At 68.1% G+C, this 56,194-nt stretch carries 52 protein-coding genes (2 of these 52 running past the window's edge); 33 read left to right on the forward strand and 19 right to left on the reverse strand.

Annotated elements, in window-relative coordinates; genetic code table 11:
- The 3 genes in view from AC1RAD_RS30055 to AC1RAD_RS30065 are tightly spaced (at most 26 nt apart) and all read left to right on the forward strand, a layout consistent with a single transcriptional unit that may run on beyond the window.
- Positions 1–1,259, forward strand: the 3' portion of a protein-coding gene (locus AC1RAD_RS30055) for a peptidylprolyl isomerase (RefSeq protein WP_159274210.1). It extends 145 nt beyond the left edge of the window; 1,259 of the gene's 1,404 nt are visible here — the last part of the coding sequence; its start codon lies beyond the left edge, outside the window; the stop codon is at positions 1,257–1,259.
- A gap of 26 nt (positions 1,260–1,285) precedes the next feature.
- Positions 1,286–2,053 (forward strand): 16S rRNA (adenine(1518)-N(6)/adenine(1519)-N(6))-dimethyltransferase RsmA, encoded by a 768-nt coding sequence (rsmA, locus tag AC1RAD_RS30060; protein WP_139702942.1) that lies wholly within the window; start codon positions 1,286–1,288, stop codon positions 2,051–2,053.
- A gap of 13 nt (positions 2,054–2,066) precedes the next feature.
- The gene (locus tag AC1RAD_RS30065; protein ID WP_492738769.1) at positions 2,067–2,294 is read left to right on the forward strand and encodes a hypothetical protein; all 228 of its coding nucleotides are present in this window, start codon (positions 2,067–2,069) and stop codon (positions 2,292–2,294) included.
- Positions 2,295–2,337: 43 nt separating this feature from the next.
- On the opposite strand, the gene AC1RAD_RS30070 is transcribed toward AC1RAD_RS30065, so the two are convergent.
- The 3 genes from AC1RAD_RS30070 to AC1RAD_RS30080 all read right to left on the reverse strand — a co-directional run bounded on the left by AC1RAD_RS30070 (position 2,338) and on the right by AC1RAD_RS30080 (position 5,756).
- On the reverse strand, positions 2,338–2,763 hold the full coding sequence (locus tag AC1RAD_RS30070; protein ID WP_095747788.1) for a barstar family protein: 426 nt from the start codon (positions 2,761–2,763) through the stop codon (positions 2,338–2,340).
- Between the two features lie 50 nt (positions 2,764–2,813).
- On the reverse strand, positions 2,814–3,227 hold the full coding sequence (locus AC1RAD_RS30075) for a guanyl-specific ribonuclease (protein WP_056574987.1): 414 nt from the start codon (positions 3,225–3,227) through the stop codon (positions 2,814–2,816).
- A gap of 180 nt (positions 3,228–3,407) precedes the next feature.
- On the reverse strand, positions 3,408–5,756 hold the full coding sequence (locus AC1RAD_RS30080; RefSeq protein ID WP_062473579.1) for an NADP-dependent malic enzyme: 2,349 nt from the start codon (positions 5,754–5,756) through the stop codon (positions 3,408–3,410).
- A 176-nt stretch (positions 5,757–5,932) separates the two neighbouring features.
- Here AC1RAD_RS30080 and AC1RAD_RS30085 point away from each other — a divergent pair, with 176 nt between their 5' ends.
- The 14 genes from AC1RAD_RS30085 (at position 5,933) to AC1RAD_RS30150 (ending at position 26,451) form a co-directional block, all read left to right on the forward strand.
- A complete protein-coding gene (locus AC1RAD_RS30085; protein WP_101490731.1) occupies positions 5,933–6,982 on the forward strand; it encodes an SPFH domain-containing protein in 1,050 nt (349 codons plus the stop codon).
- A gap of 106 nt (positions 6,983–7,088) precedes the next feature.
- A complete protein-coding gene (locus AC1RAD_RS30090) occupies positions 7,089–8,570 on the forward strand; it encodes a DUF4178 domain-containing protein (protein ID WP_492738770.1) in 1,482 nt (493 codons plus the stop codon).
- Between the two features lie 60 nt (positions 8,571–8,630).
- Complete coding sequence (locus tag AC1RAD_RS30095; protein WP_062473571.1) at positions 8,631–8,849, forward strand: DUF350 domain-containing protein; 219 nt, start codon at positions 8,631–8,633, stop codon at positions 8,847–8,849.
- The gene (locus tag AC1RAD_RS30100) at positions 8,846–10,402 is read left to right on the forward strand and encodes a polyamine aminopropyltransferase (RefSeq protein ID WP_370870008.1); all 1,557 of its coding nucleotides are present in this window, start codon (positions 8,846–8,848) and stop codon (positions 10,400–10,402) included. The genes AC1RAD_RS30095 and AC1RAD_RS30100 overlap by 4 nt, the downstream gene beginning before the upstream one ends.
- Before the next feature lie 117 nt (positions 10,403–10,519).
- Positions 10,520–12,130, forward strand: coding sequence for an FAD-dependent oxidoreductase (locus tag AC1RAD_RS30105; protein WP_492738772.1), 1,611 nt, complete (start codon positions 10,520–10,522; stop codon positions 12,128–12,130).
- A complete protein-coding gene (locus AC1RAD_RS30110; protein WP_492738773.1) occupies positions 12,127–13,245 on the forward strand; it encodes a saccharopine dehydrogenase family protein in 1,119 nt (372 codons plus the stop codon). Before AC1RAD_RS30105 ends, AC1RAD_RS30110 begins: the two co-directional genes overlap by 4 nt.
- Positions 13,242–13,628, forward strand: a complete 387-nt coding sequence (locus AC1RAD_RS30115) for a DoxX-like family protein (protein WP_492738774.1) — start codon at positions 13,242–13,244, stop codon at positions 13,626–13,628. The genes AC1RAD_RS30110 and AC1RAD_RS30115 overlap by 4 nt, the downstream gene beginning before the upstream one ends.
- Complete coding sequence (locus AC1RAD_RS30120; protein WP_492738776.1) at positions 13,625–14,101, forward strand: DUF2269 family protein; 477 nt, start codon at positions 13,625–13,627, stop codon at positions 14,099–14,101. The genes AC1RAD_RS30115 and AC1RAD_RS30120 overlap by 4 nt, the downstream gene beginning before the upstream one ends.
- A gap of 124 nt (positions 14,102–14,225) precedes the next feature.
- Positions 14,226–20,228, forward strand: a complete 6,003-nt coding sequence (locus tag AC1RAD_RS30125) for an alpha-2-macroglobulin (RefSeq protein ID WP_492738778.1) — start codon at positions 14,226–14,228, stop codon at positions 20,226–20,228.
- A gap of 20 nt (positions 20,229–20,248) precedes the next feature.
- Positions 20,249–22,570: a penicillin-binding protein 1C gene (gene pbpC, locus AC1RAD_RS30130; protein ID WP_492738780.1), complete on the forward strand. Its 2,322-nt coding sequence runs from the start codon at positions 20,249–20,251 to the stop codon at positions 22,568–22,570.
- Between the two features lie 74 nt (positions 22,571–22,644).
- A complete protein-coding gene (locus AC1RAD_RS30135) occupies positions 22,645–23,997 on the forward strand; it encodes an esterase-like activity of phytase family protein (protein ID WP_492738782.1) in 1,353 nt (450 codons plus the stop codon).
- Between the two features lie 149 nt (positions 23,998–24,146).
- Positions 24,147–24,455 carry a DUF3649 domain-containing protein gene (locus AC1RAD_RS30140; protein ID WP_370680729.1) on the forward strand — a complete coding sequence of 103 codons (309 nt, stop codon included), beginning with the start codon at positions 24,147–24,149 and terminating at the stop codon, positions 24,453–24,455.
- Positions 24,452–26,104, forward strand: a complete 1,653-nt coding sequence (locus tag AC1RAD_RS30145; RefSeq protein WP_492738784.1) for a PepSY-associated TM helix domain-containing protein — start codon at positions 24,452–24,454, stop codon at positions 26,102–26,104. Before AC1RAD_RS30140 ends, AC1RAD_RS30145 begins: the two co-directional genes overlap by 4 nt.
- The gene (locus AC1RAD_RS30150; RefSeq protein WP_095948377.1) at positions 26,104–26,451 is read left to right on the forward strand and encodes a DUF3325 domain-containing protein; all 348 of its coding nucleotides are present in this window, start codon (positions 26,104–26,106) and stop codon (positions 26,449–26,451) included. The genes AC1RAD_RS30145 and AC1RAD_RS30150 overlap by 1 nt, the downstream gene beginning before the upstream one ends.
- Before the next feature lie 7 nt (positions 26,452–26,458).
- Here the strand turns inward: AC1RAD_RS30150 and AC1RAD_RS30155 are convergent, their stop codons facing one another.
- Genes AC1RAD_RS30155 through speD form a run of 4 tightly spaced genes read right to left on the reverse strand, consistent with a single transcriptional unit; the run spans position 26,459 to position 29,930 of the window.
- The gene (locus AC1RAD_RS30155; RefSeq protein ID WP_062473541.1) at positions 26,459–27,850 is read right to left on the reverse strand and encodes an aminopeptidase P N-terminal domain-containing protein; all 1,392 of its coding nucleotides are present in this window, start codon (positions 27,848–27,850) and stop codon (positions 26,459–26,461) included.
- Positions 27,851–27,856: 6 nt separating this feature from the next.
- Positions 27,857–28,801, reverse strand: coding sequence for a hypothetical protein (locus AC1RAD_RS30160; RefSeq protein ID WP_492738785.1), 945 nt, complete (start codon positions 28,799–28,801; stop codon positions 27,857–27,859).
- Positions 28,798–29,526: a nucleotidyltransferase family protein gene (locus AC1RAD_RS30165; protein ID WP_492738830.1), complete on the reverse strand. Its 729-nt coding sequence runs from the start codon at positions 29,524–29,526 to the stop codon at positions 28,798–28,800. Before AC1RAD_RS30165 ends, AC1RAD_RS30160 begins: the two co-directional genes overlap by 4 nt.
- 14 nt (positions 29,527–29,540) lie before the next feature.
- Entirely contained in the window at positions 29,541–29,930 is a 390-nt protein-coding gene (gene speD / locus AC1RAD_RS30170) for an adenosylmethionine decarboxylase (protein WP_492738787.1), read from the reverse strand.
- A 149-nt stretch (positions 29,931–30,079) separates the two neighbouring features.
- On the opposite strand from speD, the gene AC1RAD_RS30175 reads away from it, so the two are divergent.
- Together AC1RAD_RS30175 and gap are read left to right on the forward strand one after the other, a co-directional pair.
- Positions 30,080–32,185 (forward strand): transketolase family protein, encoded by a 2,106-nt coding sequence (locus tag AC1RAD_RS30175; protein ID WP_062473533.1) that lies wholly within the window; start codon positions 30,080–30,082, stop codon positions 32,183–32,185.
- A gap of 63 nt (positions 32,186–32,248) precedes the next feature.
- Positions 32,249–33,250 (forward strand): type I glyceraldehyde-3-phosphate dehydrogenase, encoded by a 1,002-nt coding sequence (gap, locus tag AC1RAD_RS30180; RefSeq protein WP_056575024.1) that lies wholly within the window; start codon positions 32,249–32,251, stop codon positions 33,248–33,250.
- Positions 33,251–33,321: 71 nt separating this feature from the next.
- Here the strand turns inward: gap and AC1RAD_RS30185 are convergent, their stop codons facing one another.
- The 3 genes from AC1RAD_RS30185 to AC1RAD_RS30195 form a co-directional block, all read right to left on the reverse strand.
- Complete coding sequence (locus tag AC1RAD_RS30185; RefSeq protein ID WP_082818070.1) at positions 33,322–33,918, reverse strand: hypothetical protein; 597 nt, start codon at positions 33,916–33,918, stop codon at positions 33,322–33,324.
- A gap of 15 nt (positions 33,919–33,933) precedes the next feature.
- Positions 33,934–34,524, reverse strand: coding sequence for a hypothetical protein (locus AC1RAD_RS30190; RefSeq protein WP_492730142.1), 591 nt, complete (start codon positions 34,522–34,524; stop codon positions 33,934–33,936).
- An 88-nt stretch (positions 34,525–34,612) separates the two neighbouring features.
- A complete protein-coding gene (locus AC1RAD_RS30195; RefSeq protein WP_062473527.1) occupies positions 34,613–34,921 on the reverse strand; it encodes a putative quinol monooxygenase in 309 nt (102 codons plus the stop codon).
- A gap of 220 nt (positions 34,922–35,141) precedes the next feature.
- Here AC1RAD_RS30195 and AC1RAD_RS30200 point away from each other — a divergent pair, with 220 nt between their 5' ends.
- Entirely contained in the window at positions 35,142–35,432 is a 291-nt protein-coding gene (locus AC1RAD_RS30200; RefSeq protein WP_062473524.1) for a YciI family protein, read from the forward strand.
- 24 nt (positions 35,433–35,456) lie between these two features.
- Here AC1RAD_RS30200 and AC1RAD_RS30205 read toward each other — a convergent pair whose 3' ends face one another.
- Together AC1RAD_RS30205 and AC1RAD_RS30210 are read right to left on the reverse strand one after the other, a co-directional pair.
- The gene (locus AC1RAD_RS30205; protein ID WP_492738789.1) at positions 35,457–36,530 is read right to left on the reverse strand and encodes a pirin family protein; all 1,074 of its coding nucleotides are present in this window, start codon (positions 36,528–36,530) and stop codon (positions 35,457–35,459) included.
- A 148-nt stretch (positions 36,531–36,678) separates the two neighbouring features.
- Positions 36,679–37,095 (reverse strand): VOC family protein, encoded by a 417-nt coding sequence (locus AC1RAD_RS30210; RefSeq protein ID WP_492738791.1) that lies wholly within the window; start codon positions 37,093–37,095, stop codon positions 36,679–36,681.
- A 164-nt stretch (positions 37,096–37,259) separates the two neighbouring features.
- Between AC1RAD_RS30210 and AC1RAD_RS30215 the strand changes: the two genes are divergently transcribed.
- Positions 37,260–38,834 carry a CYTH and CHAD domain-containing protein gene (locus tag AC1RAD_RS30215; protein WP_492738792.1) on the forward strand — a complete coding sequence of 525 codons (1,575 nt, stop codon included), beginning with the start codon at positions 37,260–37,262 and terminating at the stop codon, positions 38,832–38,834.
- 31 nt (positions 38,835–38,865) lie between these two features.
- On the opposite strand, the gene AC1RAD_RS30220 is transcribed toward AC1RAD_RS30215, so the two are convergent.
- The 4 genes from AC1RAD_RS30220 to AC1RAD_RS30235 form a co-directional block, all read right to left on the reverse strand.
- Positions 38,866–39,702, reverse strand: a complete 837-nt coding sequence (locus tag AC1RAD_RS30220) for a DUF6216 family protein (RefSeq protein WP_492738794.1) — start codon at positions 39,700–39,702, stop codon at positions 38,866–38,868.
- Positions 39,703–39,720: 18 nt separating this feature from the next.
- The gene (locus AC1RAD_RS30225; RefSeq protein ID WP_492738796.1) at positions 39,721–40,197 is read right to left on the reverse strand and encodes an FKBP-type peptidyl-prolyl cis-trans isomerase; all 477 of its coding nucleotides are present in this window, start codon (positions 40,195–40,197) and stop codon (positions 39,721–39,723) included.
- Between the two features lie 34 nt (positions 40,198–40,231).
- Positions 40,232–41,725, reverse strand: a complete 1,494-nt coding sequence (locus AC1RAD_RS30230; protein WP_492738798.1) for a reverse transcriptase domain-containing protein — start codon at positions 41,723–41,725, stop codon at positions 40,232–40,234.
- 309 nt (positions 41,726–42,034) lie between these two features.
- A complete protein-coding gene (locus AC1RAD_RS30235) occupies positions 42,035–42,964 on the reverse strand; it encodes a LysR family transcriptional regulator (RefSeq protein WP_492738800.1) in 930 nt (309 codons plus the stop codon).
- Positions 42,965–43,104: 140 nt separating this feature from the next.
- Here AC1RAD_RS30235 and AC1RAD_RS30240 point away from each other — a divergent pair, with 140 nt between their 5' ends.
- The 11 genes from AC1RAD_RS30240 (at position 43,105) to AC1RAD_RS30290 (ending at position 53,754) form a co-directional block, all read left to right on the forward strand.
- Positions 43,105–43,695, forward strand: a complete 591-nt coding sequence (locus AC1RAD_RS30240; RefSeq protein ID WP_492738802.1) for an NADPH-dependent FMN reductase — start codon at positions 43,105–43,107, stop codon at positions 43,693–43,695.
- A complete protein-coding gene (locus AC1RAD_RS30245) occupies positions 43,692–44,546 on the forward strand; it encodes a pirin family protein (RefSeq protein WP_492738804.1) in 855 nt (284 codons plus the stop codon). The genes AC1RAD_RS30240 and AC1RAD_RS30245 overlap by 4 nt, the downstream gene beginning before the upstream one ends.
- A gap of 96 nt (positions 44,547–44,642) precedes the next feature.
- Positions 44,643–45,848: a M20 aminoacylase family protein gene (locus AC1RAD_RS30250; RefSeq protein ID WP_492738806.1), complete on the forward strand. Its 1,206-nt coding sequence runs from the start codon at positions 44,643–44,645 to the stop codon at positions 45,846–45,848.
- Between the two features lie 39 nt (positions 45,849–45,887).
- A complete protein-coding gene (locus tag AC1RAD_RS30255) occupies positions 45,888–46,862 on the forward strand; it encodes a tripartite tricarboxylate transporter substrate-binding protein (protein ID WP_492738808.1) in 975 nt (324 codons plus the stop codon).
- Positions 46,863–47,310: 448 nt separating this feature from the next.
- Positions 47,311–48,453 (forward strand): branched-chain amino acid ABC transporter substrate-binding protein, encoded by a 1,143-nt coding sequence (locus AC1RAD_RS30260; RefSeq protein WP_095948363.1) that lies wholly within the window; start codon positions 47,311–47,313, stop codon positions 48,451–48,453.
- Positions 48,454–48,468: 15 nt separating this feature from the next.
- On the forward strand, positions 48,469–49,404 hold the full coding sequence (locus tag AC1RAD_RS30265) for a 4-hydroxyproline epimerase (protein WP_492698492.1): 936 nt from the start codon (positions 48,469–48,471) through the stop codon (positions 49,402–49,404).
- 11 nt (positions 49,405–49,415) lie between these two features.
- The gene (locus tag AC1RAD_RS30270; protein WP_492698490.1) at positions 49,416–50,519 is read left to right on the forward strand and encodes an NAD(P)/FAD-dependent oxidoreductase; all 1,104 of its coding nucleotides are present in this window, start codon (positions 49,416–49,418) and stop codon (positions 50,517–50,519) included.
- Positions 50,516–50,764 carry a (2Fe-2S)-binding protein gene (locus AC1RAD_RS30275; protein WP_492698488.1) on the forward strand — a complete coding sequence of 83 codons (249 nt, stop codon included), beginning with the start codon at positions 50,516–50,518 and terminating at the stop codon, positions 50,762–50,764. The genes AC1RAD_RS30270 and AC1RAD_RS30275 overlap by 4 nt, the downstream gene beginning before the upstream one ends.
- A complete protein-coding gene (locus AC1RAD_RS30280; protein ID WP_492738810.1) occupies positions 50,761–52,035 on the forward strand; it encodes an FAD-dependent oxidoreductase in 1,275 nt (424 codons plus the stop codon). The genes AC1RAD_RS30275 and AC1RAD_RS30280 overlap by 4 nt, the downstream gene beginning before the upstream one ends.
- Entirely contained in the window at positions 52,032–52,748 is a 717-nt protein-coding gene (locus AC1RAD_RS30285; protein WP_370682128.1) for a GntR family transcriptional regulator, read from the forward strand. Before AC1RAD_RS30280 ends, AC1RAD_RS30285 begins: the two co-directional genes overlap by 4 nt.
- A 79-nt stretch (positions 52,749–52,827) precedes the next feature.
- Positions 52,828–53,754, forward strand: a complete 927-nt coding sequence (locus tag AC1RAD_RS30290; protein ID WP_492738812.1) for a fatty acid desaturase family protein — start codon at positions 52,828–52,830, stop codon at positions 53,752–53,754.
- A gap of 4 nt (positions 53,755–53,758) precedes the next feature.
- On the opposite strand, the gene AC1RAD_RS30295 is transcribed toward AC1RAD_RS30290, so the two are convergent.
- Entirely contained in the window at positions 53,759–54,649 is an 891-nt protein-coding gene (locus tag AC1RAD_RS30295; RefSeq protein WP_492738814.1) for an EamA family transporter, read from the reverse strand.
- Between the two features lie 89 nt (positions 54,650–54,738).
- On the opposite strand from AC1RAD_RS30295, the gene AC1RAD_RS30300 reads away from it, so the two are divergent.
- Positions 54,739–55,626, forward strand: coding sequence for a LysR family transcriptional regulator (locus AC1RAD_RS30300; RefSeq protein WP_492738816.1), 888 nt, complete (start codon positions 54,739–54,741; stop codon positions 55,624–55,626).
- A 12-nt stretch (positions 55,627–55,638) separates the two neighbouring features.
- Here the strand turns inward: AC1RAD_RS30300 and AC1RAD_RS30305 are convergent, their stop codons facing one another.
- A complete protein-coding gene (locus AC1RAD_RS30305) occupies positions 55,639–55,962 on the reverse strand; it encodes a hypothetical protein (protein WP_095747332.1) in 324 nt (107 codons plus the stop codon).
- Between the two features lie 91 nt (positions 55,963–56,053).
- On the reverse strand, positions 56,054–56,194 hold the 3' portion of the coding sequence (locus AC1RAD_RS30310) for a hypothetical protein (RefSeq protein WP_167395080.1). Its footprint extends 30 nt past the window's final position; 141 of the gene's 171 nt are visible here — the last part of the coding sequence; the start codon falls outside the window, past its right edge — the gene reads right to left on this strand; the stop codon is at positions 56,054–56,056.

The raw sequence follows: 56,194 nt of genomic DNA on the forward strand, positions 1-56,194 counted from the left end.
CCGGTCCCGCGGCGGCGCCGGTGCAGCGCGCGGCCGAGTACATCGTGGCGCTGGTCAACTCCGAGCCCATCACCAACACCGAGGTGCAGTCGCGTGTCACGCGCCTGATCCGCGAGAACCCGGACGCCGAGCGCGTGCCGCGCGCCGAACTCACGCGCCTCGTGCTGGAGCGCCTGATCACCGAGCGTGCGCAGCTGCAGCTGGCGAAGGAAAACGGCATCAAGGTCGATGACGTGGCGATCGACCAGGCCGAGCAGACCGTGGCCCGCCAGAACGAGATCAGCCTCACCGAGCTGCGCAGCCGCGTAGCGGCCGAAGGCATCTCGCCGCGCGAATTCCGCAACGACCTGCGCGACCAGCTGCTGCTCACGCGCCTGCGCGACCGCGAGGTCGAGTCCAAGGTCAAGATCAGCGACACCGAGGCCGACGAATACCTGCGCGACCAGCGCGAGAGCGCCGTCAAGAACAACGCCCTGCTCAACCTCAACATCGCCCAGCTGCTGGTGGCCGTGCCCGAGAACGCCACCGAGGCGCAGGTCGCGACCGCACAGAAGAAGGCCACCGACCTCGCACAGCGCGCGCGCAGCGGCGAAGACTTCGCCAAGCTGGTGCGCGAAAACTCCGATTCGCCCGACCGCGCCAACGGCGGCGCGCTCGGCCTGCGCAGCGCCGACCGCTACCCGCCCGTGTTCGTCGAGGCCACGCAATCGACCGCGGTGAACGGCATCGCCGGACCCGTGCGCTCGGGCGCCGGCTTCCACGTGCTCAAGGTGCTGACCAAGGCGCAGGTGGGCTCGTCGGATGCGTCCATCACCCAGACCCAGGTGCGCCACATCCTGCTGCTGAACGACCCCAAGCGCACGACCGCGCAGGCGGTGGCCCAGCTGCAGGAATTCAAGCGCCGCGTGCAGGCCGGTACCGCCGACTTCGCCGGCCTGGCGCGCGACAACTCGCAGGACGCGAGCGCCAAGGAAGGCGGCGACCTCGGGTGGTCGCGCCCCGGCCAGTTCGTGCCCGAGTTCGAGGAAGCCATGGACCGGCTCACGCCGGGCCAGATCAGCGACCCCGTGGTGTCGCGCTTCGGTGTCCACCTGATCCAGGTGGTCGGCCGCCGCGAAGCCAAGCTGAGCCAGTCGGAGCAGCGCGAAGCCGCACGTGCCGCACTGCGCGAACAGCGCGTCGAAGAAGCCTTCACCACCTGGGTGCAGGAAGTGCGCGCGCGCGCTTACGTCGAATACCGCGAGCCGCCGCAGTCCTGATGGCAGCGGCAGCGCTCTAGGCCGCGATGGCACAGCACATTGCGAGAAAACGGTTCGGACAGCACTTTTTGTCCGACGGCGGGATCATCGACGGGATCGTGCAGGCGATCGCGCCGCAGCCCGGCGATGCGATGGTCGAGATCGGGCCGGGGCTGGCGGCGCTCACGCAGCCGCTGGTCGAGCGGCTTGGCCGCCTGACGGTCATCGAGCTCGACCGCGATCTGGCCAAGCGGCTGCGCGAGCATCCGCAGCTCGACGTCATCGAGTCGGACGTGCTCAAGGTCGACTTCGCCGAACTCGCGGCCAAGGCCGAACCGAAGCCGCTGCGCGTGGTGGGCAACCTGCCCTACAACATCTCCACGCCGATCCTGTTCCACCTGCTGGGCTATGCCCACCTGATCGCCGACCAGCACTTCATGCTGCAAAAGGAAGTGATCGACCGCATGGTGGCCCGGCCCGCCACCTCGGACTACAGCCGCCTGAGCGTGATGCTGCAGTGGCGCTACGACATGGAGAACGTGCTGTTCGTGCCGCCCGAGAGCTTCGACCCGCCCCCGCGCGTGGACAGCGCCGTGGTGCGCATGGTGCCGCTCGCGCAGCCGCCGGCGGTCGATGCGGCGCGGCTCGGCGAGATCGTGCAGGTCGCCTTCAGCCAGCGCCGCAAGATCCTGCGGCACACGCTGGGCAAATGGCTCGGAGAGCACGGCTTCACCGGCGAGTTCGACATCCAGCGCCGGGCCGAGGAGGTGCCGGTGGCCGAATACGTTGCACTGGCCCAGGCCGTTCCCCCATGAAAAAAGCCCGTCGATGACGGGCTTTTTTGTGGCGGCGAGCGGTTGCAGTTACGCAGCTGCCAGCCAGTACCCCGCGTTGAAGGGGCTGCTCATGCGCAGCGCCAGGGGCGACACGTCGACGAGCTTGTCGGTCGGCATTTTCTCGCCGGCCGGCTCGGTGCTGACGGCCGGCGTGGCCGCAGCGGCTGCCGTGGCGGTGGTGTTGACTTCGATGCCATCGAGGGTTTCAGCGGTCGGCTGAGCCTCGTTCGCCCGTTCTGCTTGGCTGGTGGATGCAGAACGGGCTACAGAAAAGAATAGAAGCAGCGGAACGGGACCTTGCGATCGCCCCAGTAGTCCGAAGCGTCGCGGAAGATGTCGAGCAGTTGCTCGCGCGCTTCCTTGTCGAACTTGGCGTTGGCCGGGATCTGTTCGAGCACGATGACGAAACCAGGCTGTGGGCCCGATTTATGCAACGGGTCGGTCATGCAGTCGTACAGCGCGTCGAAGTTCTTGCCGAAGTGCGCCGGGAAGGTGAACTGCTGGGCAATCAGGTCGAGCACGTCCTGCTTGGTCTGGGCGTTGCCCAGGTTGGCGTACAGGAAGTGCTGGCCGGCCGCGTTGGCGGCATCCTGCAGGTCGTTCACGCGGAACGCGCGGATCGATTGCACGATGTTCGGGCGTACGGCTCGAAGGGATAAGGTCATATCCGCTGGTCTTTCCATAGTCATCATCATCTCGTCGGGGCGCTTCGGGGCGCCGCTCAGGTCGTTGTCATCGCTCATGGCGCAATCCGTCTGAAACTCGCATAGTGGTCCGCCGTGTACCAGCAGGCTTCGGGCGCCGTGCGCTGCTCGCCACCGCAAACGATCCGCCGGGCACCGCGGTTGCGCGCGCCGGGCGTTGGCACCGTGTACTCGCGGTAATGCCCGCGGCGTGCCGCTGGCAGGATGCGTTCGCGATTGCCGAATACCGTGCCGTCTTTGTCGTACCGGAAGGGGCCACCGTCAAGGATGGCCTGGTAGGTTCGCTGGCCCTGGACCGGCAGATCGGTCAGGGCAATCGATGCCTCGGAGGACGTTTTGTCGGCGCCGAACCATCCGCGGGCCTCGGCCCCCGTCGTCAGAGCCACCAGCATCAAGCTGGTGAGCGCAAACTTAGTGACAGAGGACGTGATCGAGGCGTAAGCCGCCATGGGGCACCACAAGAAAAGAGCGGGGGGTTTGAATTGCGCTCAACCTCGGGGTTAACCCGCAAATTCAAGCCCGCGAGTGTGCACCACGCTGGCGAAAATAGCAAGCGACTGCCCAAAGTTTGAGCAGTCGCGGGGGCAGAAAGCGACGCCTTAAGTTGGCGTCCACTCTCGCCAAATGGCCTATCTCTCGGCGTTTGCGTCGGCCACTGTCAAGGCTGTCATGTTCACGATGCGGCGAACAGTCGCACTCGCCGTGAGAATGTGCACAGGTTTGGCCGCGCCGAGCAGAACCGGGCCGATGGCGATGTTGCCGCCGGCCGCGGTCTTGAGCAGGTTGTAAGAAATGTTGGCAGCGTCGATGTTGGGGAACACCAGCAGGTTGGCGTCGCCCGCGAGCGCGCTGTGCGGCATGACGACCGCGCGCTGCTTGCTGTCCAGCGCCACGTCGCCGTGCATTTCGCCGTCCACTTCGAGCCAGGGCGCCTGCACGCGCAGCAGGTCGAGCGTCTTGCGCATCTTGACGGCGCTGGGCTCGTTGCTGGTGCCGAAGTTGGAGTGCGACAGCAGCGCGGCCTTCGGCTTGAGGCCGAAACGCATCATTTCCTCGGCCGCCATGGTCGTGATCTCGGCCAGTTCCTCGGGCGTCGGGTCGTAGTTGACGTGCGTGTCGACCAGGAACACCTGGCGGTCGGGCAGCAGCAGGCCGTTCATGCAGGCGTACACCGGCACGTCCTGCGGGGTGCTGGCGCAGCCGCCGGGGCGCTTGCCGATCACCTGGTCGATGTAGTGCAGGTGGATCAGCGTGGTGCCCCAGGTGCCACAGATCATGCCGTCGACCTCGCCCTTGTGCAGCAGCATGGCGCCGATCAGCGTGAGGCGGCGGCGCATCTCGATCTTGGCGGTCTGCACCGTCTGGCCCTTGCGCTCGGTCATGCGGTGGTAGGTCTGCCAGAAGTCGCGGTAGCGGTGGTCCTGCTCGACGTTGACGACGTCGTAGTCGAGCTCTTCCTTCAGGCGCAGGCCGAATTTCTCGATGCGCTGGGCGATGATGGCCGGACGGCCGATCAGCGTCGGGCGCGCCAGGCCTTCGTCCACCACGATCTGCGCGGCGCGCAGCACGCGCTCTTCCTCGCCTTCGCAATACGCCACGCGCTTCTTCGGTGCGCGCTTGGCGGCGTCGAAGATCGGTTTCATGGTGGTGCCCGAGGCGTAGACGAAGCTCTGCAGCTTGTCGCGGTAGGCGTCCAGGTCCTTGATCGGGCGCAGCGCCACGCCGCTTTCCTCGGCCGCCTTGGCCACGGCCGGCGCGATCTTCATCATCAGGCGCGGGTCGAAGGGCTTCGGAATCAGGTATTCGGGGCCGAAGCTCAGCTTTTCACCGGCGTAGGCGGCGGCCACGCGCTCGCTCTGCTCGGCCTGGGCCAGCTCGGCGATGGCGTGCACCGCGGCAATCTCCATCTCGTCGGTGATGGTGGTGGCGCCCGAGTCGAGCGCGCCGCGGAAGATGTACGGGAAGCACAGGACGTTGTTGACCTGGTTCGGGTAATCGGTGCGGCCCGTGGCCATGATCACGTCGTTGCGCACCGCATGGGCGTCTTCGGGCGCGATCTCGGGGTTCGGGTTGGCCAGCGCGAAGATCACCGGCTTGGGCGCCATCTTGGCGACCATTTCGGGCTTGAGCACGCCGCCGGCCGACAGGCCGAGGAACACGTCCGCACCGGCGATCACTTCCGACAGCTTGCGCATGTCGGTCTTCTGCATGTACTGGCGCTTGTCGTCGTCCATCAGCTCTTCGCGGCCTTCGTAGACCACGCCGGCCAGATCGGTGACGAACACGTTTTCGCGCTTCAGGCCCACCTTGAGCAGCAGGTTCAGGCAGGCCAGCGCCGCGGCGCCCGCGCCCGAGGTGACCAGCTTCACTTCGGCGATGTTCTTGCCGGCCACCTTCAGGCCGTTGAGCATGGCGGCCGCCACCGTGATGGCCGTGCCGTGCTGGTCGTCGTGGAACACCGGGATCTTCATGCGCTTGCGCAGCTCGCGCTCGACGTAGAAGCAGTCCGGGGCCTTGATGTCTTCCAGGTTGATGGCGCCGAAGGTGGGCTCCAGCGAGGCGATGATCTCGACCAGCTTGACCGGGTCCTTCTCGTCGATCTCGATGTCGAACACGTCGACGCCGGCGAATTTCTTGAAGAGAACGCCCTTGCCTTCCATCACCGGCTTGGAGGCCAGCGGGCCGATGTCGCCCAGGCCCAGCACGGCGGTGCCGTTGGAAATGACACCCACGAGGTTGCCGCGCGAGGTGTACTTGAAGGCGTTGGCCGGGTCCTTGACGATTTCCTCGCAGGGCGCGGCCACGCCGGGCGAGTAGGCCAGCGACAGGTCGCGCTGGTTGACCATCTGCTTGGTCGCCGCGATGGCGATCTTGCCGGGGACGGGAAACTCGTGGTACTCGAGGGCGGCACGGCGCAACAGGGCGCGCTTGTCTTCCGGGGTGGGGGTCGAAGGGGACGATGCGGTCGAATCGGACATGTGCCGTTGCTCCTGGTGGCGCTTCTTCTGGGGGCGCCGATTGTAGACCTCGGTCCATACCGCCCTACGCCGCATGGCCGGTGGCAGGCATGACCAAAAGCACGGGGCACCGTCAAGGCCCTGTGGCAATATGTGTGGCTGGGACACAAACCGACAACATCTCGAGAGGAACGACCATGGCCCTGATGGATTTCATCAAGAAACAGTTCATCGACATCATCCAGTGGACCGAGTCCGGCGATGGCACGCTGGCCTGGCGTTTCCCGATGGCCGAGATGGAAATCCAGAACGGCGCCTCGCTCACCGTGCGCGAGTCGCAGATGGCCGTGTTCGTCAACGAAGGCCAGGTGGCCGACGTGTTCGGCCCCGGCATGTACAAGCTCACGACGCAGACGCTGCCCGTGCTCACGTACCTGAAGAACTGGGACAAGCTCTTCGAATCTCCCTTCAAGAGCGACGTCTATTTCTTCAGCACCCGCCAGCAGGTCGACCAGAAGTGGGGCACGCCCCAGCCGATCACGATCCGCGACAAGGACTTCGGCGCCGTGCGCCTGCGCGCCTTCGGCAACTACAGCTTCCGCATCGGCGACCCGAAGCTGTTCCACACCGAAATCTCCGGCACGCGCGACATCTACTCCGTGGCCGACCTCGACGGCCAGCTGCGCGGCCTGGTGCTGCAGAACATCAGCAACGCCATCGCCTCCAGCGGCCTGCCCTTCCTCGACCTGGCGGCCAACCAGATCCAGTTCGCGACCGCGCTGGCCACCCAGCTGGTGCCCGAGTTCGAGAAGATCGGCATCAAGCTCGAGAACATCACGGTCCAGAACGTCTCGCTGCCTGAAGAGCTGCAGAAGATCCTCGACCAGAAGATCGGCATGGGCATGGTCGGCAACGACATGGGCAAGTTCATGCAGTACCAGACGGCGCAGGCCATTCCCAAGTTCGCCGAGGGTGCGGCCGGTGGCGGCGGCATCGCGGGCGACGCGATGGGCCTGGGTGCCGGCGTGGCGCTCGGCCAGGTGCTGGCGCAGAACCTCGCACAGGGCCTGAGCCCGAACGCGGCGGCCCAGGCTGCGGCCACGACGCAGCAGCCGGCCGTGGCCGTGGTGAGCGCCGCCGACGTGATGACCACGCTCGAGAAGCTCGGCGAACTCAAGACCAAGGGCATCCTCACGCAGGAAGAGTTCGACGCCAAGAAGGCCGAACTGCTGAAAAAGCTCGTCTGATTCGTCGCAATGTTTTCGATAGCGACTGACGCCCGCCCAGCGGGTGTCAGAGGCCTTTTGGGCTTGAATCATTCGTGGCCGGCCGCGCCATCGCACCCGGTGCGCCATGGCTGAGGAAACCGGCTCCCAACGCTACTACCGCGCGCCCTGCCCCGGCTGCGGCGCGCCGGTCGAATTCCGCTCGGCGCAATCGACGCACGCGGTCTGCCCGTATTGCCAGAGCACCGTCGTGCGCCAGGGCGACACGCTCGCGCGCACCGGCAAGATGGCCGAGCTGTTCGACGACTTCAGCCCGCTGCAGCTGTTCGCCGCCGGCCGCATCCAGGACAAGCCCTTCACGCTGATCGGCCGGCTGCAGTACACCTACCCCGGCGGGCGCTGGACCGAGTGGATCGCCGCGCTCGACGGTGACCGCACCGGCGTGCTCAGCGAGGACAACGGCGCCTACGTCTTCGCGCTGCCCTTCGACCTGCAGCGCGCCGCGCCACCGCCCGCCGACCTGCGCGTGGGCGCCACCACCGCCTTCGCCGGCCAGAGCTACACCGTCGCCTCCAACGAACAGGTGGCGCTGACCTCCGCGCAGGGCGAACTGCCGCACCTGCCCGAGCTCGGCCAAGCGTTCGCGATGGTCGAGCTGCGCAACGACAAGGGGCTGGTGCTCAGCATCGACTACGGCACCGCCCCGCCCACCGCGTACCTCGGGCGCTCGGTGCAGCTGGACGATCTGCAGCTCACTGGCCTGCGCGACGAATCCGCGAAGGACGAGAAGGGCCGCAGCTTCAACTGCCCGAATTGCGGCTCGCCCGTCACGGTCAACCTGGCCGACAGCAAGAGCATCACCTGCGGCTCGTGCAACAGCATCATCGACCTGTCGCAAGGCATCGGCGGCGAGCTCAAGCACGCCGAGCAGAACGAGCCGGTGCGCCCGCTCATCGCGCTGGGCAGCATGGGCCAGCTGCAGGGCGCGCAGTGGCAGGTGGTGGGCTTCCAGCACCGCATGGGCCAGGAGCCCGGCGACGACGAGCAGTTCGGCTGGGACGAGTACCTGCTGTACAACAAGAAGCGCGGCTTCAGTTTCCTGGTCGATGCCGAAGACGGCTGGAGCATGGTCAAGCCGACCACCGGCGCGCCCGTGATGGCCGAGAACGGCACCACCGCCACCTACCTCAACAAGCGCTACCAGCAGCAGTACGCCTACAACGCCGAGACCACCTACGTGGCCGGCGAGTTCTACTGGCAGGTCGAGCGCGGGCAGAAAACCTTCACCCGCGACTTCGCCAGCGGCGGCGCGCTGCTCTCGATGGAGCGCGCGGCCAACGAGCTGACCTGGTCCTCGGGCAGCAAGATCGACAGCGGCGCGGTGGCCACGGCCTTCAAGCTCGACGCCAAGAAGGACCTGTTCTCGCGCGGCGACGCGCTGCCCGTGAGCGCCGCGTCGGGCATGGGCTGCGGCACGATCATCCTCGTCATCGTGGTCATCCTCTTCGTGCTGATCATGATGAGCAACTGCGGCGGCGGCTCCTCGAGCGGGTACCGCAGCTCGGGCGGTTCGTACGGCGGCTATTCGAGCGGCGGCGGCCACAAATGACGAAGATCGCGCGCAGGCGCTCTCTTGTTTCTCTCTTTATTGCTACGACTGGAGGTCCCCATGGGAATTGAATGGCTGAAACCGGGCGTGGTCCTCGGATCGCTCGTGTATGCGCTGATCGGCGTGGTGGTCTTCTGGATCTGCTTTCTGATCATCGACAAGATCACCCCCTATGACCTGTGGGGCGAGATCGTCGAGAAGCAGAACAGGGCGCTGGCGCTCGTCGTGGCCGCCATGTGCCTCGGCATCAGCGTCATCGTGGCCGCAGCAATCCATTGAGCGACGCGGCCCTGCCCGCGCGCACCCCGGATGCGCGGGGGCCGCAACCCGTGGAGATCGCGCTGCTCGCCAGCGTGTTCGTCGTCGCGGCCTGCGGCCTCGTCTATGAACTGAGCGCGGCCGCGCTGAGCTCCTACCTGCTCGGCGACTCGGTGCTGCAGTTCAGCACCATCATCGGCACCTACCTGTTCGCCATGGGCGTCGGCTCGTGGCTCTCGCGCTACTTCGACCGGCAGCTGCCGGCGCACTTCCTTCGCATCGAACTGCTCGTGGCGCTGATCGGCGGCGCGCTGCCGGCGATCCTGTTCCTGGCCAACGCCTACGTGCCGGGCGCGTTCCGGCTGCTGCTGTACGGCCTCGTGGTGGTGGTGGGCACGCTGGTGGGGCTCGAGATTCCGCTGGTGATGCGCATCCTCAAGCGCAACATCGTGCTCAAGGACCTCGTGTCGCAGGTGCTGACCTTCGACTACCTGGGCGCGCTCGCCGTGTCGGTCGCGTTCCCGCTGATCCTCGTGCCGCAGCTGGGCATGATCCGCACCGGCCTGCTGTTCGGCGTGATGAACGCCGCGGTGGCCGTGTGGGCGCTGTGGCTGTTCCGCCATGAACTGCGCCGCGCCGGCGCGCATGCGGTGGCCTGCTTCCTGACGCTGGCCGCGCTCATCGGCGCCTTCTGGGGCGCCGACCACATCACGACGCTGGCGGAAGACAAGTTCTACCAGGACCGCATCGTCTTCAGCGCCAGCTCGCCCTACCAGCGCATCGTGGTCACGCGCGGCGCGCTGGGCCACCGGTTGTTTCTCAACGGCAACCTGCAGTTCGCCGAGCGCGACGAGTACCGCTACCACGAGGCGCTGGTGCACCCCGCGATGGCGGCGCACGGCGCGCCCAAGAAAGTCGCCGTGCTCGGCGGCGGCGACGGCATGGCGGTGCGCGAGATCCTCAAGTACCCCTCGGTCGAGTCGGTCACGTTGGTGGAGCTCGATCCGAACATGACGCAGCTCTTCACCACGCACGAGACGCTGGCCGCGCTCAACGGGCACGCGCTGTCGTCGCCGAAGGTGAAGGTCGTCAACACCGACGCGTTCCAGTGGCTGCAGCAGGAGGGCGACACCTTCGACGTCATCGTGGTCGACTTTCCCGATCCCACCAACTTCGCCATCGGCAAGCTCTACACCAACAGCTTCTACGCGCTGCTCGACCGGCGCCTGTCGGCCAGCGGCTACGCGGTGATCCAGACCACCTCGCCGCTGGTGGCGCGCAAGAGCTACTGGACCGTGGCGACCACCATCGAGTCGGTCGGCCTGAAGGCCACGCCGTACCACGCGCACGTGCCCAGCTTCGGCGAATGGGGCTACATCATCGCCAGCCACCGGCCCTACCGGCAGCCCGATGCACTGCCGGGCGGCATGCGCTTTCTCACGCCGGCGACGCTGCCCCTGATGTTCGACTTTCCGCTCGACATGGCGCGCGTGCCGACCGAAGTGAACCGCCTGTCGAACCAGACCCTCGTCACCACCTACGAACAGGAGTGGGGCAAGGTCATGGCTCACTGATATGGCTCGCCCCCAGGCTGCGCGCACTTCGTGTCGCTTCGCCAACCCCCTGCCGGGGGCAACACCTGCGGCCCGGCGAAGCCGGTTCCGCGGTGTTCCACGAAGGAACCGTGTGCCATGAGGCGCCGTGGCTTTCTTGGCGTCGCTGCCGGTGCAGGCGCCCTGGCGCTGGCCGGCTGCGAGGCGCCACCGCCGGTCATCGAAGGCGGCTTCACCGGCATCGATGTCGCGCGCGGCCACGCCATGCGCGACGGCGCGCTCAGGTCGCAGGCCCCGGCCACCGTCAGGCGCACCCGCGTCGTCATCGCCGGCGGCGGCGTCGCTGGCCTGGCGGCGGCGCGCGCGCTGCGCCTCGCGGGCATCGACGACTTCGCGCTGCTCGAACTCGAAGACACCGCTGGCGGCAACGCGCGCGGCGGCTCGGTCGGCGGCATCGCCTGTCCGCTCGGCGCGCACTACCTGCCCACGCCCGGCGACGACGCGCACGAGGTGCAGGACCTGCTCGAGGAACTCGGCCTGCGCCGCCGCGTGGCCGGCCGCTGGACGTATGACGAGCGCCACCTCTGCCACAGCCCGCAGGAACGCCTGTTCTTTCGCGGCGAATGGCAGGACGGGCTGCTGCCCGTGCACGACGTGGGCGATGGAACGCACGCCCAATACCGCCGCTTCGCGCAGCGCATCGACGCGCTGCAGCACGCCGCCCACTTCGCCATTCCCACGCTGCGCTTTGCCGTCACGCCCGAACTGCTCGCGCTCGACGCCCTGCCCTTCGCAGGCTGGCTCGACCGCGAAGGCTTCGACGACGCCCACCTGCGCTGGTACCTCGATTACTGCTGCCGCGACGACTACGGCGCTGGCATCGCGCAGGTGTCGGCCTGGGCCGGCATCCACTACTTCGCAAGCCGCCACGGCTTCCATGCGCCCGGCGACGCCAGCGGCAGCGTCAATGACACCAACCCCGATCGCGACGGCGTGCTCACCTGGCCCGAAGGCAACGGCTGGCTCACGAAGCAGCTGGCCGCGCCGCTGGGCCAGCGCCTGCACACCGGCCAGGTCGTCACGCGCATCGCCGAAGGGCGCGCGGGCGTCGAGGTCGATGCATGGGATGCCGCATCGAAATCGATGGTGCGCTGGCAGGCCGAGCGCTGCATCGTCGCGCTGCCCGTCTTCATCGCCGCGCGCGTGGTCGAGAGCCCGCCGGCGCTGCTGACGAGCGCCGCCGTGCACGTGCGCTACGCCCCGTGGCTGGTCGCCAACGTGCACCTGCGCGGCCCGCTGGCCGACCGCGTCGGCGCTGCGCCGAGCTGGGACAACGTGATCTACGGCACGCGTGGCCTCGGCTACGTCGATGCGCGCCACCAGACGCTCGACCCCACGCCGCGCGGCACCGTGCTCAGCTGGTACCGCCCGCTGGGCCCGAGCGGCTACGACACCGGCGACGGCCGCCAGCTGCTGCTCGAGCGCCCGTGGACCGCATGGCGCGACGAGCTGCTGGCCGAGCTGTCGGTGCCGCACCCCGACCTGCCCGCGCTCGCCACGCGCGTCGAGATCACGCGCTACGGGCACGCCATGTCGATCCCGCGCCCCGGCCTGCTCGCGCAGATCGGCGCGCACGGCGACCGCGTGGCCGCGGGCCGGCTGTCGTTCGCGCACGCGGACTGGTCGGGCTATTCGATCTTCGAGGAAGCGTTCACGCGCGGCCACATCGCCGGAGCCCGCGTCGCATGAAGACGCTGGTGCTCGGCGGCTACGGCAACTTCGGCGCGCGCATCAGCCGCGCACTCGCGCAGGACGCGGGCATCGAACTGTGGGTCGGCGGGCGCGACCTCGAACGGGCCACGGCCTTCGCGCAATCGCTGGGCGGCAGTGCACGCGGTGTGCGCGTCGATGCGCAGTCGCCCGACCTCGCGCAGGGCCTGGGCTTTCTGGGCGTCGACCTCGTCATCCACACCGCCGGCCCGTTCCAGGGCCAGGACTACCGCGTGCCGCAGGCCGTGGCAGCCGCCGGCGCGCACTACATCGACCTGGCCGACGGCCGGCGCTTCGTCTGCGATTTTCCCGCCGCGATGGACGCCGCCTTCCGCAGCGCAGGCCGCACCGCCGTGGCCGGCGCCAGCACCGTGCCCGCGCTGTCGTCGGCGGTGGTCGATCACCTCGCCGCCGACTGGCAAAGCCTGCGCAGCATCGACATCTGCATCGCCCCGGCACAGGGCGCACCGCGCGGCGAAGCCACGCTCGCCGGCGTGCTCGCCTACTGCGGCGCGCCGATCCGCGTCTGGCAGGGCGGCCGCTGGACCGAGCAGCCCGGCTGGGCCCATCCCGCGAAGGTGCAGTTCGCACGCATGAAGCCGCGCCGTGGCGCCTTGTGCGACATCCCCGATCTCGAACTCTTTCCCGCGCGCTACGCCGGCGTGCAGTCGGTCATGTTCCGCGCCGCACTCGAAGTCGGCCTGACCCAGCACGCCTTCGCTTTCCTGGCGTTCCTGCGCCGCGCGGGCCTGCTGCGCGCACCGCAGAAGCTGGCGCCGTTGCTCCACGCGACGGGTGGCGTGTTCGATGCGTTCGGCACCGCGCTGGGCGGCATGGTGGTGCGCGTCGAAGGCACCGATGCACACGGCGCCATCGCGCGCCGCGCTTGGCACATCGCGGCGGACGACAACCACGGCCCCGAGATCCCCTGCATGGCCGCCATCCTGCTGGCCCGGCGGCTCGCGCGCGGCGAGGCCTTGCTGGTGGGCGCGCACGCCTGCGCCGGCCTGCTCACGCTGCCCGAGTTCGACCCCGAGTTCGCGCGCTGGGGCATGGTGACGGACGTGATCGACGAAGGGGCGCTCACGCCATGACGCGCCCTGCTGCTGCCGACGATGACGACCGCCTGCTGCGCCTGAGCCTCGTCGCCGTCTGGCTCTTCACCGCCGTCGCCAGCATCGTCGAACTCGACGGCCAGAGCCGGCGTGTGCTCGCCGACGCAGGCATCGCCTCGCCGCCGTGGCTGGTGCAGGCGCTGATCGTCGGCGGCGCGGCGGCCGATCTTGCGGTCGGCCTGGCGCTGTGGCTGCGACCCGGCCGCACCGTCTACCTGGCCGCCTTCGCCCTGATGCTCGCCATGACGCTCGTGGCGACCGCGCTGCAGCCGGACCTGTGGCTGCATCCGCTCGGCCCCCTGCTCAAGAACCTGCCCATCGCCGCGCTGCTCTGGCACCTGCATCGACGCGCCACGCCATGAACACCTACCTCGTCCTCAAGTGGCTGCACATCGTCTCCAGCGTGCTGATGGTCGGCACGGGGCTGGGGTCGGCCTTCTACATGTTCTTTGCCAACCGCAGCGGCAGCGTGCCGGCGCAGGCGGTGGTGAGCCGGCTGGTGGTGCGGGCCGACTGGTGGTTCACCACGCCCACCGTCATCCTGCAACCGGTCACCGGCTTCGCGCTGGCGCACCTGGCGGGCTGGCCGCTGTCGACGCCGTGGCTGGCGCTGTCGCTGGGGCTGTTCGCGTTCGCGGGCGCGTGCTGGCTGCCGGTGGTGTGGCTGCAGATCCGCATGGCGGCCCTGGCGGCGCAGGCGCACCACGAGGCCACGCCGCTGCCGTCGCTGTATCTGCGCTACCAGCGCTACTGGGAACTGCTGGGCTACCCGGCCTTCGTGGCCATGGCCATCGTGTTCTGGTTGATGGTGAACAAGCCCGCACTTTCGTTCTGACGTTCGAGACGGGCCGGTGCGCGGGCCCTGTGCGGTTTTCACGCAGACTTCACACACAGCGCCATGGCTTCACAGACCGGGCAGAGACTGTCAGGCGCCAACAAAAAACATCGGGGGAGCGTCCATGCTTCAAGTTGCCAATCGAAAACTCGCGTCGCTCAGCGACGTGCTCTTCACCGGGCTGGGCCGTGTGCTCGGGTTCCTGCGTCCGCTGGCACGCGGACTCATCGGTTCCTGGCGACCCCCGGGGTGGCTGCGCATCGTGGGCGCCTTTCTTCTCTTCGGGCTGCAGTGGCTGCAGCAACGGCTGGCCTGGGTGGTGCTGCTGGCGCTGCTGGTGCTGGCCGGCTGGTTCGCCAGCCCGCAGGTGCTGAAGTGGTGGCACGGCCTCACGCCCGACCGCGTCGAGCCCGTCGTTTCCACCGCGCAGATCGTGGCGCCGCCGCGCACGCAGATCGAGAACGACAAGGGGCCCAACCCGGTCGTCATCAACTTCTCCGCCTCGGTCGCGCCGATCGCGCGCATCGGCCAGGAGGCGACCGGCGTCAGCATCGAACCCGCCATTGCGGGGCGCTGGTCGTGGAGCAGCCAGAAGAAGCTCGAATTCCTTCCCACACAGGATTGGCCGGTCGGCCAGCCCTACAAGGTGCAGCTCTCGAAGGACGCGCTCGCGTCGCACATCGAGATCGAGCAGCGCAAGTACGAGTTCACCTCGCCCGAGTTCAGCGCGCGCATCGCGGGCGCGGAGTTCTACCAAGACCCGGTGCAGGCCAACGTGCGGCGCGCGCTCTTCCAGGTGCGCTTTTCGCACCCCGTCAACACGGCAGAGTTCGAAAAGCGCCTGGTGCTGACCTATGACCAGGCCTGCGGCACCTCGATCTTCAGCGTGGGCAAGTGCGCGAGCGAGAAGTTCACCGTCAGCTACGACAAGCTGCGCCTCACCGCCACCCTGCAGTCCGAGCCGCTGCCCATTCCCGAGAAGACGCGCCCCGTGGTGCTCAGCCTCACCTCCGGCGCGGTCGCGCAGAAGGGCGGTCCCGGCCAGCGCAACGACCTCTCGCGCGCGGTCGACATCCCCGGCCTCTTCAGCCTCGACATCTCGAGCATCGACCCCACCATCGTCACGGGCGAGAACGGCGAACCCGAGCATGTGATGCACGTCACCGCCTCGATGCCGGTGCACGAACGCGAAATGGCGCGCGTGGTGCAGGCCTGGCTGCTGCCCGCCACGGAAGAAGCCAAGGGTGATCCGGAAGAGAAGTTCGACTGGTCCGCCGACCCCGCGAAGGTCACCGACGCGGTGCTGCGCCGCGCGAAGAAGATCACCCTGCAGCCCATCGCCAGCGAACGCGAAGTGACCGAGATGGTCAGCTTCCGTCTCCCGCAGGCCGAAGGCGGCCGCTACCTGCTGGTGCGCGTGGCCAAGGGCCTGAAGACGCCGGGCGGCTACCAGCTCGGCGCGGCGCGGCAAGACGTTCGATTGCTCAAGACCTTCGCGCCCGAGCTCACCATCATGAGCCAGGGTTCGCTGCTCGCACTTTCCGGCGAACGCAAGCTGCCGATCCTGGTGCGCGACCTGCCGGGCATCCGCCTGGAAATCGGACGCCTGCTGCCGCAGCAGCTGCAGCACCTGGTCACGCAGACCAACGGCGACTTCGCGCATCCGCAGTTCAACAGCGGCCTGCAGTCGGACAACCTCGTCGACCGCTTCCAGAAGGAGATCCCGCTCAGCATCCCCGCCGGCAAGGCGCACTACGAGACCGTCGACTTCGCGCAGTACCTGCGCAGCGACGTGGCCGACCGCCGCGGCGTGTTCCTGCTCAAGGTGCAGGGCTACGACCCCAAGGCCAAGAAGAAGGCCGAAGGCGATGCGACGCAGTCCGAAGAGGAACAACAGGAAGAACAGCCCTCGGAAGGCGAAGGCGACCCCGAAAGCGGCAACCCCGAAGACCAGAAGGACCAGCGCCTGGTGCTCGTCACCGACCTGGGCATCGTCGCCAAGAAGTCGCTCGACGGCACGCGCGACGTGTTCGTGCAGAGCATCGCCAACGGCCAGCCCGTGGCCGGTGCGCTGGTCGAGGTGTGGGGCCGCAACGGCATGATCGTCGCGTCGCAATCCACCGACGCCACGGGCGCCGCCAAGTTGCCCAACCTCGCGGGCTACCAGCGCGAGAAAGCGCCCGTGGTGCTGGTGGTGCGCAAGGACGGCGACCTGAGCTTCCTGCCCTTCAACCGCAGCGACCGCACGCTCGACATCTCGCGCTTCGACGTCGGCGGCCTGCGCGCGGCCGGCGTGCCGAACCAGATGACCGCCTACGTGTTCAGCGACCGCGGCATCTACCGCCCGGGCGACACCATGCACATCGCGATGATGGTCAAGGCCGGCAACTGGGCCACGTCGCTGCGCGACCTGCCGCTCGAGGCCGAGATCATCGACGCGCGCGGGCTCAGCGTGCGCCGCGAGAAGCTCAAGCTCGGCCCCGGCGGCGCGGCGGAAATCGCCCACGCCACGCAGGACACCTCGCCCACCGGCAACTACACCGTCAACCTCTACCTGCCGCGCGAATCCTCGCCCGGCAACCCCGAGGTGCAGGGCCTGCTGATCGGCAGCACGACGGTGAAGGTGCAGGAGTTCCTGCCCGACCGCACCAAGGTGGTCGCCAAGCTCAGCAGCGAAGTGGCCGAAGGCTGGGTCAGGCCCAAGGACCTGAAGGCGCTCATCGACGTGCAGAACCTCTTCGGCACGCCCGCGCCCGACCGCAAGGTTGAAGGCACGCTCACGCTGAGCCCGGCCTTCCCGGTGTTCCGCGCGTTCGCCGACTACGCCTTCTTCGATCCGCAGCGCGCCACCGAGAAGCAGGTCGACGACCTGGGCAGCGTGCAGACCAGCGCCGAAGGCAAGGCCGAGTTCGACCTGCGCCTCTCGCGCTTCGATGCCGCCACCTACCAGGTGCACGTGCTCGCCAAGGCCTTCGAGCCCGAAGGCGGGCGCAGCGTCTCGGCCGAGGCGCAGACGCTGGTGAGCGACATGCCCTACCTCGTGGGCGTGAAGGTCGACGGCGATACCAGCTACGTGAGCAAGGGCGCCGCGCGCAATGCCACCGTGATCGCGATCGACCCGCAGGCGAAGAAGACCGCCGTGGACGCCCTGAAGATCGAGCGCGTGGAGCGCAAGGTGCTGTCGGTGCTCGTGAAGCAGGACAACGGCCTGTACCGCTACGAGTCGCGCAAGAAGGAAATCGTGATCGACGAGAAGCCACTGGCCATCGTCGCGGCCGGCAACACCATCGCGCTGAACACCTCCACGCCCGGCAACTTCGCCTACGTGGTGCGCAATGCGGGCGGGCTGGAGCTGAACCGCGTGGAGTACAGCGTCGCGGGCAACGCGAACGTCTCGCGCTCGCTGGACCGCAACGCCGAGCTGCAGCTCACGCTCGACCGCAAGGACTACGAGCCGGGTCAGGAGATCGAGGTGAGCATCCGCGCGCCGTACGTCGGTGCCGGGCTCATCACCATCGAGCGCGACAAGGTCTATGCCCACGCGTGGTTCAAGACCGACAAGACCGCCTCGGTGCAGAAGATCACGCTGCCCAAGGACTTCGAGGGCACCGGCTACATCAACGTGCACTTCGTGCGCGACCCCGCTTCGGACGAGGTCTACATGAGCCCGCTGTCGTACGGCGTCATCCCCTTCGCCACCAGCCTGGCCAAGCGCACCGCGAACCTGCAGCTCACCAGCAGCGAACTGGTGAAGCCCGGCCAGACGGTGAAGATGAAGCTCACCAGCGACAAGCCCACGCGCGCCGTGCTGTTCGCGGTGGACGAAGGCATCCTGCAGGTGGCGCGCTACAAGACGCCCGATCCGCTCAAGCACTTCTTCCAGAAGCGCGCGCTCGAAGTCGGTACCCTGCAGACGCTCGACCTGATCCTGCCGGAGTTCAAGAAGCTCATGCAGGGCGCAGCCCCCGGCGGCGACGGCGAAGGCGAGCTCGGCAAGCACCTGAACCCGTTCAAGCGCAAGCGCGACAAGCCGGTGGCCTACTGGTCGGGCCTCGTCGACGTGAACGGCAGCCGCGAGTTCAGCTACACCGTGCCCGAGAGCTTCAACGGCAGCCTGCGCGTGATGGCCGTCGCGGTGAACGACGAGACAACCACCGCCAAGAGCACCCGCACCGTGGTGCGCGGCGACATGGTGATATTGCCGAACGCACCACTCGCGATGGCGCCCGGCGACACCGTCGAAGTGGGCGTGGGCCTGGCGAACAACATCGTGGGATCGGGCAAGGACGTGCCCATCGCGCTCACGCTCACCGCCTCGGGCGGGCTCGAAGTGGTGGGCGATGCGACGCAGACGCTCAAGGTCAACGAGCGCGGCGAAGCGAGCACCAGGTTCAATGTGCGCGCCAAGCCGGGCGAGCAGGCGGTGCTGGGTTCGTCGGCGCTGGTGTTCACCTCGACGCACAAGACCTTCAGCGCGCGCCTCTCGACCGAGGTGAGCGTGCGGCCTGCGTCGCCGTTCGTCACGCTGGTGCAGGCCGGCAGCTTCCAGCGCGCGGGCGAGCTGAACAGCAAGGCCGACCTGTATCCGAACTTCCGCAAGAGCGATGTCGCGGTGTCCGCCGCGCCGTGGGCCTTCGCGACCGGCCTCATGCAGTACCTGGAGGTGTACCCGCACGGCTGCACCGAGCAGATCACGAGCCAGACCTTCCCGGCCGTGTTGCTGTCGGGCCGACCCGAGCTGGTGAAGGAAATGGCGCGCGGCCGCACGCCCGAGCAGGGCCCGATGCCCGAGGCGCGCAAGACCTTCGAGCGCTACCTCGTGCAGCTGCGCGCACGGCAGACGGCCGACGGCGGCTTCTCGCTGTGGCCCGGCGCGGGCACCGATGCCTTCGCCACGCTCTACGCGGTGCACCTGCTCATCGAAGCCAAGGACCACAAGCTGCCCGTGCCGCAAGACCTGCTGCAAAAGGCGAACACCTACCTGCAGGGCTGGCTCGGCAGCGGCGACACCTCGCTCGACGGCTGGCGCCAGCGCACGCAGGCGGCCTACCTGCTCACGCGCCAGGGCATCATCGCGCCGGCCGCACTGGCCAACCTGCGCGAAGCGTGGCGCAACAAGCAGACCCAAGGCTGGAGCGACGACCTGGGCGCCGTGTACCTCGCCGCGAGCTATCAGCTCGTGAAGCAGGAGCAAGTGGCCAACGAGCTGCTCAACCCGGTGTGGTCCGACCTGCTCGCGCGCACCGAAAAGAAGCAGCGCCGCAACGTGTGGGGCGCGTACTACGACCCGCTGGTGCACGACAGCATGACGCTGCACCTGGTGGGCCGCCACTTCCCTTCGCGCCTGAAGACGCTGAAGCCCGAAGTGTGGGAAGGCATGGGTGCGATGGTGCGCGACGGTTGGTACAACAGCCTGTCGTCGGCCTCGATGCTGCTTGCGGTCGATGCCTACTTCGAAGCGGTGGCGCAGAACGCCGAGGGCAAGCTGACGGCGCAGAGCGTCAACGCGCAAGGCCAGGCCGCGGCGCTCGCGCTGGGCGCGGTGAACCCGATCACGCGTGCTGCGGTGCCTGTCGGCACGGCGAAGCTCAAGCTCTCGAACGACAGCGACTTCAACCTGTACTACAGCTGGGCCGAACAGGGCTTCGAGCGCAACGTGCCCGCCACGCCGGTGAACCAGGGCCTGGAGATCTTCCATGAAGTGCTCGATGCCAAGGGCAACCCGATCACCAAGGCCAAGCTTGGCGAAGAGGTCACGGTGCGGGTGCGCGTGCGCAGCCTGGAGCGCGCGCAGCTCAACGACGTGGCGCTGGTCGACCTGCTGCCAGGCGGCCTGGAGCCGGTGCTGCAGGCCGTGGGCGACGACGAGGAAGCCAATGCCGACGCGCCGATCTGGAAGAAGCGCCTCGGCGGCGGCGGCTCGTGGAAGGTGCAGTACGCCGACATCCGCGAAGACCGTGTGGTGTTCTACGGCGCCGTCGACAAGAACCTGCTCGAAGTGACCTACAAGGCGCGGGCGACCAATGTCGGCGACTTCGTGGTGCCTGCGGCGTATGGCGAGGCGATGTACGACCGGCGCGTGTATTCGCGCTCGGCGGGTGCGCGCTTCCAGGTGGTCGCGAACTGACGCAAGGCAGCGAGGCCGTCATGCGCTTCAGCGTGAAGTTGGGAAGGCTCCGCAAGCCAGCGCTGTGGGCGCTGGCGGTTGCCGTCCTGCTTGCGCTGCTGCGTCTCTGGCCGCACGCGCCCCTCAGCGAAACCGTCGGCAGCTCGCGCGCCGTGTACGCGCAGGGTGGCGAACTCTTGCGCCTCACCCTCGCAAGCGACGAGCAATACCGCCTCTGGGTGCCGCTCGACCGCATCTCGCCGACGCTGGTCGATGCGGTGCTGCTGTACGAAGACCGCCGCTTCTACGCCCACCCCGGCGTCAACCCCGCCGCGCTCGTGCGCAGCGCGTGGCGCATCGCCAGCGGCGAGCGCAGGCAGGGCGGCTCGACGCTCACGATGCAGCTTGCGCGGCGTGTCTACGGCATCGACAGCCGCACGGCCATGGGCAAGATCGCGCAGATCGGCGCGGCGCTCTGGCTCGAGGCGCGCTTCGGCAAGCGCGAGATCCTCGAGGCGTACCTCAACACCGCGCCCTACGGCGGCAACATCGAAGGCGTGCAGGCCGCGAGCCTCATCTACTTCCGCAAGGACGCCGCCAAGCTCAGCCTGCCCGAGGCGCTGACGCTCGCGGTGATTCCGCAGAACCCCGTCAAGCGCATCGCCGAGCGCGGTCGCAATGCCGAGCTGCAGTCGGCACGCGAACGCTTGTGGGCGCTGTGGGCTGAACGCGATCCCACCGCGAAGCAGCACGCGCCCGATGCGCAACTCGCGCTCTCGGCGCAGTCGCGCGGCAGCCTCCCCTTTCTCGCGCCGCACGCCACCGACATGCTGCTCGCGCAGGAGCGCGGTGTGCAGGAAGTTCGCACCACCATCGACCTGCGCATGCAGGCCACGCTCGAACGCGTGATGGGCCAGTACCTGCGCACGCACGCCGACGTCGGCATGACCAATGCGAGTGCTCTGCTGCTCGACGCTTCGACCATGCAGGTGCGCGCGCTGATCGGTTCGGCTGACTGGCACAACGACGCGATCGCGGGGCAGGTCAACGGCACGCAGGCCAAGCGCTCGCCGGGGTCCACGCTCAAGCCCTTCATCTACGCACTCGCGCTCGACCAGGGCTTGCTGCATCCGAAGACGATGCTGAAGGACGCGCCGACCTCCTTCGGCCCCTACACGCCAGAGAACTTCGACCACCGCTTCGCCGGCCCGCTGCCCGCGCAGGAAGCGTTGATCCGCAGCCGCAACATCCCCGCGGTGGCCGTGGCTGCGAAGCTGTCGAAGCCGGGGCTCTACGACTTCATGCGGCTCGCGGGCGTGCAGAAGCTGCAGAGCGAATCGCACTACGGCCTCGCGCTGGTGCTGGGCGGCGGCGAGGTCACGCCCGAGGAGCTTGCGGGCCTCTACGCGACGCTGGCGAACGGCGGCATCTCGCAGCCGCTGCGCTACACGCAGCCCGCGCCCGATGAGCGCCCTGCGCAGCCGCTGCGCCTCTTGAGCGAAGAGGCCTCGTTCATCACGCTCGACATGCTGCGCCACACGCCGCGCCCCGACACCACGCTGCCCGCGCGCCCCGCCATCGCATGGAAGACGGGCACGTCGTGGGGCTTTCGCGATGCGTGGACCGCGGGCGTGTTCGGCCGCCATGTGCTCGTGGTGTGGGTCGGCAACTTCGATGGCACGAGCAACCCTGCGCTGGTGGGCGTCGATGCGGCCGCGCCGCTGTTCCTGCGCATGGTCGATGCGCTGCGTGCGGAGCGGCTCGATCCCGGCGAGATCGCGACGCGACAGCCGCCTGACCTGCGCCAGGTCGAGGTGTGCACCGCGACGGGCGGACTGCCCGATGCGCTGTGCCCGGTGCGCACCACGACCTGGTTCATCGCCGGCAAGTCGCCGATCCAGGTGAGCAACCTGCACCGCGCCGTGTGGGTCGATGAAACGACCGGCAAGGTGGTGTGCGGGCCGCAGCCCAACGCGCGTCAGCAGGTGGTCGAGCAATGGGGCAGCGACATGCGGCGGCTGTTCCGCCAGGCGGGCCTGCCGCGCGCGAGCCTGCCGACCGATGGCTGCGAGAAGGGCGAGGCTTCGGAGACGGCGCCGCTCATCACCTCGCCCTTGCGCGGCGTGCGGCACACGCTGCGCGTGAAGAGGCCCGAGCCGCTCGTGCTGCGCGCCGAAGCGGCGGCAGGCACGCAGACGATCTACTGGTTTGCCGATGACGCGCTGGTCGGCAAGGCCGCGCCCGGCGAAGGCATCACCTGGATGCCGGACATGGCCGATTCGGGCCGGCGCTACGTGCTGCGTGCGGTCGATGACCAGGGCCGCGCCGAGTCGCGCGAAGTGACGGTGGACATTGCACCTTGAGCTGAGCGGATGTCACGGCGGCGTCACGCCTGCCCGGCAAGGTCACGCGTTTTCGACTGAAAGCTTTTTCGTTCATGACGCGCTTCGCTTCCCTCTCTCTGGTCGCCCTGGCCACCGCCTTCGCCTGCGGTGGCGCTGTGGCCCAGACCGCCTTTCCCGCCACGCTCGCCGGCCACGCCGTGCTGCCCGCGCAGAGCTTCGTTGCCGCCCCAAAAGACGCACCGGCCGACCTGCAGGCCAGCGGCAAGTTCACCACCGGCAAGCGCGTTGAGGCGCCGGGCACGATCGAGGGCCTTTCGGCCGGCCGCGGCACTGGCGTCTCGGTGCCCTTCAAGGGCCAGCCGCTGCAAGGGCACTCGGGCATCAAGAAGATGGACGACGGCTCATTCTGGATCCTCACCGACAACGGCGCCGGCGCGAAGGCCAACTCGCCCGACTTCATGCTCTACCTGAACCACTACAAGGTGGACTTCAAGAGCGGCAAGTTCAATCGCCTGAACACGATCTTCCTGCACGACCCCGACAAGAAGGTGCCGTTCCGCATCGTCCATGAAGGCACGAAGCAGCGCTACCTGACGGGCTCGGACTTCGACCCCGAGAGCTTCCAGTTCGCCGGTGGCGCGCTGTGGATCGGCGAGGAGTTCGGCCCCTTCCTCATCAAGGCCGACCTGAAGGGCAAGGTGCTCGCGGTGTTCGATACGCAGGTCGACGGCAAGGCCGTGCGCTCGCCCGACCATCCCGCGGTGACCACGCCGGGGGCACCGGGCGGCGCGGTCGATTTCCAGATCAAGCGCTCCAAGGGCTTCGAAGGCATGGCGTCGTCGAAGGACGGCAGCAAGCTCTATGCGCTGCTCGAAGGCCCGGTGTGGAACGCCGAGGCCAAGGACTACGAGAAGCTCGACGGCAAGGAAGCGCTGCGCGTGCTGGAGTTCGACGTGGCGTCCGAAAAATGGACGGGCCGCCACTGGAAGTACGTGCTCGAAGCCAACGGCCACGCCATCGGCGACTTCAACATGATCGACGGCACCACCGGCCTCATCATCGAGCGCGACAACGGCGAAGGCACGAGCGACAAGGCCTGCCCCGAAGGCCAGAAGCGCACCGACTGCTTCCACGACATCGCGAAGTTCAAGCGCGTCTACAAGGTCGAGCTGAGCGACGCGAACGTGGGCGGCGCGGTGCGCAAGATCGGCTACATCGACCTGCTGAACATCGCCGACCCGAACAAGCTCGCGCGCAAGCCGCTGAACGACGGCGTGCTCAAGTTCCCGTTCTTCACCATCGAGAACGTCGACGTGGTCGATGCCACGCACATCGTGGTCGGCAACGACAACAACCTGCCGTTCTCCAGCAGCCGCGAGCCGAACAAGGCAGACGACAACGAGCTGGTACTGCTCGAAGCCGGCGCGTTGCTGCAGGCAAAGTAAGGCGCCGCCGGCCTTTCAAGGCCCCGCTCGCGGGATGGGCGGGGGCGAGAAAAACCGAGAAGATGAGTATGATTCTCATTCTCCAGGTTTCTCCTCTCCCTCTGTCCCATGAATTTCCGAACGACCTTGCACGTCGTCCGGCGCCCGTCGTGAGCGCCGGCCTCCGCTACCGGATGGGCGTCGCGTCGCGGGCCGTTGCTGCCATCGCGGGCGGCTACGGCGTCGCCGCGCTGTCGGCCGCCGTGCTCGCGCTGGGCCTGCCTGCCCTCTTCGGCATGGCGCGCAGCGAAGCCGCGCTGACCGGCACGCTGGCCTCCTTCCTCGTCTACGCCGTGGCCGTGATGTGGGTCTTCGCCGCGCGCTCGGCGTGGCGCGCCTGGACCGGCCTCGCCATCGCGGCGGCCCTGCAGGGCCTGCTGTTGCTGCTGTGGACCCAGGGCGGCGGAGGTGCCGCATGAAGGAAGGATTCCGTCAGTCGATGGCCTGGCTGCACACCTGGTCGGGCCTGCTGGTCGGCTGGGTGCTCTTCATGGTGTTCGCGGCCGGCACGGCCTCGTACTTCAAGGACGAGATCACCTTCTGGATGAAGCCGGAGTTGCACGCCGTGACGCCTGGCGCGGTGCCGCAGCCGGTGGCCGCGGACAACGCGCTGGGTTTCATGCAGCGCCACGCGCCCGATGCCACGCGCTGGTTCATCACCCTGCCCACCGAGCGCGAGCCCGGCGTGAGCCTGCTGTGGGCCAAGCCGCCGCCGCCACCCGGTTCGCCGCCCGTGGACCGGCGCCGCAGCTTCGATCGCGCCATGCTCGATCCGGCCACCGGCCAGGCGATCACCGCGCCGCGCGAGACGCGCGGCGGCGAGTTCTTCTACCGCCTGCATTTCGACCTGCACTACATGCCCGCGCTCTGGGCGCGCTGGATCGTCGGCTTCTGCGCGATGTTCATGCTGGTGGCCATCGTCAGCGGCATCGTCACGCACAAGCGCATCTTCAAGGACTTCTTCACCTTCCGCCCGAAGAAGGGCCAGCGCAGCTGGCTCGACGCGCACAACGTCACCGCCGTGCTCGCGCTGCCGTACCACGCCATGATCACCTACACCGGGCTGGTCACGCTGATGTTCATGTACATGCCGTGGGGCCCGCAGGTGGCCTACAAGGCGCACGGCGGCAACGACACCTTCTTCGCCGAGGCCTTCCCGGGCGGCGTGCGCACGCAGATCAAGGCCTCGGGCACGAAGGCCGCGCTGGCCCCCCTCGCGCCCATGGTGGCGCAGGCCACGGCCCACTGGGACGGCGCGCCCGTCGGCCGCATCGTGGTGCATCAGCCCAACGACGCCAACGCCGTGGTCTCGCTCACGCGGGCTGAAGGCCGTCACCTGTCGTACGACCAGCCCAGCATGCAGTTCAACGGCACGACCGGCGCGCTCATCGGCAGCTTCGGCGACGTGCCCAAGGCCGCGGCCGAAACGCGCGGCGTGCTCTACGGCCTGCACATCGGCCGTTTTGCCGACCCGCTGCTGCGCGCGCTGTTCTTCGTCTCGGGCCTGGCGGGCTGCCTGATGGTGGCCACGGGCCTCTTGCTGTGGGCCGTGAAGGAGCGCCAGAAATACGCCAAGACCCTCAAGCAGGGCGGACGCATCGGCGTCGGCCTGCGGCTCGTCGATGGGCTGAACCTCGGCGCGATCGCCGGCCTGCCCGTGGCCATGGCCGCCTTCTTCTGGGCCAACCGCCTGCTGCCGGTCGACGTGGCCGGCCGCAACGAGGCCGAGATCCGCTGGTTCTTCATCGTCTGGGGCGCCACCGTTGTGCTGGGCCTGCTGCGCCCGACCCTGCGCATGTGGCAGGCGCAGCTTGCGCTCGGCGCGCTGCTGTTCGCACTGCTGCCGGTGCTCAATGCCTTCACCGGCCCTGCGCCGCTCACCGTGAGCCTGCGCAGCGGGCCGAGTTCGGTGGCGGGCTTCGACCTCGTGGCGATCGCGCTCGGCCTGGGGTTGGCGGGTGCGACCTGGCTGGTGGAGCGCAAGCGCCGCAAGGCTTTGGCGGCACCCAAGAAAGCCGTCAAGCCGCCGCCGCCGACGGAACTTGCTGCCTCGGGTCAGGGATCGTGATGCCGCTGCTCGGGTTGGTGTTCGCCGCCTCGCTGGCCGGCTTCTGCGCGCTGAGCCTCGCGATGGACCGCCACAGCGAAGACGTCTTCGGCCGCGGCCACACGCCGGGCGCCTGGCGCCGATGGCTGCAGCTCGGGGGCACGGCGCTGCTGTGCCTGTCGCTGTGGGCCAGCCTGGAGGCGGCGGGCGGGTCGGTGGGGTGGGTGCTGTGGCTGGGGGCGCTGACTGCGGCGGCGCTGGCGACGGTCGGGCTGTTGAGTGGCTTGCCGCACCGTTTTCCGCGCATTGCCATGGGCGCGGCGGTGCTCGCGATCGGGCAGGCGCTGTTTTGCGCGCTGCCCGCCTGATTCGCGCTCAGGCGCGCATCAACGCCTCGATCTCATCCGCCTTCACCGGCACCCCCCGCGAAATCAGTTCGCAGCCCGTGGCCGTGACGATCGCGTCGTCCTCGATGCGGATGCCGATGTTGTGGAATTTTTCGGGCACGCCCTCGCCGGGGCGCACGTAGATGCCGGGCTCCAGCGTCAGCACCATGCCCGGGTGCAGGATGCGGCTCGGGCGGTTCTTGATGAGTTCGTTGGACAGCGGGTCCTTGCGCTCGCTCACCTCGCCCACCTGCGTGGGTTCGACATAACTGCCGCAGTCGTGCACGTCCATGCCCAGCCAGTGGCCGGTGCGGTGCATGTAGAACTGGAAGTAGGCGCGCGAGTCGATCACGTCGTCGACGCTGCCGACCTTGTTGCCGTCGAGCAGGCCCAGGTCGAGCATGCCCTGCGCCAGCACCTTCACGGCCGCGTCGTGCGGGTCGTTGAAGCGGTTGCCGGCCTTGGTGGCGGCGGCCGAGGCGTCCTGGCTGGCCAGCACCAGGTCGTACAGCGCGCGCTGCGGGCCGCTGAACTTGCCGTCCGCGGGGAAGGTGCGGGTGATGTCGCTGGCGTAGCCGTCGAGTTCGCAGCCGGCGTCGATCAGCACCAGCTCGCCCTTGCGCACGGGCGCGGCGTCGGCGCGGTAGTGCAGCACGCAGGCGTTGGCGCCGGCCGCGACGATGGAACCGTAGGCCGGGTACTGCGAGCCGCCCAGGCGGAACTCGTGCAGCAGCTCGGCGTCGAGGTGGTACTCGCGCACGTCCTTGCCCTCGCGCAGCATGCGCGCCGACAGCTGCATCGCGCGGATATGGGCGCGGGCGCTGATCTGCGCGGCGCGGCGCATGATGTCCTGCTCGTGCGCGTCCTTCACGAGGCGCATCTCGTCGAGCGGGCCGCACAGGTCGCGCTGCTCCTCGGGGCACAGCGCGCCGTAGCGCACGCGCGCGCGCACCGACTGCAGCCAGCCGTCGATGCGGGTTTCCAGGCCCTTGTGGGTGGCGAAGGGGAACCACACGGTGGAGCGGTTCTCGAGCAGCTTCGGCAGCTTGGCGTCGAGGTCGTTCACCGAAAAGGCCTCGTCCACGCCCAGCGCGGCGGGGGCGGCGTCGGGGCCGAGGCGGTAGCCGTCCCAGATCTCGCGCTCCAGGTCCTTGGGCGCGCAGAACAGCGTGGCGCGGCCGTCGCCCGCCAGCACCAGCCACGCGTTCGGCTCGGTGAAGCCGGTCAGGTAGTAGAAGTAGCTGTCGTGGCGGAACAGGAAGTCGCTGTCGCGGTTGCGCTGGCGCTCGGGTGCGGTGGGAACGATGGCGATGCCGTCCTTGCCCAGTTGCGAAGCGAGGCGCGCGCGGCGCTCGGCGTAGATCGTGGTGTCATTGAGCATGGGATTTCACTTTCGATACGGTGCAAGTCCGGGGTCCGCGGGTACCAGATGCCGCCATGGGAACACATCCTGCGCAAAGTGGCTGACGTAGCCGCCGATCGTTGACTGGATGACCATGAATTGCAGCCGCTGCCGCACGCTCTGCAGCTGTTGCAGCTGCGCCAGGTCGAGGCAGGTGTTGCGCAGCCTCAGCACGCGCAGCTGCGCGCCCACGGGGCTGTGCAGCAAGGCCTCGTAGTCTTCGAAGGCCGTGATGCCGCCGGGCGTCCGGTCGGCCGGCCACGCCATCTGCTGCTCGGTGGATTCGGAAAAATCCAGCAGCCTGAGGCCCGGCAGCTGCGTTGCGGCGGCCAGGTGGCGGATGAAGTGCTGCGTGGCGAAATGGGCGCCGACGCACAGGCTGGTCAGTTGCGGCAGCGGCACGGCGAAGAAGTCGGCGTTCGGCGCGTTCGGCACCGTCAGTTCGCTCAGGTGCGGCGTCTTGCGCACCCAGCGCGCGATGTCGCCGCCTTCCTCGAGGATGCCGTAGTTGGTGCAGACGAGCGACTGGTTGTGGTCTTCCGGCTGCGTCGGCTTGATGAACAGCGAGCGCAGGCGGGGAAACATCACCGGGCTCTCGAGCAGCGGCGTGAACATCCATTCGCGCGAGCCGTTGGCCCCGCTGTCGGGGCCGCTGAACGACAGCGAGGTGATGCAGTCGGCCACGTCCTGCCGGCTCAGGCAGGCCAGGGTTTCGTCGAAGGCATCGCCCCATGTGTCGCCGAAGTATTCGACGTGCCAGCCCTGGCGTATGGGCGCGAGGCTCAGGCGCGTGAAGTCGCTCACGTAGAGCGGGACGGTCAGCGGGTCTTCGGGCGCGCCGTCGTTGCGTTCGGCGGCGGTGGCCAGGGCCAGGTCCTGCAGGCGCTGCGGCAGCAGGCGCAGGGCGTCGGGCAGCGGCGCGAGCGTCATGCGCCCGCTGCCGGCGCGACCCCGGCGTTGAGTTGCTGCAGGCGCTGCGGCGTGCCCACGTCGGTCCAGTCGCCGGTGTAGAGCTCGGCGCTCACCTGCTGGTTGTCCATCGCGGCGCGCAGGATCGGTGCCAGCGGGGCCTTGATGCCGTCCGGATTGCCGGCCGGGATGTCGCAGTACGGCGGCGCGAACAGCGCGGCGCGGTACAGGCCGATGGTCGAGAAGGTGTATTTTTCGGCCGCCTGGTTCAGCGCGAGCCCGTCGGCCGAGAGGCCGAAGTCGCCCTTGGGGTTGTGCGCCGGGTTCGGCACCAGCCACAGGTGGGCGAGCTTGCCGCTGGCCAGGAAGCGGTCGACCGCGGCCTGGGTGAAGCGGAAACCGGGCGCGAACACGTCGCCCGCCGCCACCCAGAACACCTCGCCCAGCAGGGGTAGCGCGCGCACGATGCCACCGGCCGTCTCGAGCGCGCCGCCGAAGTCGCGGCCCTCGTCGGAATACGAAATGGACAGCGCACCATGCCCGTCCAGCACAGGGCTCGCGCCGAACCGGGCGGCAACCTGCGCGCCCAGCCAGTCGGTGTTGACCACCAGCTCGGTGAAGCCGCCCTCGGCCAGCGCTTCCATCGGCCACTGCATCAGCGGCTTGCCGCGCACTTCGAGCAGGGGCTTGGGCGTGGCGTCGGTCAGCGGCCGCATGCGTTCGCCGCGGCCGGCGGCCAGGATCATCGCGTGCACCGCCATCACTGCACCGACCCGGCCACACGGCCGCGTTGCAGTTCGTTGCGTTCGCTGTGGCGGGGCTGGAACAGCGCCACCAGGCAGGCCATCAGCGCATGCGCCTTGGCCGAGTGGTCGGCGCCGAAGTTGCAGACGTACACGTCGAGCGTCACGCCGCGTTGCTCCGGCCAGGTGTGGATGCACAGGTGCGATTCGGCCAGCAGCAGCGTGGCCGTCACGCCGCCCGGCCCCTGCGGCGTGGCCGGAAAACTGTGGACCAATTTGCCCACGGCCTGCAGCCCGGCGGCCGTCACGGCCTTGGTGCAGACCTCGCCGAGCGCGCGCCCGTCGGTGAGCCATTGGAGGCCGCATTGGCAGTCGTGGAGATCGGCGGTGAGGTGCAGCCCTTGCATGGGGGGCAACTCTAGCAGCCGGGCCTGCGACACAAGAGAGCATCAGTGGGGTGTTGGCCCTGTATCGAGGCCGGGCGCGGCTCGCCCGGTAAAATCTCGGGTTCTCCCGTATCCCCCACCCACCCTTTTCCCCCGAAAGCCCACTGCCCATGGCAAACCAAGCCCTGATGGCCAACGCGATCCGCGCGCTGGCAATGGATGCCGTTCAACAAGCCAATTCCGGACATCCGGGCGCACCGATGGGCATGGCCGACATGGCCGTCGCCCTGTGGGGCGAGCACCTGCGCTACAACCCCGCCAACCCGCATTGGTTCGACCGCGACCGCTTCGTGCTGTCCAACGGCCATGCCTCGATGCTGATCTACGCGGTGCTGCACCTCACGGGCTACGACCTGCCCCTGGCCGAGATCAAGAACTTCCGCCAGCTGCACAGCAAGACCGCCGGCCACCCCGAAGTCGACGTCACCCCCGGCGTCGAGACCACCACCGGCCCGCTGGGCCAGGGCATCACCAATGCCGTGGGCTTCGCGCTGGCCGAGAAGCTGCTGGCCGCCGAGTTCAACCGCAAGGACCTGGCCATCGTCGACCACCACACCTACGCCTTCCTGGGCGACGGTTGCATGATGGAAGGCATCAGCCACGAAGCCTGCGCCCTGGCTGGCGCCTGGCACCTGAACAAGCTGATCGCCCTGTACGACGACAACGGCATCAGCATCGACGGCCAGGTCAAGCCCTGGTTCATCGACAACACCGAAGAACGCTTCAAGGGCTACGGCTGGAACGTCGTCGGCCCCATCGACGGCAACGACGCCAAGGAAGTGGCCAAGGCCATCGCCAAGGCCAAGAAGGAAGCCACCAAGCCCACGCTGATCGTCTGCAAGACCACCATCGGCAAGGGCAGCCCGAACCGCGCCGGCACCGCCAAGGCGCACGGCGAGGCGCTGGGCGCCGAAGAAATCAAGCTCACGCGCGAAGCCATCGGCTGGCCCTACCCCGCCTTCGAAATCCCGGCCGAGGTGTACGCCGACTGGGACCACAAGGCCGAAGGCGCCAAGACCGAAGCCGCCTGGAACGACACCTTCGCCGCCTACACGGCCGCATACCCCGAACTCGCCGCCGAGTTCACGCGCCGCATGAAGGGCGAGCTGCCCAAGAACTTCCACCAGGTCGCGTTCGACACCGTGGTCGCTGCCCACACCAAGGGCGAAACCGTGGCCAGCCGCAAGGCCAGCCAGCTCGCGCTCGAGGCCTTCACGGCCGCGCTGCCCGAAATGCTCGGCGGCAGCGCCGACCTCACGGGCTCCAACCTCACCAACACCAAGAGCACCGCCGCGCTGCGCTTCGACGCCAAGACCGGCGCCGTCGTGCTGAACGCGCCCCCCGCACCGGTGGTGCCCCAGGGCGGCGAAGACGAAGCCGCACAAGGTGATGCCGTCGAGCCGCCGCACGGCGAGATCGGCCGCCACATCAACTACGGCGTGCGCGAATTCGGCATGGCCGCCATCATGAACGGCGTGGCGCTGCACGGCGGCTACATCCCCTACGGCGGCACCTTCCTCACCTTCAGCGACTACAGCCGCAACGCCATCCGCATGGCCGCGCTCATGAAGCGCCGCGTGGTGCACGTGTTCACGCACGACTCCATCGGCCTGGGTGAAGACGGCCCGACGCACCAGTCGATCGAGCACGCTGCTTCGCTGCGCCTCATCCCGAACCTGGACGTCTGGCGTCCGGGCGACACGGCCGAAACCGCCGTGGCCTGGGCTGTCGCGCTGCAGAACGCGACGCGCCCGACCGCCCTGCTGCTGAGCCGCCAGAACATCGCCTACGCCGCCAAGAGCGACCTGGGCGACATCAGCCGCGGCGCCTACGTGCTGTCCGAGCCCGAGAACGTCGGCCTCAAGAACAAGAAGACGGCAGCGGTCATCATCGCCACCGGCTCCGAAGTGCAGCTCGCGCTGGCCGCCCAGAAGCTGCTGGCCGACAAAAAGATCGCCGTGCGCGTGGTGTCGATGCCCTCGACCACCACCTTCGACCGCCAGGACCTGGCCTACAAGAAGGCCGTGCTGCCCAAGAAGATCCCGCGCGTCGCGGTCGAAATGGGCTGCACCGACGGCTGGTGGAAGTACGGCTGCGCGGCCGTGGTCGGCATCGACAGCTACGGCGAGTCGGCCCCCGCGCCCGTGCTGTTCAAGCACTTCGGTTTCACGGCGGAGAACGTGGCCGCCACCGTGGAAGCGGCCCTGCGCGACTGAGCGTCGCGCGGTTCGTCCTCTTCCCGTCCGATCAAAAGTTTTTCAACCTTAGGAGCAAGTCAGATGGCTATCAAACTCGGTATCAACGGCTTCGGCCGCATCGGTCGCAACGTGCTGCGCGCAGCCGTGCAGAACTTCAAGAACGACATCGAAATCGTTGCCATCAACGACTTGCTCGAGCCGGAATACCTGGCCTACATGCTCCAGTACGACTCGGTGCATGGCCGCTTCAAGGGTGAAGTCACGGTCGAAGGCAACACGCTGATCGTCAACGGCAAGAAGATCCGCCTCACGCAAGAGCGCGACCCGTCGCAGCTCAAGTGGAACGAAGTCGGCGCCGACATCGTGCTCGAATCGACCGGCCTCTTCCTCACCAAGGAAACCGCGCAGAAGCACATCGACGCAGGCGCCAAGAAGGTGATCCTGTCGGCCCCCTCGAAGGACGACACCCCCATGTTCGTCTATGGCGTGAACGACAAGAAGTACGCCGGCGAAGCCATCATCAGCAACGCCAGCTGCACCACCAACTGCCTGGCCCCGCTGGCCAAGGTGCTGAACGACAAGTGGGGCATCAAGCGCGGCCTGATGACCACCGTGCACGCCGCCACCGCCACGCAGAAGACCGTGGACGGCCCGAGCAACAAGGACTGGCGCGGCGGCCGCGGCATCCTGGAAAACATCATTCCGTCGTCGACGGGCGCTGCCAAGGCCGTGGGCGTGGTGATCCCCGAGCTGAACAAGAAGCTCACCGGCATGAGCTTCCGCGTGCCGACCTCCGACGTGTCGGTGGTCGACCTGACCGTCGAACTCGTCAAGGACGCCACCTACGCCGAGATCTGCGCCGAAATGAAGGCACAGAGCGAAGGCGCGCTGAAGGGCGTGCTGGGCTACACCGAAGACAAGGTCGTCGCCACCGACTTCCGCGGCGACCCGCGCACCTCGATCTTCGACGCCGAGGCCGGCATCGCGCTGGACGGCACCTTCGTGAAGCTCGTGAGCTGGTACGACAACGAATGGGGCTACTCGAACAAGTGCCTCGAGATGGTGAAGGTCGTGTCGAAGTAAGACTTCGCGGCTCCCACGAAAAACGCGCCCTCGGGCGCGTTTTTTTATTGGGCGAGTGGCCGTCGAACGGCTCAGCGCAGCTTCTCGTTGCGCCGTATCTCGCTGCTGAGCTGCGCTGTCATCCGCGTGGCCGCGCGCCGGGCGGCCAGGCCGTAGTCGCCGTTGAACTCGCCGAACTCCGCCGTGCCGTTGCCGACCGCGCGCACGCGTGTGACTTCGGCGCCCGCGGTGTCGGTCACCACGCAGGCCACCTCGGCCGTGAAGGCGGTGGGCGGCCAGGTGATCCATGAAGACGAGCTCGAATCGGTCTTGATCTGCGGCGTGAACACCAGCGACACGCCCGCCGCCTCGTTGGCCTTGGCATCGCCGGCGGTGCGCAGCACGACCACGTTGCGGTAGACCGCGCGCAGCGCGTCGCGGATCGATTTCTCGAGGTCGCGGTACGGGTAGTAGCTCACGCGGTCGCCGCTGCCGCCGGCGGTGGTCACCTGCAGGTCGCGTTGCGCGTCGGTCATCACGTAGGCCACCTTCTTGGGAATGAGGTGGGCGGCCGACCGGGGCGGTGCGGTCTCGGTGATCATCGTGATCGGGTGGGCGCAGCCCGCCAGCAGCACGGCGGTTGCCAGCACGGCAGCCAGCCGGGGCGTCAGGAAAGAAAGAAGCGTCATGGTGCGTTCCCGTCCTTACTGCGCAGGCGGCGCGATGGCCGCGACGAATTGCGGATCGGCATACACCTGCCGCAGCAGCGCCCGCACCAAGCGCGGGTACGCGGCCTGCCCGGCGGGCACGGCCACGATGTTGGCGTAGCTCGAATCGAAGGCGATCTCGCCGCGGTAGGTCTTGCGCAGCGTCTGCGCGGCGTTGCGCGTGACGGTGACTTCGACGTCCATGCGGCCCGAGCCGTTGATCACGCCCAGGTCGAGTTCATTGACGAGGATGCGCGCCGCGATGCGGGTCGGCGCCTTGGGGTCATAGACCGAGATCTCGCTCAGGTCGCGCATCAGCGCGTCTTCGAGGTACTGGGCGAAGGTGCCGCTGGGCGACACGAGCCTGGCGCGGCGCAGGCCCAGGGTGTTGATCCTGTCGTTGGGGTCGGTGGGTTGCACCTTGGCCACCGCGACCTTGCCGGGGTTGTGGGCCTCGAGCCGGTCGAGCGCTTCGTAGTCGGCGGCATAGGGCGGCGCGCCGAGCTGTGCGCAGCCCGTGGCCAGTGCCGCCAGCAGGAGCGCGCCGGTGCGCCAGCGCAGACCCTGCGGTCTGGAGACGATCGCCATGTCTTGAACCCCCTCGTCCGAGATGTCTTCTTCTCCCCGGCGCGAGGGTAGCAGGCATCGCGCCGCGCGCGAAGGCGGCGCGAAAGACTCAGATCGGTTCGAGCACGTGGATGCGCTTGCTCTCGGTGAGCTCCCTGGTCTGGGCGCTGAAGGCCGCCATGTGCGGCGCGACCGCGTGCGCCTGCAGGGCCGGCAGCGAGGCCCACTTCTCGATCACCACGAAGGTGTCGGGCCCGAAGCTGGCCTTCGACGGGGGGATGCCCTGCGCGTCGATCGTGGCGGCGTACTCGATGCAGCCCTCTTCGGCGAGCACGGCGGCGCGGTTGGCCTTGAAGGCTTCGAGCAGCAGGGCGCGCTGGCCGGGCTTGGCGGTGATGACGGCAACGACTTGGATCATGGAACAGGGTCTCCGGTGAAGTGACATGAACTGAGGAATGCAACGACCGAATCTACGAGATCGCACGCCGGTGCGCAGGTCCGGTGGGCGACAAGGCCGCCGGTCGGCCGCGCATGCACATGCCGCATGCGACAGTTACCCGCGAGACACACTCTCGCCCCGCCACGGTCGTGGCGAGGTCATAGGATCGGGTCATCTTCCGCATCGACCTGCCTTTGCCATGTTCATCGTCACCCTGACCTACATCCGTCCGCTCGAGGAACTCGACGCGCTGATGGATGCGCATGTCACCTGGCTCAAGAAGCACTACGCCAGCGGCCTGTTCGTGGCCTCGGGGCGCCAGGTGCCGCGCAAGGGCGGCGTGATCCTCGCGCGCTCGGGCGACCGCGAGGGGCTCGAGGCGGTGCTTGCGCGCGACCCCTTCGTGCAAGGCGGCGTCGCCCGCACCGACGTGATCGAGTTCATCCCGAGCATGACCGCGCTGAGCGTCGAGGTGCTGCGCGGCTACTGAGAGCCGCGCAGCCTCGGAAGCCGATCAGGCCCCCGGCACTTCCTCGCGCCCGTCCGGGTGCCGCGCGAAGCGCGCGGCCTCGGCGCCGTGCACCGGCGCCGGATCGGTCCAGGGCCAGCCGCCGAACTGCGTGCGGCGGTAGTCGGCCATCGTCTGGGCGATCTCGGCCTGCGTGTTCATCACGAAGGGGCCGTACTGCGCCACCGGCTCGCCGATCGGGCGGCCCTGCAGCAGCAGGAACTCGCCGTCGCCCTCGGGGCCGTTGCACAGCTCCACCGCTGCGTCGGCGCGCAGCTCGATGGCCGCCGGCCCGTCCACGCGCCGCCCCGCCACCTGCGCGGTGGCGCCCTTGAAGAAATACAGCATGCGCCGCGTGCCCTCGCCGGCGGCGGGCGGCAGCGTCCAGCGCGCACCGGGGGTCATGCGCAGCGTCCAGATCGCCAGGTCGGCGCCGGCCTGCGCGGCCCACGAAGCGGGCGGCGGCGCGAGCGGGTCGATGGCCGCCTGGGCCTGCGCATCACTGGCGCCGAAGCGCCCGGCGATCACCGCCACCTCGGTGCGGCCGCCCTGCGCGTCGTCCGAGGCGAAGCGCGGAATCGCCTCCGACCAGAACATCGTGAAGTGCGGCTCGGCCATCTTGTTCTTCGCCGGCAGGTTGAGCCAGATCTGGAACAGCTCCAGCGGATTGGGCGCGCCGGCGTCCAGCAGCGGGAACATCTCCGAATGCACGATGCCCTTGCCGGCCGTGAGCCACTGCACGTCGCCGCCGCCGAAGCGCGCCGTGGCGCCCAGCGAGTCGGAATGGTCGACCAGGCCCTTGCGCACGATGGTCACCGTCTCGAAGCCGCGGTGCGGGTGCGAGGGAAAGCCCGGCACCGTCTCGCCGTGGTACATGCTCCAGCCGTCCTTGCGGCTGAAGTCCTGGCCGATCTGGCGGCCGGCCAGCGAGGCCTCGGGGCCCATGCGGCCGTTGCCCTTCGGGTACGCGTCGTCGTGGTAGACGCAGAACAGGAAGGGGTCGAGCGTCTGCCACGGGAAGCCGAGCGGCTGGACCTGGACGATGGGAGACGCGCTGTTGTTGTCGTTGCTGTCGGACATGTCGGTATTCCTTGGTGAGGCAGGCACGGCCGCCATGCGGGCCGTGCCGGAACCAGGAATATCGGGGCGCCGCCGCCTTTCGGTAGGTGCCTTGCGCGCAACGATCAAGAGCGCATATGGAACGATGGGCATCGTCCGGCCCCCACGTTCACTGCCCGGGCATCTCGGCGTTCGGGTCCATGTAGACCAGTTCCCAGATGTGGCCGTCCAGGTCCTGGAAGCCGTGGCCGTACATGAAGCCGTAGTCCTTCGGCTCGCGCGGCGTCGTGCCGCCGGCGGCCACCGCCTTGGCGACCAGCTCGTCGACCTCGGCCCGGCTCTCGCACGACAGGCACACCAGCACCTCGTTCTCCTTGCGGGCGTCGGCGATGCCCTGGTTCGTGAAGGTCTTGAAGTAGTCCTCCATCAGCAGCATCGCGTGGATGCTGCCTTCGTGGATGACCATGCAGGCGGCGTTGGCGTCGGTGAACTGCGGGTTGAAGCTGTAGCCCAGCGCGCCGAAGAAAGCCTTGCTCTTGTCGAGGTTCCGGACGGGGAGGTTCACGAAGATCTGCTTGGTGGCCATGGTGGGGTTCCTGTGTCGATGAAGGGTGGGTCGGGTGTTTTCCGACGTCTTTGTGTACGCCGTCCACAAAAGATATCAAAGAAAATGGACGGTGTCCACATGATTTTTCGGCGCACCGGAAATCGGCCGGCACCACGTCGCTGAGGGGAAAAAGAGCGGGCATCATGAACACCATGGAAATCGAGTTCAAGTTCTGCATTCCCGCCGGCCGCCTGAAGGCCGTCGAGGCCGCATTGCGGCGCGGCGCCGTCGTGCGCACGCGCCTGCAGGCCCGCTATTTCGACACCGCCGACCAGCGCCTCGTCGCCGACGGCATGGTGCTGCGGCTGCGCAAGGAGGGCCGGCGCTGGGTGCAGACCGTCAAGGCCGCCGGCGACAACGCGCTGCACCGGCTCGAGCACAACGTCGACCTGGGCACCGGCGCCGCCGCGCCCGCCATCGACCCCGCGCGCCATGCCGGCACGCCCGTCGGCGAGCGGCTGGCCCGTCTGCTGCAAGCGGCCGACGGCGGCGCGGTGCCGCTGGTCGAACGCCAGTCGACCGACATCGTGCGGCTCACGCGCGACCTGCGCGTGAGCGGCCCGGCCGGCGCGGTGGTCGAGATGGCACTCGACGTCGGCAAGGTCGTCGCGCACGCGGGCACGCCCGCGCAGCGCGCCTCGCCTGTGTGCGAGCTGGAGCTCGAACTCAAGAGCGGCGACGTGCAGGGGCTCGTGGCGCTGGCGCGGCGCTGGTCGCAGCAGCACGGCCTGTGGTTCAGCACCGTCTCGAAGGCCGAGCGCGGCATGCGCCTGCTGGCCGAACAGGAGACGGTGCCCGCCGTCAAGGCCGAGGCGCCGCGCTTCCCCGCTCACGGCCGCGACGGCCGCGCCCTCCAGCAGGCCGTGGTCGCGTCGTGCCTGGACCAGATGCTGCCCAACGCCAGCGAGATCGCCGCGGGCAGCACCGACGAAGAACAGATCCACCAACTGCGCATCGGCATCCGTCGCCTGCGCACCGCGCTGCGCGAACTGGCGGGGCTCGACGCTGACACCAGCCGCTTCGACGCCGCCGCCTGGGAGCCGCCGCTGGTCGACGCCTTCCGCGCGCTCGGCGAACTGCGCGACCGCGAACAGGTGGTGAAGCTCGCGCAGCCGCGGCTGCGTGAAGCAGGTGCGCCGGAGGTCGATCCGCTGGTGGGCGATGCGGTTGCTGTTGCGCCAACACTGACACCCGGCGACATCGTGCGCGCTGCCGCATTCCAGGACGTGCTGGTGTCCTTGATCGGCTTCACCGCTGCTGCGCCCGCTCCGGAGTCGACAAGCCCGGCGCCGCTGACGGCCGACGAGGCCCGCCAGCAGCTTCGCGAACGGCTCCAGCGCCTGCACAAGCAGGCAGTACGCGACGGCGAGCGTTTCGAATCGCTCGCCACCGAACACCAGCACCGCGCGCGCAAGCGGCTCAAGCGCCTGCGCTACCTGGCGGAGTTCGCGGCACCGCTGTTCGCCGAGGCGGAAGGTGGCAAAAAGAAGAAGGACGCGGCCGAGCGCTACTTGAAGGCGCTGCGCCCCGCGCAGGACGCGCTGGGCGAATTCAACGACGAGGCCGTGGCGCTCGCGCTGTACCGTGAGGTCGCATCGCGCGACCCGCGTGCGTGGTTTGCGGTGGGTTGGTTCAGCGCGCGACGCGCGGCGGGGGCGACGGCGTGTCGCAAGGCGTTGGAGACGATCGGCGAGGCACCGAGGTTCTGGAAGAAGTGACGGTGCTGTTGCGGCACCGTCAGCGCTGACATCAGGTCGAGAGGCCCAGGCTCAGCTGGGTGCCCGGCACGGCTGGGTCGATCTGCCTCCCTGCGAGTTTCTTGGCAGAAGCCCCTGCGACCCAGGAAAAGAAGCTCATCCAGAACAGCACGGCGCTCACGCCGAACAGCTTGACGGACGACCAGAACTGTTCGGCAAGCGTGCGCTTGAGAAAGGCATTGGCGCCGCTGTCCGTGAGGATCGAACAGAGGATGCCTACCTCCTGCTCGGTGAATCCGCTGCGCTGTGCGTTGGCGCTGGCAGGGCGTGTGCAATCCGCGGCCTTCAACGATCTGGGGCCGAACGGAATGATCGAACCGAGACTACCGACCTGTGTGGGTGTCGCGAAAAAGTACCGTTGTGTCGCGTTGAGGGTCATGAGAGTTCGGTCAAGAAACAAGCTGCCGAAACTCAGTGCGGCGACAAGCAGCCACCAGAACAGCCCTGCCGCCCTCAGCTTTTGAGTGAATCCTGACGGCAGCTTGTCCACTCTGACCTGCCGGGCATCCGGATCGAAGAAATCACCGCACAGGCGCAGGCGGTACATCTGCACATCATTCAGCTTCGTCCAGCGAATGAGCTCATGTGCCTTCTCGAGCGACGAAACGGGAACGCCTGCCAGGATGCGGAACGAGATGAAGCTCGCCTCTTCCTCGGCGAACGCTCGGATTTCGGGGTCGGCAATTTCTTGCTTCCCGCGAACAAATTGCCAGAGGCGATGGACAACGACCTGCCGTGATCCTGCGCGCAGGATGGCCCAGACGAACGCAAATGCGATCAGCGCTGGCGGCAGGAGGCCCAGAAACCCGGAAACGCTGGAGAACTCCATCGGGTTCGCGGCTGCTTCTTAGTGATGGTGGCCATGCGCCCCATGCACATGCCGGTGCTCGATCTCCACCGGCAGCGCCGCGCGCACGTCCGTCACCTGCAGGCTGAACTTCAGCGCCTTGCCGGCCCAGGGGTGGTTGCCGTCGAGCAGCACGACCGGGCCCTTGATCTTGGTCACGGTGAAGACGTGCTCGGTGCCGTCGTCGAGCCGGCCCTGCAGCTGGCCGCCGACCTTCACGCCGGGCGGGAACTCGGTCTTGGGGATGGTGCGCACCAGCGCTTCGTCGCGCTGACCGAAGGCGTCTTCGGGGGCGAGGTTCAGCGTGGTCTGGTAGCCCTTTTCCTGGCCGTCGAGCGCTTGCTCGATCTTGGGCAGGGTGTTCTCGTAACCGCCATGCAGGTAGGCCATCGGCTCGGGGCTGGCTTCGATGAGCTTGCCCTGGGCGTCGGCGACTTTGTACTTGAGGGTGACGACGGTGTCTTTTGTGATTCGCATATTCGATGATTGATTTTGAGCTTCGAGAGCTATTCTAGTAGTCGTACTTAATAGACGATGGATGCATGACCCGCTCGATGCCAAAGTCGATCAATCCCTTGCGCAATGCTCGAAAAATAAGCGCAAAACTGGGGATTTCCAACAGAGGTTGACCGCCAATTCTCTTTTTTCGAAATTCTTCTATCAATTCCTTTTTTCTCACTGAGAAGGGGAAGGAATGCCTTCTGTCAAACAAGTGAGAGAGTAAGAGTGCAGATCTTTTTTGTACCGCGCGATGAATTGCGGATATTAGCCATCCGTCTAGTCGAGCAAGCTGATCTCGATCATTCAAAAGTGGATAAAAACTCATCACGCCCTTGAAGTAGAGAAGTTTTCTTCTGCCTTGAATGTATTCAACTAAATCGCGATTGAGTAAATTGCCGTATAGATAGCGGCGAATTTGCAGCATGGCGCTGAGCAATGCCGGATCTCTGTTGTTGGCTGGAATTACGAGGCCGGTTAGAGGTGTTGATATTAACGGCTGAACTAGATTTTTGTAGAGAAGGTAGGAGATTTGTTTTTTTATTCTGCGCTCTGCGGCTTTCTTCATGAAAACCTTCTCCGCGGAAATTGAATACCCGAGGAAATCGAAATGTTCCTTCGATGTCATTTCGGATGCGAGACCCGAGCGAGTGAGGAGATTTATCCCGGCCGATTTTTTTGTATTTATCTTAACGCCTGCTTCGCGAGAGAATTCATCTATCAAAACGTAGGATTTGCAAATTGCGTTGTAGTCTGGGCTCCAGATTATTGTGTCATCGGCATAGCGGGCAAACTTGAGGCCAGCCTTTTCAAGACTTTGATCAAGACGCCAGCACACGAGATTCGCTAGAAACAATGAGATTGAAGTTCCCTGAGGAATTCCCTTGTCTCTATGTCTGAGAAATGCGCGAATGACGGCAGCCTCCTCGCTGCTAATGAAGAAGCCGTTTTTATCAAATTGCTCGTATATAAAATCGTGACAGATTGAGCCAAAAAAATCGGAGTAGTCGAATTCTGCAATGAAGGTTCTAGCGTCATTTGACAGATCTACTGAAATATCTTGAATGGCGAAATGAACATTTCTATCATTCCTGTAGGCATAGGAAAACGAGCTAAACCTATGCTTATTCTTCGCAAGAAGTCGAGTGTAAAAATAGCGAGAAACTGCCGCGTCTGGAATCTGAAATATGGTTATTTCCCTTGTCCCTCCTGATGGCTTACTTATTTTTTTGACGAAAGGAGGGTTTGGGGAGTAGGTTCCTTCTTTTACTTTTCTTGTTATTGATTTTGCGATGCTCTTGGCTCGACGTCTGACATAAAAGGGGTTGAATTTTTTGTCGACAGCCCAGTGCTCGGCAATATTAATGACCTTGGGCAGAGGGTTCGCGACCCGCTTCTTGGCCCTTTCGTACTCCGCGTGTACTCCGTTGTGGTAGACGTGGAAGCGCTTTATAAGCTTGGTCGCCTCTTCTCGAATGATGTTTTCGAGTTGCTGTTCAATATCCATTCAAATCTCCAAAAAAAAAGCCCAAGGCTTACGCCTTGAGCTTTTCCACGGGTGCAACCTAGTAAAAGTAAGTTTCCATCTGGTTAGTGCAACGCTGAAGTCACAATCCCAATGTTGCGGTTCGAAACCGCTCAGCAGAGAGCACCCGTTCTTCCCCTAAGGAAGTCTTTCAATCCTGCCCACGCGGTTACTTGTTGTCAATGGATGTATCTATGGGAAAACCCTGTGATCACTGATGAGGGGGGCGCGGCTGTAAATATGACTTCAATTTATTGAGAGATGGGATTTCGCAAAAGAAGCATCCGCTGATCATCTATTCCGCGCCCGCCACACATCCGGCAACGCCTCCTCCTCCCGCAACTTCTGCGTCACCATCCCGATGAACGCCGACACCGCCCGCGGCAGGTGCTTGCGGCTCGGGTAGACCACGCTGAGCCCGTGCCCGGTGCGCTGGTATTGCGGCAGCACCGGCACCAGCCGCCCCGCCTCCACGTCGAGCCGCCCCATGGCCGGCGGCAGCAGCGCGATGCCCAGGCCGGCGATGGCGGCCTTGCGCAGCGCCTGCGCGGTGTTGCCGCTGAAGCGGCCGCCGACCTGCACTTCTTCCTCCTTGCCGCCGGGCCCGGTCAGGCGCCAGGTGGTGCGGCCGCTCGGGTGGGCGGGGGTCACGCAGTCGTGGTCGGCCAGCTCGCTCAGCGTGGCGGGGATGCCGCGCGCGGCCAGGTAGGCGGGGCTGGCGACGAGGCCGTCGGTGCGCGGGCCGAGCAGCTGGCGGGCGACGTATCCCGAGTCGGCCAGCGCGCCGCCGCGGAAGGCGATGTCGATCTGCTCGGCGATCAGGTCGGCCTTGGCGTCGCTGAGCACGAACTCGACGCGCACCAGCGGGTACGTGGCCAGGAAATCGGCCACCCAGGCCATGGGGAAGAAGTCGAAGAAATCGGCCGTGGCCGCCACACGCACGCGGCCGCTGGGTTCCTGGCTGCCGGTGATGAGCGCCTGCCCGGCCTCGACCAGCCCGTCGACCGCCTCGGCGCACTGTTCGTGAAACGCCTGCCCGGCCCCGGTGAGCGTGAGCTTGCGGGTCGATCGCTGCAGCAGCCGGGTGCCGAGCTGCGCCTCCAGCTGCTGGATGCGCCGGCTCACCGTGTTGGGCGGCAGGCCCAGCCGGCGGCCGGCCTCGGCGAAGCTCCCGTGCCGCACCACCTGCACGAAGACGGCGATGTCGTTGAGGTCGAGCATGGCGAGGCTTATTCCTTCTGTTCGTGGACGAGTGCAATCCGACTCTACCGTCTAGTCGATCAATGCGTGCGTGCCTAACCTTCAGTCCATGGCCTTCCCGGCCTTCGACCACCCCCAATTCATTCAGGAGCACGCACCCCATGACCGGACAGCAACAACAACCCCGCATCGGCATCGTCATCGGCTCGACCCGCGAAGGCCGTTTCGGCGAGAAGCCCGCGCACTGGATCCACGAGATCGCGAAGCAGCGCACCGACCTGGCCTTCGAGCTGGTCGACCTGCGCGACCACCCGCTGCCCTTCTTCAACGAAGCCGGCGCGCCAGCCTGGGGCCCGGTGAAGAACGAGGCCGCGCAGCGCTGGCAGGCCAAGCTGGCGACCTTCGACGGGCTCATCATCGTCACACCCGAGTACAACCACGGCCCGAGCGCGGTGCTGAAGAACGCGATCGACTGGGCCTACAAGGAGTTCATCCGCAAGCCGATCGGCTTCGTGGGCTACGGCGGCGTGGGCGCGGCGCGGGCCGTGGAGCAGCTGCGACTGGTCGCGGTCGAGATGCAGATGGCGCCGGTGCGGCACGCGGTGCACATCGGCATGGTCGAGTTCCTCGGCATCTGGCAGCAGGGCAAGTCGTTCGACGACTTCCCGCACCTGGCGCAGTCGGCCACGGGCCTGCTCGACGACATGGCGTGGTGGACCCGCGCACTGAAGACCGCCAGGGAGGCCGCATGACCACCGCTGTTGCCACCGACACCCGCGCCATCGTCTATCGGACGCGCGGCGCCAGGCACGGGCCGATCACGCGGCTCATGAGCCCCGGCGACCTGGGCGAATACCTCAAGCCCTTCGTGTTCCTGGATCTGTTCGGCTTTGATGTCGACGGCGGCCACAAGGGCTTCGGCCTGCACCCGCACTCGGGCATCGCCACGCTGACCTGGCTCATCGAAGGCGACACGCTGTACGAGGACACGACCGGCGAACAGGGCGTGCTGCGCGGCGGCGGCGTCGAGTGGATGCGCGCCGGCAACGGCGTGTGGCACACGGGCGCACCGGCGCCGGGCGTGACGCGCGTGCAGGGCTTCCAGCTCTGGGTGGCGCTGCCGGCCGCCGAGGAAAACGCGCCCGCGCAGAGCATCTACCTCGCGCCCTCGCAGGTGCCGCAGGAAGGCCCGGCGCGCGTGCTGCTCGGGCGCCATGGTGCGGCGCAGAGCCCCATTCCGGCGCCCTCGCCGATGAACTACCTGGCCGTGCAGCTGAAGGACGGCGAACGCTGGCGCTACACGCCGCCCGCCGGCCACACGGTGGGCTGGGTGGCGGTGAACGCGGGTCGGCTCGATGCGGGCGACGGCACCGGCGGCGCCATCGGCACGGGCGAGCTCGCGGTGTTCGAGGAGTCCGGCGCGGCCATCGACGTCGTGGCGCAGGGCGACACGGCCTTCGTGCTCGGCTCGGCGGTGCCGCATCCGCACGAGCTGGTGATGGGCCATTACTCGGTGCACACGAGCCGCGCGACGCTCGACCGGGGCGAGGCTGAGATCCGCCGCATCGGCGCGACGCTGCGCGCACAAGGCCGGCTCGCCTGAGCGACGAACCGCGCGTAAGCCAGCATGCGCCGCGCGGGCGGCTGCGCCAGAATCGTTCGCTTCTGTTTTTCGCGAACGATCCCGCAGCCGCCCGCCATGAATCTCGTCGACGCCTTCGCCGCCCACGCCACCCGTTTCATCGACATCCGGCGCGACATCCACGCGCACCCCGAACTCGGTTTCGAGGAGCACCGCACCTCCGAGAAGGTGGCGAGCCTGCTCACTGAATGGGGCATCGAGGTGCACCGCGGCATCGCGGGCACAGGCCTCGTCGGCGTGCTGCGCAAGGGCACGGGGGCCCGCACCATCGGCCTGCGCGCCGACATGGACGCGCTGCCGCTGCACGAGGCCAACGAGTTCGCCCACAAGTCGACGAACCCCGGCCGCATGCACGCCTGCGGCCACGACGGCCACACGACGATGCTGCTGGCCGCCGCCTGGCACCTGTCGCAACAAGGGCCTCATGACTTCGACGGCACCGTGCATTTCATCTTCCAGCCCGCCGAGGAGATGGGCAAGGCGGGCGCCAAGAAGATGATCGACGAGGGCCTGTTCGAGCGCTTTCCGTGCGACGCGGTCTTCGGGCTGCACAACTTTCCCGTCGGCGACGTGGGCCGCTTCGCGCTCAACGAAGGCGCGCTGATGGCGTCGAGCAACACCTACAAGATCACCGTGCGCGGGCGCGGCACGCACGCCTCGATGCCGCACACCGGCATCGACCCGGTGGCCGCGGTGGTCACGCTGGCGCAGCAGTTGCAGACCATCGTGGCGCGCACCATTCCCAGCACCGAGCGCGCACTGTTGGCGGTCACGCAACTGCAGGGTTCGGATGCGCCGAACGTGATTCCCGATGTGGCGACAGTGGGCGGCACGATCCGCACCTTTTCCATCGAGGCCATCGACAAGCTCGAGGCGCGGTTGCGCGAGGTGGCGGCCGGCGTGGCGGCGGCGCATGGCTGCACGGCCGAGGTGTACTTCAACCGCTCCTCGCCGCCGACCGTGAACCATCCGGCCGAGGCGCGCTTTGCCGCCGGCGTGATGCGCGAGGTGGTGGGCGACGACATGGTCACCGACAACTTCCCCGCCGTGATGGGCGCCGAGGACTTCGCGCACATGCTGCTCGCGCGGCCCGGTTGCTACGCCTTCCTGGGCAATGGCGACGGCGACCACCGGCTCGACGGCCACGGGCCCGGCCCTTGCATCATCCACAACACCTCGTTCGACTTCAACGACGAGATCATCCCGATCGGTGCCAGCTACTTCGTGAAGCTGGTGCAGCGCTGGTTGCCGTCGGGCACCTGAAAAACAACTTTTTTGTTGACGATGAAAGCGGCCACCTCGATGACTTTTCCCCTGTTCACCCGACGTTCGCTGGCTGCGCTTGCAGCCGCCGTGGCCCTGGGCGGCCTTGGTGCCGCACACGCGCAGCAGCGCGTGATCCACATCATCGTGCCCTTCGGCACGGGCGCCGTGCAGGACACGGTGGCGCGTGCCTTCAACAACGAGCTGGGCGTCGCGCTCGGCGGCAGCGCCATCGTCGAGAACCGCGCGGGCGCGGGCGGCACGGTGGGCGCGGCGGTGGCGGCCAAGGCGCCGGCCGACGGCAACACGCTGGTGCTGGCGGCGGCCAGCCACAACATCGCGGGCTTCCTGTACAGCAAGCTGCCCTACGACCCGCTGAAGGACTTCGTCGGCGTGGCCAACGTGGGCAACGCGGGCTATGTGCTGGCGGTGGCCAGTGGCATGAACGTGGCGACCACGGCCGACTTCATCAAGGAGGTCAAGGCCAACCCCGGCAAGTACAACTACGCCTCGGCCGGCAACGGCAGCGCCACGCACCTGGCGATGGCGTCGTTCCTGGCGAAGGCGGGGCTGCAGATGACGCACATCCCGACCAAGTCGACCGGCGAGGCCGTGAACGAGGTGCTCGCTGGCCGGGTGCAGGCGGTGATCTCGTCGAGCATCGGCGTGATGGGTTTCCAGGACGACGCGCGCGTGAAGCTGCTGGCCTCCACGGGCCAGTCGCGCAGCCCCTTCCTGCCGAAGCTGCCGACGGTGGGCGAGAGCGGCCTGCCGGGCTACGCCTTCGATTCGTGGATTGGCCTCTTGGCGCCGGCGGGCACGCCGAAGGCCGAGGTCGAGCGCATCAACGCGGCGGCCAACAAGGTGCTGGCCGATCCGGCGATCCAGGAACGCTTCAAGCGCCTGGGCGTGGAGCCGCGCAGCCAGAGTGTCGAAGCCTTCCAGAAGCTGCTGCGCGCGGATTGGGATGCGATGGGGGCTGTCGTGAAGGCTTCGGGGGCGAAGGTCGACTGACCTTCTTGTTGTTGTCCGGGTGGGTGCTCCTGTTCGGGGCGCGTGCCCGGGCCACCGGGTACTTCCCTCCGCGAATGTCCCCCGGGGCTGCGCCCCTCCTCCTTGATTTCGCTGCGGGAAGCACCCAGTGTCCCGGGCACGGGGCACGCTGTGGGTTCTTCGCCGATCAACCACCGCACTGACCCGATCACGTCGATGGGGTGCCTTGCGCAGCGAAATCAAGGAGGAGGCCGCAGGCCGGGGGACATTCGCGGAGCAAGGCTCCCCGTCGGCGGGATCGCGCCCCGAACGGCCCGTTCGTTCACAGATATCACAGAACCCCAGCCACCGAAAGAGCGCTTGCCCCACAGATATCTACAAGATATGTACTTAATATATTTAAACTGAGACAGGTCTCCATGCACGAGGGCCCTGTCGTTTTTCATTGTTCCCAACCCTAGGAAGAAGCATGAAGTCACAAGCAGGCATGGTTTCCTCACTCAGTCTCGCGGGCCTGGTCGCCCTGGCCGTGGCCAGTCCCGCGCAGGCACAGGAGCAGGTGGTCAAGATCGGCCACAGCGGTCCGCTGTCGGGTCCCAACGCCTTCGCGGGCAAGGACAATGAAAACGGCATCCGCCTGGCCATCGAGGAGCTCAATGCGAAGAAGCTCAGCGTCGGCGGCAAGACGCTGAAGTTCGAGCTGGTCTCCGAAGACGACCAGTGCGACGCCAAGACCGGCGTCAGCGTGGCGCAAAAGTTCGTCGACGACGGCGTCAAGTTCGTCATGGGCCCGTACTGCTCGGGCGTGGCCATTCCGGCCTCGCGCATCTACAGCGACGGCGGCACGCTGGTCTCCACCGTGGGCACCAACCCGAAGGTCACGCAGGGCGGCTACAAGAACCTGTACCGCATCATCGCCAGCGACAACCAGATCGGCGGCGCCATGGCCGTGTACGCGGCCAAGGAACTGAAGGTGAAGAAGGTCGGCGTGATCGACGACCGCACCGCCTTCGGCCAGGGCCTCGCCGAAGAGTTCACCAAGGAGGCCAAGAAGCAGGGCCTCACCATCGTCGGCCAGGAGTTCACCACCGACAAGGCCGTCGACTTCACCGCCATCCTGACCAACATGAAGGGCAAGGCGCCCGAGGCGATCTTCTTCGGCGGCTACGCGCCGCAGGCCGCGCCCATGGCGCGCCAGATGAAGCAACTGGCCGTGCCCGGCAAGCTGCTGGGCGGCGACACCGTGTGCAGCCCGGCCACCGGCAAGATCGGCGGCGACGCGGTGAACGACCTGGTGTTCTGCGCGCAGGGCGGCTCCATGCTCGAGAAGGCGCAAAGCGGCCCGGCCTTCAAGGAGAAGTTCAAGAAGCGCTTCAACGTCGACCCCGACGCGTACGCCGCCTCGTACTATGACCAGGTGCTGTTCATCGGCGAGTCGATGAAGAAGGCCAACGCCATCGACCCCGACAAGGTCGGCGCCGAGCTCTACAAGGCCACCTACAAGGGCGTGGCCGCCACCTACGCGTACGACGACAAGGGCAACATGAAGCAGGCGCCCATCACCGTCTTCACCTTCAAGAACGCGGCCCCGGTGCCCATTGCCAGTTACTGAGCGAGCCCCACACCCATGCAACGCATCCAGGTCATCGACTCGCACACGGGCGGCGAGCCCACGCGCCTTGTGATCGGCGGCTTTCCCGATCTGGGAAAGGGCTCCATGGCCGAGCGCCGCACGCTGCTGGCCGATCAACATGACAAGTGGCGCGCAGCGGCCGTGCTCGAGCCGCGCGGCAGCGACGTCGTCGTCGGCGCGCTGCTGTGCGAGCCGGTGTCGCCCGATGCCGCCGCAGGCGTGATCTTCTTCAACAACGCCGGCTACCTGGGCATGTGCGGCCACGGCACCATCGGGCTGGTCGCGAGCCTCGCGCACATGGGGCGCATCGGCGTGGGCGAGCACCGCATCGAGACGCCGGTCGGCACGGTCACGACCACGCTGCATGCCGACGGCTCGGTGAGCGTGCGCAATGTGCCGGCGTACCGGCACCTGCATCAGGTGGCGGTCGAGCTGCCGGGCCATGGCGTCGTGCGCGGCGACGTGGCCTGGGGCGGCAACTGGTTCTTCCTGGTGAGCGAACACGGCCAGCGCGTGGCGAGCGACAACCTCGCGGCGCTGACCGACTACACCGCCGCCTTGCGCCGCGCGCTCGCAGCGCAGGGCATCACAGGCGCGGACGGCGCGGAGATCGATCACATCGAACTCTTCGCAAGCGATGACCAAGGCGCGGACAGCCGCAACTTCGTGCTGTGCCCCGGCAACGCCTACGACCGCTCGCCCTGCGGCACCGGCACCAGCGCCAAGATCGCCTGCCTCGCCGCCGACGGCAAGCTCGCGCCGGGCGCGGTGTGGCGGCAGGCCAGCGTGATCGGCAGCGTCTTCGAGGCGAGCTACGCGATGGACGGCGACCAGGTCATTCCCACGCTGCGCGGCCGCGCGCACATCAGCGCCGAGGCCACGCTGCTCATCGACGACAACGACCCCTTCGGCTGGGGCATCCGCCTCTGACCCCGGGGCGCATGGACGCGGACGTCATCGTCATCGGCGCCGGCATCGTCGGCGCGGCGTGTGCCCATGCGCTGGCGCAGGCCGGGCGCCGCGTGCACGTGCTCGACGCGCGCCTGGGCGGTGCCACCGGCGCGGGCATGGGCCACCTCGTAGTGATGGACGACAACGCGGCCGAACTCGAGCTCAGCCGCCACTCGGTCGCGCAATGGCGCGCTCTCGCGCCGCGCCTGGGCGCTGACTGCGCCTACAGCCCCTGCGGCACGCTCTGGATCGCGGCGAACGACGAGGAAATGGCCGAGGCCGAACGCAAGCAGCTGCGGCTGGGCGCGCTCGGCATCGAGAGCCGACTGCTGAATGCGGCCGAACTCGCACGCGCCGAGCCCGCGTTGCGCCCCGGCCTGTCGGGCGCGCTCGAAGTGCCGGGCGACGGCATCCTCTATGCGCCGAACGCGGCACGCTGGCTGCTCGCGCAGCACGCCGCGTTGGTGCAGGTCGAGCACGCGAAGGTCGAGGCCATCGAAGACGACGGCACGCTGCGCCTGTCCGATGGCAGCCGCCGCACCGCGCCGCAGGTCGTGCTCGCCAACGGCATCGAGGCGACGACGCTGTGCCCCGAGCTGCCGATCCGCCCGAAGAAGGGCCACCTGCTCATTACCGACCGCTACCCGGGCACGGTGCGCCACCAGCTCGTCGAGCTTGGCTACGTGACCAGCGCGCACCACAGCGACGGCGACTCGGTCGCCTTCAACGTGCAGCCGCGGCCCACGGGGCAGCTGCTGGTCGGCTCGTCGCGCCAGTTCGACACGACCGACCTGGCCGTGGAGGCGCCGATGCTCGCGCGCATGCTGCAGCGCACGCTCGACTACCTGCCGGGGCTCGCCGGCCTGAACGCCGTGCGCGCGTGGACCGGCCTGCGCGCCGCCTCGCCCGACGGCCTGCCGCTGCTGGGCAGGCACCCGTGGCGCGAGAAGCTCTGGCTCGCGGTCGGCCACGAAGGGCTGGGCGTGACCACGGCGCCGGGCAGCGCGCACGTGCTCGCAGCGCTGATGACCGGCACGGCGCCCGATTTCGACGCCGCGCCGTATGCGCCGCGCGGCCTGCGGGAGCGGGCATGAGCGCTCAAACCTTGCTGCACATCGACGGACAGCCCGTGCGCGTGAAGGCGGGTAGCTCGGTCGCCGCCGCGCTGCGCGTTGCCGGCGGCATGGGCGCGGCGCGCACCTCGGTCACGGGCCAGCCGCGCGCGCCGTTCTGCGGCATGGGCGTGTGCCAGGAATGCCGCGTGCAGATCGACGGGCGGCGACGCCTCGCCTGCCAGACCGTGTGCACTGAAGGCATGCGCGTGGAGACGACGGCATGAGCGGCGTGGCGCTCGACGCGTGCGATGTGCTGGTCGTCGGCGCGGGCCCCGCAGGCATGGCCGCGGCCGTGGCGGCGGCGTCCAGCGGAGCGTCGGTCGTGGTGATCGACGACAACCCCGCGCCCGGCGGTCAGATCTGGCGTGACGGCCCCGGCGCGTCGCTGCCCCCGGAGGCACGCCGCTGGCGCGAGGCGCTCGCACGCCACGCGAACCTGCGTGTGCGCAGCGGCGCGCGTGTGGTTGCTGCGCCTGCCTCGCATGAACTGCTGCTCGAAGACGCCGAGGGCGCGACGCGCATGCGATGGACAAAGCTCATCCTGTGCACCGGCGCCCGCGAGCTGCTGCTGCCCTTCCCCGGTTGGACGCTGCCCGGTGTGACGGGCGCGGGCGGCCTGCAGGCGCTGATCAAGGCCGGCCTGCCGGTCGAGGGCGAGCGCATCGTCATCGCCGGCAGCGGGCCCTTGCTGCTGGCCGCCGCAGCCACCGCCAAGGCAGCGGGCGCGCAGGTGCTGCGCATTGCCGAGCAGGCCTCGTTCGCCTCGGTCGCGGCCTTCGGTGCCAGCCTCGTGCGGTGGCCCGGCAAGGCCGTGCAGGCGCTCACGCTGGCCGATGCGAACTACCGCACCGCGTCGCGCATCGTCTCCGCGCAGGGCACGACGCAGGTCGAATCGGTGCGGCTGCGCCAAGGCAGCCGCGAGGTCGAGATGGCCTGCGACCGCATCGCCTGCGGCTTCGGCCTCACGCCCAACACGCAGCTGGGCCAGCTGCTCGGCTGCGCGCTGGTGGGGCCGGGGCTCACGGTCGACGCACTGCAGGCCACGAACGTCGCGGGCATCTACGCGGCCGGCGAATGCACCGGCTTCGGCGGCAGCGAGCGCGCGCTGGTGCAGGGCACCATCGCCGGCCACGCGGCCGTCGGCGAGACCGCGAAGGCCCGCACTCACGACCGCGAACGCGCCCGCTGGGACGCCTTCGCCGCCCAGCTGCACCGCCGCTTCGCGCTGGCCGACGACCTCAAGGCCCTGCCCCGCCCCGACACGCTCGTGTGCCGCTGCGAGGACGTGCCCTTTGCCGCACTCTCGGCCTGCACCGGCTGGACCGATGCCAAGCTGCACCGCCGCTGCGGCATGGGCGCCTGCCAGGGGCGCGTCTGCGGCTACGCGGCGCAGTTCCTGTTCGGCTGGACGCCGCCCGCGCCACGCCCGCCGCTGGTGCCGGTGCGCATCGAGACACTGGTCGGGCTCGCAGCGCCCGGCGACGCCCGACAATGACGGCCCCGCATCTGTACACGCACGAGCACATCCACATTCCCACCATGGCCGCCCCGAAGACCGCTCCCCGACCCCCGCCCAAGCGCCGCGCGGCCGACCTGGCCTACGACGCCATCGAGGCGCTGCTGTCCACCATGCAGCTGGAGCCCGGCAGCCAGATCGTCGAGGCCGAGCTGGCCGAGCGCACGGGCCTGGGCCGCACGCCGGTGCGCGAGGCGCTGATGCGCATGGTGTCGATCGGCCTCATCGTGCAGCAGCCGCGCCGCGGCCTGCTGGTGTCGACCATCGACCTGGCCGACCACCTCGATGTGATCCAGACCCGCCGCGTGCTCGAACAGCTGATCGCGGCCTGCGCCGCGCGCCGCGCCACCGCGCCGCAGCGCCAGGCCATCGTGCGCTGCGCCGAGGCCATGGTCGAAGCCGCGGGTCGCGGCGACCTGAACGACTACATGCAGGCCGACCGCGCGCTCGACCTCGTCACCCACCAGGCGAGCCACAACGACTCGGCGGTGAAGGCGGTGGTGCCGCTGATCGTGCAGTGCCGGCGCTTCTGGTACGCCTACCAGCACGAGGGCGAGATCGTCGAGGGCGCCAACGCGCACCTCGAACTGGCGCAGGGCATCGCCACCGGCGACGAGGCCGCGGCCATCGCGGGCGCCGAGCGGCTCATGGACTACCTCGAAGTCTTCGCCCGGAAAATCATCGACAAGTAGGCCGAAGGGCCTCGCCTGCCCCCGCCCACACCGGGGAACTACGCGTGATCTGCCGGCGCCTTCGCCGCATACTGGCCCGATGGCCGCTGCACCCCGCGCTCGACCCGAAGACTTCTTCACCCCCGACGAGTGGCAATCGCTCACCGCGCGCTCGTCCTGGCGAGGCCTGTGGCTGGTGGCGCACTGCTGGGGCGTGATCGGCGCCGCGATGCTCGTGGGCATCGTGTGGCCGTGGACGATTCCGCTCATGGTGCCGATCGTCGGCACGCGCCAGCTGGGCCTGTTCATCCTCATGCACGACGCCGCGCACGCGGGGCTGCACCGCAACCGCAAGGTCAACGACTGGGTCGGCTACTGGCTGTGCTCGCCCACGCTGCGCGACTACCGGCCGTATCACCTGCAGCACCACCGCTTCGTGCAGCAGACCGAAGACCCGGACCTCGTGCTGTCGGCGCCCTTCCCGATCTCGCGCGACTCGATGTGGCGCAAGGTCGTGCGCGACCTCAGCGGCCAGACCTTCTACAAGCAGCGCTTCGGCCACATCGCCGACGCCCTGCGCCAGCGTGCGCCGGGCGAATCGGCGCTGCGCGTGTTCGGGCGCGAACTGGCGAAGGACAGGCGTTTTCTCATCGGCAACGGCCTGGGCCTGCTGGCCTTCGCCGTGGCTGGCTACGGGTGGGCCTGGGTGGCGATGTGGCTGCTGCCGATGGCGACCTGGCTGCCGCTCGTGAGCCGCGTGCGCAACATCGCCGAGCATGCGCTGGTGGCGCAGAACGAGGCCGACCCGCTGCGCCAGGCGCGCACCACGCACGCCGGCTGGCTCGAACGCATCTTCGTGGCGCCCTACTGGGTCAACTACCACTGCGAGCACCACATGTTCACTAACCTGCCCTGCTGGGCGCTGCCGAAGGCGCACCGCCTGCTGCAGCGCCAGGGCGCGACCGCGCGCATGGAAGTGCAGCCCGGCTACCTGAGCCTGCTGCGCCGCGCCGCCCCGGTGGCCTGAAACCTCAACGACTGGGTGCGGGCTGCGCCGCCGCCACCGGCTGCGCACCGCGCTGCGCCTGCTGGCTCAGCCAGATGCTCGCGATCACGATGCCGATGCCCGCCATCTGCCAGCCCGAGAGGCTCTGGCCCAGCAAGGCCCAGCCCAGGATCACCGCCGTCACCGGGCTCAGGAAGGCCAGCGGCGCGATCGCCGAGGGCTCCAGCCGGGCCACGCCGCGGAACCACACGATGTAGGTGAGCGCGGCGCCGACCAGGCCGAGCCAGGCGAAGCCCACCCAGTTCGTCGCCGTGAGCGCGGGCAGCGGCGGCTCCAGCCACAGCGCCACCGGCAACAGCAGCAGGCCGCCGGCCGTCAGCTGCCAGGCCGTGAAGGTCAGCGCCGACACCGGCGGCTGCCAGCGGCGGCTGAGCACCGTGCCGAAGGCCATCGACACCGCCGCCGCGAGCGCCGCGGCGATGCCCAGCGCGTCGAGCGTGGCATTCGGCGTGAGCACCAGCAGCGCCACCCCGCCCATGCCGATCACGGCCGCCGCCACCGACAGCGCGCGCACCGGCGCGCCCAGCAGCAGGCCGGCGAGGAACACCACGAACAGCGGCTGCACCGAGGTGATGGTGGCCGCCACGCCGCCCGGCAGCCGGTAGGCGGCCAGGAACAGCATCGCCCACAGCACCGAGAAATTCAGCGCGCCCAGCAGCAGGATGCGCCCCCACCACGCCCGGGGCGGCAGCTGGCGCACGATGAGCATCAGCAGCAGGCCCGCCGGCAGCGCGCGCAGCAGCGCCACCGTCAGCGGGTAGTTCGCCGGCAGCAGCTCGGTGGTCACGATGTAGGTGCTGCCCCAGACCGCGGGCGCGATCGCGGTGAGCAGGAGGTCGGTGGTGCGGGAGGTCATGGCTCGAATCTAGGCCGTTGACCTGTGGTTGTGAATGCTCGAATAATGAATTGATTCTTTACCAGCAGTCGTCAATCGAGCGCCGGCCCATGGACCATCTCACCGCCCTCAAGGTCTTTCGTACCACCGCCGCGGCGGGCAGCTTCGCGGGCGCCGCGCGGCAGCTGGGGCTGTCGGCCGCGGCCGTCAGCAAGAACATCGCCGAGCTGGAGGCGCACCTGAAGGTGCGGCTGATCAACCGCACCACGCGCAGCATGAGCCTCACCGAGGCCGGCGCGGCCTACGTGGAGCGGCTCGCGCGCATCCTCGACGACCTGGACGAGGCCGACGCCGCGCTGGCGCCCGTGGGCGCGAGCCCGGGCGGCGTGCTGCGCGTGAGCGCGCCGCTGACCTTCGCGCTGACCTGCATCTCGCCGCACATCCCCGCCTTCATGGCGCGCCACCCGAACCTGCGGCTGGAGCTGAACCTGCAGGACACCCGCATCGACCTGATCGGCGAGGGCTATGACCTCGCGATCCGCGGCAGCGACCGGCTGGAAGATTCGAGCCTGGTCGCGCGCGAGCTCATGACCATGACCCACGTGCTGTGCGGCGCGCCCGGCTACTTCGCGGCCCACGGCCGGCCCGCCGCGCCCGAAGACCTGAAGGCCCACGAGTGCGTGCAGTTCACCCTGTCGGGCCACGCGAACAAATGGACCTTCCGCCGCGCCGGGCGCAGCGTGGCGGTGCCCATCGACGGGCGCTACAAGGTCAGCTCCAGCATCGCCGTGCGCGACGCGCTGCTCGCCGGCTTCGGCCTGAGCCTGGTGCCACGCATCTATGTCGAACCGGAGCTGGCAGCGGGCCGGCTCGAAGCCGTGCTCGCCGACTGGGAGGCCGACCGCACGCCGGTGTACGCCGTGTACCCGTCGCGTCACCTGGCGGCGAAGACGCGCGCCTTTGTCGACTTCCTGCTGGAGCGGTTCGCGGCGCGGTGAGCTGCGCGCAGGCTAGTCGCCCGCCGGCTCGGCGATCTCGGGCGCTTCCCACCCCAGCAGCTCGGCCAGCCGCTGCACGATCCAGCCGGCCTCGGGCACCGACACGCCCGATTCGGGCGTGGCCAGCCCGGCGTGGATGCGCCGCAGGATCTCGCTTTCGACCGGCACCTCGGTGTGGTGCTGGATCTGCGCATGGCCCACGAGGTGGCCGGCGAGGTCTTCGCAGATCTCGTAGCGCGCGCGCACCACGTCGATCGGCTCGCGCAGGCGCTGGCGCGCGTCGCTGTAGACCGCGAAGAACGAGGGCGGGATGTAGATCTGGTTGTCGTCGGACATGGCGGCGCGGGATGCAGGGCAGGCCCCAATGACAAAACGCGCCCGGGGGCGCGTTCGTCGTGGCTCCGAAGAAAGAGCCGCGGGGGCTGGATCAGCCGCCCTTGCTCGGGCGCTTGCCCGGGTTCTTCTTGCTGCGCGTGGCGGTGCCGCGCTCGAGGCTGATCTTCTGGCCGCCACCGTTGCGCGGCACGGTGTAGCCGGGCATGGGCGTCGGCTTCGGGCTGGCAAGACG

The organism is Variovorax sp. GW823-FHT04B03 (assembly GCF_058796495.1).

Coding starts and splice junctions, on each gene's coding strand:
- AC1RAD_RS30280 (WP_492738810.1), top strand. CDS start 50,761: ATGAGCGGCGTGGCGCTCGACGCGTGCGATGTGCTGGTCGTCGGCGCG.
- AC1RAD_RS30080 (WP_062473579.1), bottom strand. CDS start 5,756: ATGTCCGATTCGACCGCATCGTCCCCTTCGACCCCCACCCCGGAAGAC.
- AC1RAD_RS30125 (WP_492738778.1), top strand. CDS start 14,226: ATGCTTCAAGTTGCCAATCGAAAACTCGCGTCGCTCAGCGACGTGCTC.
- AC1RAD_RS30150 (WP_095948377.1), top strand. CDS start 26,104: ATGCCGCTGCTCGGGTTGGTGTTCGCCGCCTCGCTGGCCGGCTTCTGC.
- AC1RAD_RS30155 (WP_062473541.1), bottom strand. CDS start 27,850: ATGCTCAATGACACCACGATCTACGCCGAGCGCCGCGCGCGCCTCGCT.
- AC1RAD_RS30235 (WP_492738800.1), bottom strand. CDS start 42,964: ATGCTCGACCTCAACGACATCGCCGTCTTCGTGCAGGTGGTGCGGCAC.
- AC1RAD_RS30240 (WP_492738802.1), top strand. CDS start 43,105: ATGACCGGACAGCAACAACAACCCCGCATCGGCATCGTCATCGGCTCG.
- AC1RAD_RS30250 (WP_492738806.1), top strand. CDS start 44,643: ATGAATCTCGTCGACGCCTTCGCCGCCCACGCCACCCGTTTCATCGAC.
- AC1RAD_RS30105 (WP_492738772.1), top strand. CDS start 10,520: ATGAGGCGCCGTGGCTTTCTTGGCGTCGCTGCCGGTGCAGGCGCCCTG.
- AC1RAD_RS30245 (WP_492738804.1), top strand. CDS start 43,692: ATGACCACCGCTGTTGCCACCGACACCCGCGCCATCGTCTATCGGACG.
- AC1RAD_RS30265 (WP_492698492.1), top strand. CDS start 48,469: ATGCAACGCATCCAGGTCATCGACTCGCACACGGGCGGCGAGCCCACG.
- AC1RAD_RS30205 (WP_492738789.1), bottom strand. CDS start 36,530: ATGTCCGACAGCAACGACAACAACAGCGCGTCTCCCATCGTCCAGGTC.
- AC1RAD_RS30075 (WP_056574987.1), bottom strand. CDS start 3,227: ATGGCGGCTTACGCCTCGATCACGTCCTCTGTCACTAAGTTTGCGCTC.
- AC1RAD_RS30145 (WP_492738784.1), top strand. CDS start 24,452: ATGAAGGAAGGATTCCGTCAGTCGATGGCCTGGCTGCACACCTGGTCG.
- AC1RAD_RS30165 (WP_492738830.1), bottom strand. CDS start 29,526: ATGATCCTGGCCGCCGGCCGCGGCGAACGCATGCGGCCGCTGACCGAC.
- AC1RAD_RS30270 (WP_492698490.1), top strand. CDS start 49,416: ATGGACGCGGACGTCATCGTCATCGGCGCCGGCATCGTCGGCGCGGCG.
- AC1RAD_RS30090 (WP_492738770.1), top strand. CDS start 7,089: ATGGCTGAGGAAACCGGCTCCCAACGCTACTACCGCGCGCCCTGCCCC.
- AC1RAD_RS30285 (WP_370682128.1), top strand. CDS start 52,032: ATGACGGCCCCGCATCTGTACACGCACGAGCACATCCACATTCCCACC.
- AC1RAD_RS30305 (WP_095747332.1), bottom strand. CDS start 55,962: ATGTCCGACGACAACCAGATCTACATCCCGCCCTCGTTCTTCGCGGTC.
- AC1RAD_RS30300 (WP_492738816.1), top strand. CDS start 54,739: ATGGACCATCTCACCGCCCTCAAGGTCTTTCGTACCACCGCCGCGGCG.
- AC1RAD_RS30065 (WP_492738769.1), top strand. CDS start 2,067: ATGACGGGCTTTTTTGTGGCGGCGAGCGGTTGCAGTTACGCAGCTGCC.
- AC1RAD_RS30185 (WP_082818070.1), bottom strand. CDS start 33,918: ATGACGCTTCTTTCTTTCCTGACGCCCCGGCTGGCTGCCGTGCTGGCA.
- gap (WP_056575024.1), top strand. CDS start 32,249: ATGGCTATCAAACTCGGTATCAACGGCTTCGGCCGCATCGGTCGCAAC.
- AC1RAD_RS30070 (WP_095747788.1), bottom strand. CDS start 2,763: ATGACTATGGAAAGACCAGCGGATATGACCTTATCCCTTCGAGCCGTA.
- AC1RAD_RS30255 (WP_492738808.1), top strand. CDS start 45,888: ATGACTTTTCCCCTGTTCACCCGACGTTCGCTGGCTGCGCTTGCAGCC.
- AC1RAD_RS30215 (WP_492738792.1), top strand. CDS start 37,260: ATGAACACCATGGAAATCGAGTTCAAGTTCTGCATTCCCGCCGGCCGC.
- AC1RAD_RS30110 (WP_492738773.1), top strand. CDS start 12,127: ATGAAGACGCTGGTGCTCGGCGGCTACGGCAACTTCGGCGCGCGCATC.
- AC1RAD_RS30275 (WP_492698488.1), top strand. CDS start 50,516: ATGAGCGCTCAAACCTTGCTGCACATCGACGGACAGCCCGTGCGCGTG.
- AC1RAD_RS30260 (WP_095948363.1), top strand. CDS start 47,311: ATGAAGTCACAAGCAGGCATGGTTTCCTCACTCAGTCTCGCGGGCCTG.
- AC1RAD_RS30230 (WP_492738798.1), bottom strand. CDS start 41,725: ATGGATATTGAACAGCAACTCGAAAACATCATTCGAGAAGAGGCGACC.
- AC1RAD_RS30210 (WP_492738791.1), bottom strand. CDS start 37,095: ATGGCCACCAAGCAGATCTTCGTGAACCTCCCCGTCCGGAACCTCGAC.
- AC1RAD_RS30115 (WP_492738774.1), top strand. CDS start 13,242: ATGACGCGCCCTGCTGCTGCCGACGATGACGACCGCCTGCTGCGCCTG.
- AC1RAD_RS30120 (WP_492738776.1), top strand. CDS start 13,625: ATGAACACCTACCTCGTCCTCAAGTGGCTGCACATCGTCTCCAGCGTG.
- AC1RAD_RS30220 (WP_492738794.1), bottom strand. CDS start 39,702: ATGGAGTTCTCCAGCGTTTCCGGGTTTCTGGGCCTCCTGCCGCCAGCG.
- rsmA (WP_139702942.1), top strand. CDS start 1,286: ATGGCACAGCACATTGCGAGAAAACGGTTCGGACAGCACTTTTTGTCC.
- AC1RAD_RS30190 (WP_492730142.1), bottom strand. CDS start 34,524: ATGGCGATCGTCTCCAGACCGCAGGGTCTGCGCTGGCGCACCGGCGCG.
- AC1RAD_RS30225 (WP_492738796.1), bottom strand. CDS start 40,197: ATGCGAATCACAAAAGACACCGTCGTCACCCTCAAGTACAAAGTCGCC.
- AC1RAD_RS30095 (WP_062473571.1), top strand. CDS start 8,631: ATGGGAATTGAATGGCTGAAACCGGGCGTGGTCCTCGGATCGCTCGTG.
- AC1RAD_RS30195 (WP_062473527.1), bottom strand. CDS start 34,921: ATGATCCAAGTCGTTGCCGTCATCACCGCCAAGCCCGGCCAGCGCGCC.
- AC1RAD_RS30295 (WP_492738814.1), bottom strand. CDS start 54,649: ATGACCTCCCGCACCACCGACCTCCTGCTCACCGCGATCGCGCCCGCG.
- pbpC (WP_492738780.1), top strand. CDS start 20,249: ATGCGCTTCAGCGTGAAGTTGGGAAGGCTCCGCAAGCCAGCGCTGTGG.
- AC1RAD_RS30290 (WP_492738812.1), top strand. CDS start 52,828: ATGGCCGCTGCACCCCGCGCTCGACCCGAAGACTTCTTCACCCCCGAC.
- AC1RAD_RS30175 (WP_062473533.1), top strand. CDS start 30,080: ATGGCAAACCAAGCCCTGATGGCCAACGCGATCCGCGCGCTGGCAATG.
- AC1RAD_RS30085 (WP_101490731.1), top strand. CDS start 5,933: ATGGCCCTGATGGATTTCATCAAGAAACAGTTCATCGACATCATCCAG.
- speD (WP_492738787.1), bottom strand. CDS start 29,930: ATGCAAGGGCTGCACCTCACCGCCGATCTCCACGACTGCCAATGCGGC.
- AC1RAD_RS30200 (WP_062473524.1), top strand. CDS start 35,142: ATGTTCATCGTCACCCTGACCTACATCCGTCCGCTCGAGGAACTCGAC.
- AC1RAD_RS30135 (WP_492738782.1), top strand. CDS start 22,645: ATGACGCGCTTCGCTTCCCTCTCTCTGGTCGCCCTGGCCACCGCCTTC.
- AC1RAD_RS30160 (WP_492738785.1), bottom strand. CDS start 28,801: ATGACGCTCGCGCCGCTGCCCGACGCCCTGCGCCTGCTGCCGCAGCGC.